Origin of the sequence: Limnobacter olei (genome assembly GCF_029087225.1) — a bacterium.
Classification (GTDB): domain Bacteria; phylum Pseudomonadota; class Gammaproteobacteria; order Burkholderiales; family Burkholderiaceae_B; genus Limnobacter; species Limnobacter olei.
The window spans coordinates 1-57345 of record NZ_JARFJD010000016.1 but is presented as its reverse complement, the minus strand read 5'-3'; the positions used below and the strand labels follow the sequence as shown (position 1 = coordinate 57345).

Here is a 57345-nt window from a genome sequence, read left to right as displayed (position 1 = left end):
CGTCCGGGTGTTGATCTACCCATTCTTTGAGCCCAAGTTGCTGCAGAATTTTCCAGCAGTTCTCAGTACTGATGTGCGGGCGCATGAAGCGAATGTTGTCGAGCAAACTGCCCTTGATCAGCACTGGGGGTTGGCTTGCATAACCCACTTTGGATTGAAATTCACTGCTGTGAAAATGTGCAATCGAAAGCTTGTTGACCGCCAGTTGGCCGTGATCGCATTTCAGTTGTTGGGCGAGCAGTTTGAGCAGGGAGGTTTTTCCAGAGCCTGTTGTACCGATGATTCCAAGCCGGTTTCCCGCGTGCAGTTGCAGGTTCACGGTGCGCAGTATGAAGTCAAAAGGTTGAGCAGTTTCACGGTTGCGGCCCGGTTTCAAAACGTTTGCAAATTCAAGCGCCATGGTGTCGATGCGTTCAAGTGCGGCGCGTTGCTCAGTGGTTTGGGTTTGTTGCCCCAAAAACCGGTCCAGTTCTTCGAAGCTGGCCTGGGCCGAATGGGTTTGTACCAGGTGGGCCTGTAATTTCTGGATGGGTGCAAAGCAGCGCATGGTGAGCATGGAGACTGCGATCAAGCCACCCACGGTGAGTTGTTTTTCAACAATGAAGTAAACACCCAGCGCGATGGTCAGTACCCAACTGCCTTGTTGCAACAGGTGTATTCGTTGATTGATTAAAAACATTTGATCGCGAACTGCATTGCCGCTTAGCCGCGATTTAAGCTGAAGTTTGTTCAACAATTTGCTGTGTGCTTGTTGAACGCCGTGTGCCTGAATGTTGTCCAGACAGGCCAGCGAGTCTAGCCATTGGCTTTGGGTTTCGCGGCTTTGCCGCATTTGTGTTTGCCCGAGCCGGGAAATTGTTCGGTGAGATGTGGCGATGAACAGCAAGGTGAGTCCAATTACTCCGCCCGAGATCAACAGGAAAAGGGGATGAATCAGGGCAATTACCGCCAGAAAAAGCAGCAGAAACGGCAGGTCAATCAGCGCAAGCAGAAACACGCCTGTCACCAATTCACGCAGTTGCTCGAACGAACGAAGGTGCTGCAAAAGCAGGGTTGGTTCGGTTTTGTGGATGGGCACATTCAAGAGTGATTTTGACAGGTGCATGGTGCAGCGGGTGTCGATGGAGGTTGCCGCAATTTCCATCAAGCGATGGCGCGCATGCTTTAAAGCATGCTCAAAACCCAGGCAAAGAAATACACCTAGCAGCAATGCAATCATTGATGCATAAGCTTGGTTAGGAATGATGCGGTCATACACCTGTAGCGAGAACAGCGGGCCTGCCAGGGCCAGCAAGTTGATCAGCAGGGAAGCATAGATCACCGGCTTGAAGCTTCCATTCTCAAAATTGAGTGCTTCTCGCAACCATTGGCTATCGCGGAGCTGTTGCCAAAACTCAAACAGGCTTGCTGGCGCTGGTTCGCTTCGGGTGCCTTCAGTGGTTTTTGGGGCTTCAATTTGCAGGGCCCATTTCAAGGACGCTGGTGGGGAACTCGATGCAATCAGTTCTTCAAGCAAGCCACACTGGCCGTTGTGCAACATGGCCAGCGTGTGTGGACCAAGGTGTTTTATTTCACTGGTGGACACATTTTGAAACAGCTGCCGAGAAATATTGCAGGCTGATAGATAAGCCAACAATTGATTCAGTTCGGGGTCGTTTCCTGTCTCAGCCAAATTGGCTTGCAATGCCCATTGGCTGGGTAAAAACTCCAGCCCCATGTTCTCCAGCACGCTGCACAAGGCGTGTTGCAATGGTTTGATTGGGCGGGGGTCTTGGAGCATGTCAGGGGCCGAAATTCAAGTGCGCCCATGGTAGCGTTTGAATTTCGCCCTGAAAATCACTCACTTGGTTCACTCCCCTGGGTGGGGTGTGTGTTTCTCGTCAGATCAAGCCTTCAAAGGGCAGTGCCAGCACAGTATCACCAGCTTTCAGGTCGCCTTGTTCGTGTTCAAGTACCAGCAAACCATCTGACTCTGACATACTGCGCAAAATTCCTGATCCTTGTGAACACGTCAGGTGGGCAACCAGAACTCCATCTTCCATGACCAGACGAGCGCGTTGATACTCAGTCCGTCCTGGGCGCTTGCGAACGTTTTGGACCAGCTTCGCGTTCAGCATGGGAACTGGCAAGGGGTTGGCATTGGCAAGTTTGAACAATGCGTCGCGCACGAATGCATAAAAGGTCACCATGACTGCGACCGGGTTGCCCGGCAAGCCGAACAAATAGGCGGAGTCGCCATTGGCTTTGTTGTGAACCTCGCCAAAAGCCATTGGGCGACCTGGGCGCATGGCAATTTTCCAGAAATTCACGCTGCCCAGTTTTTCCATGACATGTTTGGTGTAGTCCGCTTCACCCACAGAAACACCGCCCGAAGTCACGATTACATCGGCTTGTTCCATGGCCTGCAACATGGCTTGTTCAAGGGCTTCCGGGGAGTCGTGTACCACACCCATATCCAGCAATTCAATGAATCGCAGTCGGGTCAGCATGCCATACAGTGTGTAGCGGTTGCTGTCATACACGCAGCCTTCATCCAGTGGCTGGCCAAGGGATCGCAATTCGTCGCCAGTGGAGAAAAAAGCAACCCGCAATTTTCTACGCACCGAAATTTCGGCAATGCCGAGCGAGGCCAGCAAACCCAGGTCGGCAGGCCGAAGCACTTTGCCTGCGGGCAGGGCAGGTTTGCCAATCGTTAGGTCTTCACCAGCAAGCCTGCGGTTGTCGCCCGCTTTGACTGCACCTGGTGGAAAGCTGATGTGGTCACCACTGACAGTGGCATTTTCCTGTACCAGCACGGTGTCGCAGTTTTGGGGCATCACTGCACCAGTCATAATGCGCACGCATTCACCATGGGCACAACTGCCGTTGAATGCCTTGCCCGCGTAGGCGGTACCAATCATTTTCAGTTGGGTGATGTCGGCGTTTTGTATGCAGTTGCTGTTGAAGGCGTAGCCATCCATCGCAGAATTGTCATGCGCGGGCACATTAATGGGGGACAACAAATCGGCAGCCAACACCTGGTCCAGTGCGTCGCGAATGGCCACGGTTCGGGTGCCTGTAATCGGCTTGAGAAGCGACAGTATTTTGATTCGCGCTTCTTCAACAGTTTGAAAATCAGTTTCCATACTTTGCCTTGCTACTCAGGATTTTTGTTCGAGTTCTTTGAGTTCTTCGAGGGTATTGACGTTGTGAAAGGCTGCTTCGTCGTCAAACTCAACCGCTTCATGTGGAATGTTGGCGTACCAGGCATCAATTTTTCGACCACCTTTGCGCAAAAATTCCTCCATGTTGGGCAACAGTTCAGTGCGCATCATGCAAAACACGGGGTGATGGCGGCCTTTTGTTGAAGCCACTGTTAGCATCAATCCCACGTTTTTCTCAAATGGTGCACTCAGTTTTTCAACCAGATTCAAGGGGAACATGGGTACATCGCAAGGCACAGTCACCAGGTAAGGCAGGTTGGTGTGGGCAAGCGCCGCTTGCATGCCAGCCAAAGGGCCTGCGTAGTCGGGTTGAATGTCGCACACCACTTCAACACCAAATCCTTCGTACACGCCGATATTTCGGTTGGCATTGATGCATATGTCGCCCACTTGCCCATTGAGTCGCATCATTGCGTGCAACGCCAATGGTGCATTCTTGAAATTGCGCAGACCTTTGTCAACGCCGCCCATGCGGCGACCCATACCACCAGCGAGAATTACGCCAGTGATGTCATCCAGTGAAATGCTCATGCGATTTGTGTGTCAATTAAAGTGTTGAATCGGTGTGTGCCGGTGTAGAGCAAATAGTGCTTGCCCTGGCAGCGACCCAGCATGGTGATGTTCAGTTTCTGGGCAATTTCGTAGCCCATTTGTGTGAGGCCCGAGCGAGAAACCAGCACCGGTATACCCATTTGGGCACACTTGATCACCATCTCGGAAGTCAGCCGGCCAGTGGTGTAAAAAATTTTGTCTTCACCCGTCAAGCCGTGTAACCACATTTGACCCGCGATGGCGTCCACAGCATTGTGTCGCCCCACGTCTTCTACAAACAGCAAAATTTCACCACGGTTTTCACCACTGTTGGAACACAGCGCGCAACCATGCACCGCGCCGGCCTGTTTGTAAATTGACTCGTGTTTACGAACATGGTCCATCACGCCGTACAACACATCTTGCGAAAGATTGTAAGCATTGCTCAGTTGCACTTTGTCCAGGTCTTCCATCAGGTCGCCAAATACGGTTCCTTGTCCGCAACCCGATGTGGTTGTTTTCTTCTCCAACTTCTGCGCTTTTTCGGTGGTTTCCCAAATGGTTTGGCCTGTGTTTTTTAGCACTGTTGAAGTGACTGCAACACTCTCTGTTTCCCAGTCCACATGAATTGCTGCAATTTCTGAAGGGTCGGACACCAGCCTTTGATTGCGCAGCCAGCCTAGCGCCAAGGCCTCAGGTTGAGCACCCAGGGTCATGATGGTCAACAGTTCTTTCTTGTCGAAATACAGGGTGAGCGGATGTTCGCCCGAAATTTGAACCGGTACCTGTTCACCGCGCTCATTGGTGGCAGTTATTTCAACGGTGCTGGGTATGCTCGCGTGGGTGGTTTGTATGTGTGCTGCCATAACTTGTTTCAATGAATTCCTCAGCCGCCGATGTAAGACATTTCGATTCTGTCTTTGGGCTGTGTGGTGTTTTCAGTTCGAATTTCACTGTATCGATCAGCTCGAACAGACCACAGGTTTCTGATCGCATGATTCAGTTGTTCGCCAATCGCTTCAGGCAAGGCGTTCGAGCGAATCAAGGGCTTTAAATCGTGCCCCTTGCTGGCAAACAGGCAGGTGTAAAGCTTGCCCTCAGTGGACAAACGTATGCGTGTACAGTCTTTGCAAAAGGCTTGGGTTACCGACGAAATTACGCCGATTTCACCGGTGCCATCGCTGTATTTCCAGCGTTCAGCCACTTCACCGGTGTAATTGGCATTCAGCATTTGCAATTGCGACACCTGTTGGGAAATCATGTTGATGATGCGCGCCGATGGCACTACCTCGTCCATTTTCCAGCCATTGCTGCTGCCCACATCCATGTACTCAATGAAGCGCAAAATATGAGGTGTACCTTTGAAGTGTTTGGCCATAGGTAACACTTGGTCGTCATTCATGCCACCTTTCACAACCATGTTGACTTTGATCGGCCCCAAGCCAGCCTCATGGGCTGCTTCAATTCCATCGAGTACTTCGTTGACTGAAAAGTCTACGTCGTTCATGGCCTTGAAAACCGCATCGTCGATTGCATCCAGGCTCACCGTGACACGGTTCAACCCGGCTTCTTTCAAAATTTTAGATTTTTTGCGCAACAGGGTGCCGTTAGTCGTCAGCGTGATCTCCACAGGTTTTCCGCCAGGCGTGCGCAAGCGTGCAAGTTGTTCTATCAGGATTTCGATGTTTTTTCGCAGCAGTGGCTCGCCACCGGTAAGGCGTATTTTCTCGACTCCCAGTGCCACGAATTCTCGGGCAACCTGCTCGATTTCTTCAAAGCTGAGCAAGTCTTTGTGTGGCAAGAACTGGTAGTCTTTGTCGAAAATCGACTTGGGCATGCAGTACACGCAACGAAAGTTGCAGCGATCCGTGACAGAAATACGCAAGTCGTGAAGCCTGCGATTGAAATGATCTTTTGCGGGTACTTCACTGTTTTGCGGTGCGCTGAAATTCAAGGGAATTACGCGCGAATTGTCTTGGACCAGTTGAATAACTCGGTCTGTCATCGTTCAATCCCTCGCCCCATGGGGCAAACTCCTATTGTGATACTTGTGGTGTATCTTCTAATCTAATAACCATGAATTGTGCCCGTACTGGCGGGCACCGGCAACTCACAGAGGTGTTTTTTGAGCGCAAAATTTTTGGTGTTGGGTGAACTGGCTTTGAACGTCAAAATCGGGAAGGTGGTACAAAACTCCCCTTGGCAGCCCTTTCGCTGGCAAGTGCTCGAGATGGGGCCAGTGGATGTTTTCATGCCACAGGGTGCGGATGAAAGGGTTCAAACAGTCAATGTCGAGGTGTATCAAGATCAGCTACAAGGCTATTTCCTGAATTTGGACACGGAGACGCCTTTCATTTTCTTTGGGGTACGCTACCCGGAGGACAACAAAACCCAAATGCCCTCCGTATTCGAGGCCACTTTCAGTTACGACGAAGCTGCCCGCTGGATGGATTCCAACGAAGAAGTGCAAACCTTGCCCCTGCCGGCACCAGTGGCCAGCTGGCTTGCCGAGCTGGTTCAGGCCAAATATCAACCCGAGCCCAAGCAGCGTAGGCGTCCTCAGTCCTTCATAAAACCTGAGGAGCGTGGTTAAAGCGATGAGCGAGAATTTTTTAAGCCGATGGTCCAAGCGCAAACTTGAAGTTCGAGCGCGAGAAAAGCTAGCTGAAGACGCCCCGGACTTGCAGGTCAGTGTCCCTCTCCAAGGTAGCGATGCCAATCAGGCTAACGCGGTCAGTGAACTCGCTGATTCACAGCCAAAGGCGCAAACTCCTTCTCAGCCTGAACTTCCATTGCCCACTGAAGCTGATCTTCTGGCCGTGAAGCAGGGTGGGGACATCAAGGCCTTCATGGTGGATAAAGTTTCAACTGAACTGAAGAACAAAGCATTCAAGGCGTTGTTCTCCCGCCCGGAATTCAACGTGATGGACGGTCTGGATATTTATATCGATGATTACAACAAGTTCACGCCGCTGAGTCAGGAAGACATCGGGAAAATGACCCTGTCCAAGCAATTGCTCAGCCGGCCAGACCTTGAAATACTGAAAAAAGCCGACATGGAGGAGGGACTTGAGCGGGTGGCGTCTGTGCTGTCCAGTTCTGATGATTCTGTTCCTGCCGTGTCAGACAAAACAGGTGATATTGAACAAACAGCAGCTGAAAATCCGGATGATCGGGATACTGTTAGGGTTATCCCTGATGGATTGCAAGACTCTGATTTTAATAAAGAACTAGAAAAACGATCGTTCGAAACACCTGGCGAAAAATAACTAATATTTGGTACATTTTGTCTGCGGCTTGTCCAGCTCGATACAGACAAAATGCACCACCCTTCCTATCGGTGTGCAAGCGTCCATTTCTAGACTGCTGATTCTAAATAAAAAAATGTTTTGCCTCACTCTGGCACAAGTTTTGCAAATAAATGCCAAATAACCAAAATAGAAGTATCAATACAATGACCAACTCGGATGTGTTTGTGTGTGGTTGCCAGGGAAGCGGCGAGACAATCGACAAAGCGTTGCAAAACGTGAATGTGGAAGGTATTCGCTTTGTGTCCGCCCAACGTGCTTGCCGAGACGGTATTGCCACCGTGCTTGATGCAAAAAACAAAACCAGCGGCGCACGTTGTTTCGTCGGCTGCACCCAAGAGCAAGCCGTATTCGAATCTTTGGTCGATAGTACAAGTTCTCAAGCTGTTGAGTTTTTCAACCTGCGTGGTTTGCTCCGGGGTCAGCCTTCGGCTCAAAACTCCACCGAAGCCGCCGCGACTGTGGCCGCTCTGGCTGCTTACGAGACCGACTTTCAGGTTGAGCCCGTTCCTGCCGTGTTGTTCAAATCACAAGGCCGGGTTGCCATCGTGGCGAACAGCGACAAGCAATTGCACCACGCGCAAACTCTTGCCAACAATCTGACCGTCGATTTGCTGGTGTCCGATCCTTCAGGTGTTGTTTTGCCTGCCAAGCGCGATTTGAACGTGCAGGCATTGCATGTAGACGCTGCAGAGGGTTATTTGGGTGCGTTCACATTGAGCACTCGCAAGACCAACCCGGTTGACATGGAAATGTGCACACGATGTGGTGCCTGCGTGGATGCATGTCCGACGCAGTCCATTTCGAAGGAATCCCTGACGATCGACTTGAACAGCTGCGATCAATCTGGTGCCTGTATCAAGGCTTGCGGTGATTTCAAAGCCATTTCTTTCGCGGACATGAATGCAGTCACTACACGCCAGTACGACATGGTAATTGACTGCACCATGCCCGGTCTGTTTGCGGATCGCCAGGCACCACTGGGCTATTGGCATGTCGGCGACAGCGACCAGTTGTTGTTGGAAGCGATGCTTGATGCGGTGCAAACCGTGGGCGAGTTCGAGAAGCCAAAGTTCTTTGATTACAAGTCAAATATTTGTGCGCACAGTCGTTCAAACAAAGAGGGTTGCAGCAACTGTATCGATGCCTGTAGCACCAAAGCAATCAAATCTGCAGGCGAGAAAATTGAAGTTAATCCGCACTTGTGTTTGGGTTGTGGTGCTTGCACCACCGTGTGCCCGACCGGTGCCATTCAGTTCGCGCTGAGCCCGGCCACTGTTCAGGGCCGCTCCATCAAAACAGCATTGAAGGCATTCCGGGGCAATGGCGGCAAGAAAGCCGAGGTGCTGCTGCACGGCCCAGATCTTGAGCACAATTGGTTAGAGTCGGCCAAGAAAGCTGCGAAGCCTGCCTCTGGCAAATCGGCAGTTTCAGATTTCAGCTTGTTGCCCATTGAATTGAACCATAGCGCCAGTGTGGGCCCAGATCTTTGGCTGTCTGCCTTGGCTTTCGGTGCCGACCGGGTTACGGTCATGCAGTCTGCGGTCGAGGCCAGCCATTACGGTGAACCTTTGGCCGCGCAGGTGGGTTGGGTGAATGCTTTGCTTGAGGCCATTGGCCTGCAACACCGGGTTCGCGTGTTGCACATCGGTCAAACTGACCTGTTGTTTGCTCCCAGCGAGTTGCAAGCCAGTGGCGTAACTCCAGCCAGTTTTGAATTGTCTTCGAACAAGCGAACTCGAATGGAGTTTGCGATTGATCACTTGGTTGAACATGCCCAGGCCAAGTCGAAGTCCGGTTTTTCAGAACCCATTGCTTTGCCATCTGCCGCGCCGTTCGGTGCCGTGTTGGTGAACAAAGACAAGTGCACCCTGTGCATGAGTTGTACCAGTGCTTGCCCCGCTTCAGCGCTTATCGACAATCCTGAAATGCCCCAGCTGCGTTTTATTGAGCGCAACTGCGTGCAGTGTGGCTTGTGCGTGGAAACCTGCCCCGAAAACGCCATGCAGCTTGTTCCACAATTGCTGCTTGGACCCGCCGCGCGTGAAAAGCGTGTGTTGAATGAGTCGCAACCTTTCCACTGCATTAGTTGCGGTAAAGCTTTTGGCACCAAGCACATGATCGACAACATGTTTGCCAAGCTGAGCCAGCACAGCATGTTCGAGCGCAATGCAAACCGCCTGAAAATGTGTGCAGATTGCCGTGTAACCGACATGTACAGCGCCAAGGATGAAATGACAATTTTTGAGGTGAAGAAATGATCGCCCCGGCTCAACAAGACGACAACCTGATTGCTGGTGAAGACTGGGCCCGTGCAGATTTCTACGGCCTTCTGTCCCATCTGTACTCCGGCAATGTAAGCGATGAGTTTTTGGCGAAATTTCGGGAAATTGACCGGGCTAGCCTGGACATCACCACACCTTTGGGGTTTGAGTTTTCCGAATTGTTGCGTGTGGTTGCGCAGTTTGACAGCAAACAGATCAATCAGGAGTTTGTAGACAACTTCATCGGCATTGGTCGTCCGGAAGTGATGCTCTACGGCTCGTACTACATGGCTGGTTTCCTGAACGAAAAGCCTCTGGTCTTGCTTCGCGACGACTTGGCCAAGTTTGGCCTTACTCGCGATGAGGCCTTGGTGGAAACCGAAGACCACATTGCATTTTTATGCGAAGTGATGCGCTACCTGATTCTGGCAGACGATCCGCCTGTGGCCTTCCCCGAGCAGCGCGCTTTTTTTCATGCACATCTGGCCAGTTGGTATAACCAAATGGCAGATGACATTGAGGCAGCAGCCAATACCGATTTTTACAAAACTGTGGGTCGTTTGACCCGCGTGTTCTTTGATGTTGAAACACAGTCTTTCGATTTTGAAAGTGCCGTTTGATTGGAGGTGATGAGATGACCAAGAAAATGATAAATCAAGACAAACCCAAACTAGCAAGACGCCAATTCCTGGTGGGTGCCGGTGCGGGTGTCGCTGCTGCCGGTGCTGCATTGGTGGTAAGCAAACAACCTGAAGTGGCTGAACAAGCTGCTGCCGCAGGCACTGAGAAGAAATCGAAGGGTTATCAGCTCTCTGAGCACGTGAAAACCTATTACAGAACCTTGCTGGTGTAATCCGAGGAGACCAGGATGTTAAAGCGAAGAGACGAAAAGACAGTGGCCAAAGTGATTCCCAATCACAACCACAGCTTGCTCAATAAAATCGGGTCCCGTTTGGGTGCCACCATGGACCGCCGTGCTTTCTTGAAGCGCTCCGGTATTGGTGTAGGTGCGGGTGCAGTTGCTGGCAGCTTGCCATTTGGCATGGTGCGCAAAGCCGAAGCCGCTGCTGAAGGCGGGGCCGCAAGCGGTGCAATCGAGATTAAGCGTACGATTTGTTCACATTGCTCAGTGGGTTGCGCCACCGATGCCGTGGTTCAGAATGGCGTGTGGGTTCGCCAGAACCCTGTGTTCGACAGCCCCATTAACTTGGGCGCACATTGCGCCAAGGGTGCCGCACTGCGTGAACACGGTCACGGCGAACACCGTTTGAAATACCCCATGAAATTGGTAAACGGCAAGTATGAAAAAATTTCCTGGGATGAAGCCCTGGAAGCCGTCAGCAAAAAAATGATGGAACTGCGCGAGGCCAATGGTCCCGACTCTTTGTTCTTCATTGGCTCATCCAAGCACAGCAATGAGCAGGCTTACCTGCTGCGCAAGTGGGTTTCACTCTGGGGCACGAATAACTGTGACCACCAGGCGCGTATTTGCCACTCCACAACTGTGGCTGGTGTTGCAAATACATGGGGCTATGGCGCGATGACCAACTCCTACAACGACATGCAGAATACCAAGTGTGCGTTGTACATCGGTTCTAACGCGGCCGAAGCACACCCTGTGTCCATGATGCACATGCTGCATGCCAAGGAAACTGGCGCAAAAATGATCGTGGTTGATCCACGTTTCACCCGCACTGCAGCGCGTGCTGACGAATACGTCCGCATCCGCTCAGGTTCAGATATTCCGTTCCTGTTTGGCATGCTTTATCACATTTTCAAGAACGGTTGGGAAGACAAAAAGTACATCAATGACCGTGTGTACGGCATGGACCAGATCAAGGCCGATGTGATGGTCAACTGGACACCCGACAAGGTCGAAGAAGCTTGCGGCGTTGGTGAAGCCCAGATGTACAAAGTGGCTGAAATGATGGCCAAAAATCGCCCCAGCACCTTGGTTTGGTGTATGGGTCAAACTCAGCACACCATTGGCAATGCCATGGTTCGTGCTTCCTGTATCGTACAGCTCGCACTGGGCAATATTGGTGTATCAGGTGGTGGCGCAAACATTTTCCGTGGCCACTGTAACGTTCAGGGTGCCACCGACGTGGGGCCAAACCCAGATTCATTGCCTGGTTACTACGGCGTTGCCGAGGGTTCTTGGAAGCACTGGTGCCGCGTATGGGGTCTTGATTACGAATACATCAAGAGCCGTTATGCCGAAGGCATGAGCACCAAATCCGGTATGACTGTCTCTCGTTGGGTAGACGGTGTGCTTGAAAACCCAGAGCTGATTGATCAGAAAGCTGGCAACTTGCGTGGTCTGTTCTTCTGGGGCCATGCACCAAACTCACAAACCCGTGGTTTGGACATGAAAAAAGCCATGGATAAACTCGACCTGTTGGTCATTGTTGACCCGTACCCAACAGCCGCTGCTGCAATGGCCGCCATGCCAGGCGACCCTGCCGGTTTGAATCCAAACCGCGAAGTGTACTTGTTGCCCGCAACAACCCAGTTCGAATCTTCGGGTTCAATTACAGCGTCTAACCGCTCAGTTCAGTGGCGTGAGAAAGTTATTGAGCCATTGTTCGATAGCCGTAACGACCACATGATCATGTATCAGCTGGCTGAGAAGCTGGGCTTTGCAGCCGAGTTGACCAAGAACCTGACCATGATCAAGGGCAAGGGCGGCATGATGGAACCGGAAATTGAGTCCATCCTGCGCGAGATCAACAAAGGCACTTGGACTATTGGCTACACAGGCCAAAGCCCAGAGCGCTTGAAGCTGCACATGAAAAACATGCACACCTTCAATGTGCGCACGCTGAAAGCTGAAGGCGGTCCTTGTGACGGTGAATACTTCGGTTTGCCATGGCCATGCTACGGCACACCAGAAGCCAAGCACCCAGGGTCACCGAACCTGTACCAGACCGACAAGCACGTGATGGACGGTGGCGGTAATTTCCGCGCCAACTTCGGTGTTGAGAAAGATGGCGTTAACCTTTTGGCTGAAGACGGATCTCATTCATTGGGTTCTGAAATCACGACCGGTTACCCAGAATTCACAGCCGACATGGTCAAGCAGTTGGGTTGGTGGGACGACCTTACCGAAGCTGAGAAGGCCGAGGCCGAGGGCAAGAACTGGAAGACTGACCTTTCTGGTGGTATCCAGCGCGTGGTCATGAAGCACGGTTGCCATCCGTTCGGCAATGCGAAAGCCCGTGCTGTGGTGTGGAACTTCCCGGATCCAGTGCCCAAGCATCGTGAACCGCTGTACTCGACCAAGCCCGATTTGGTGGCCAAGTACCCAACGCACGATGACAAGGCCGGTTTCTGGCGCTTGCCAACGTTGTACAAGTCAATTCAAGAGAAGAACGCCGACATCGGCAAATCTTTCCCATTGATCATGACTTCAGGCCGATTGGTGGAATACGAAGGTGGTGGTGAAGAGACCCGTTCCAACCCATGGTTGGCCGAACTTCAGCAAAACATGTTCGTTGAAATTAACCCTGCAGCAGCGAATGACCGCGGTATCAAGCACGGCGATATGGTGCGTGTGATGACACCAACAGGCGCGAAAATCGAGGTTCAGGCCCAGGTTACCCGTCGTGTTGGTCCGGACACGGTCTTCTTGCCGTTCCACTTCTCTGGACATTGGGAAGGTAAGGATATGCTGAGCAGCTATCCGGAGGGTGCAGCACCAATCGTTCGTGGTGAAGCAGTGAACACTGCAACTACCTACGGCTATGACAGCGTGACGATGATGCAGGAAACGAAGACCACCGTTTGCCAGATTGAAAAGCTGGTTTAAGCACTAATGCAAAGGAGATAAGAAAATGGCACGTATGAAGTTTCTGTGTGATGCCGAGCGTTGCATTGAGTGCAATGGCTGCGTCACCGCATGTAAAAACGAGCACGAGGTAGAGTGGGGCATTAACCGCCGCCGCGTGGTAACCATCAACGACGGCGAACCCGGAGAGCGTTCAATCTCTGTAGCCTGTATGCACTGTTCAGATGCGCCTTGCCAGGCTGTCTGTCCCGTAAATTGCTTCTACAAGACCGACGAAGGTGTTGTGTTGCACGACAAGGACCTGTGTATCGGTTGCGGATACTGCTTCTACGCATGTCCGTTCGGCGCACCACAATTCCCTCAGGAGGGTGCATTCGGTCAGCGCGGCAAGATGGACAAGTGCACATTCTGTGCAGGTGGCCCAGAAGAAGACGCTTCCGAAGCCGAGTTCGAGAAATATGGTCGCAACCGTTTGGCTGAAGGCAAGTTGCCACTGTGTGCTGAAATGTGTTCAACCAAAGCATTGTTGGCGGGTGACGGCGACGTAGTCTCCGACATCTTCCGCAATCGCGTGGTAGTTCGCGGCAAAGGCGCTGAAGTTTGGGGCTGGAGTTCTGCTTACGGTCAACCTGCCAAGGAGGGCGCATAACATGGCGCTTCGCGGTAAGTTGATTCTTTCCGGGGCCCTCGCGGGCCTTGTTCTGGCCACTGGCTGCTCACCCCTGGAAGACGCCAACAATGGCAAGGGTTATGCAGGCAAAGCCGATACACCAGCATTTGAAACGGGCGGCGGTCAGTACACTGCCGGCGGTTTCAAGGCAGGTGACAAGGAAAGCTGGCAAGAAACCCTGAATGTTCGAGCCAAAGCCCAGAACGAGTATGTTCGTACTGGCGATTCGGCAAAGGCCCAATAAGGAGAGTCAATCATGACACATTCAACCATTCGGGCTGTGGCGCAGCCAGGCATGGGCAAGGCGTTGTTCGCCTTGTTCGCTGCCCTGGTTTTCGCTGTCTGCTCACTTTGGTCAATGGGGGCCATTGCGCAAGATGCATCTGAACGCGCGCAAGCGCAAGTTCAGAAGCAACAAACGCAGCCCTTGAATAACTCACCGGTTTGGTCTGGGGTTGCGTCGGGTGAATCATTCACCACCGTAACCAAAGGCCGTGAAACAGGTGTGTTGATCAACAAAAGCGGTGAAACCTGGCGCCAAATGCGCAACGACTGGATCTCCTACTATGGCGGCTGGGCTGTTGCATTGGTTTTTCTGGCAATTATGGGGGCTCACTTGGTGAAAGGCCCTGTAAAGTTGCCCGAACCGCGCACCGGCAAGTTGATCGAGCGTTTTACCTCGGCAGAACGTGTGGCCCACTGGACCATGGCATTTAGTTTTGTGGCACTGGCGCTTACCGGTTTGTTGTTGATGTTTGGTAAACATGTGCTGGCACCGTGGATGGGCTTAACGCTCAACTCATGGCTTGCATCGATCAGCATTGTGATTCACAACTTCGTAGGTCCGTTGTTTGCTGTCAGCATCATTGTGTTTTTCATCATGTATGTGAAAGACAATCTGCCAGAGAAAAACGACATTGAGTGGCTCAAAAAAGGTGGTGGTTTGTTCGGGCACGCCCCGGCGGGTCGCTTCAACATGGGCGAGAAAATCTGGTTCTGGGGCGGCGTCACAGTGCTTGGCATTGTAGTGTCTGCAACTGGACTTATTCTCGACTTCCCGAACTTCGACCAAGACCGTTTGCTCATGCAGCAGTCACATGTGATCCATGCCAGCGCGGCGCTGTTGTTCATCATCATGTCCATGGGGCACATCTACATCGGCTCAATCGGTATGGAAGGTGCGCTTGAGGCCATGCGTGACGGTTATGTGGATGAAACATGGGCGAAAGCTCACCACGATGCCTGGTACGACGACATCAAGGCTGGCAAGGTTTCGCCAGTGCGCTCCAAGGAAGGCGCAACAGCCATGGGTTCTCAGGTGATGGCGCAGTAATTTTAAACGCCGTTTATTCACCTAGGCGCCAATGGCAAATAGGGAAAAGCCCGCTCAGAAATGAGTGGGCTTTTTTTATGTGTTTGGTGCATTGACCAGCAATGAATGGTGCAAAGCACAAACAACGTACGCACTAAATATAATCACGCTGTTAAATAGTGCGTTAATTTATCTGAAATTAATAAGTAAAAATGCATTGGAAAATGGTGTATGTTTACTGCCATCAAAATTCAAAATTTGCCTAGAAGGCATTGTCAGATCGTGATTGCAAAATAATGTGAATTAAATTGCATTCGCCTGGTATGCAACTTGCGCTTCCAGACCTGAGGAGCCGGGCTTGACCCACCTCAAAGAAGTTTGGCTTTCTGCCCTTTTTTGTCCTATCCCGGATTTTTTAGCGCGGCCGAAAGAATCTGAATAGGATTTGCGATGAAACCATTCAAGCTGTTTGTAATTTCCTCTTTTTTAGTATTGTCTGCGTGTGGGTCAGACAATCCCATCAATTCAGAGTCCTCCCGAATCTCTTCCAGTGGCTTTGTGCCAGCTGATAGCCCTTCGCCACCTCTATTAATTTCCGAGCAAGAACTTGATGCAGCCATGCAGTGCAGTGAGGGCTTTGGCAGCGATTCCGGACGTGCTGTTTTGCTGGTTCCGGGCGCGACCCAAACAGTTGAAAGCAACTTCAGCTGGAATTACATTCCTGCTTTTGATGAAGCAGGCATTCCTTGGTGTGCCGTTGATTTGCCCAACAGCAATACAGGTGAGCTTCAAGCATCATCGGAATACATTACGCACGCAATTCGCAAGATGTTTCGTACCACCAACACCAAAATCGCAATTGTTGGTTTCAGTCAGGGCGGCGTGATGCCCCGTTGGTCTTTGAAATTTTTCCCGGACACCCGTGACATGGTTGAAGACATGATTGGCATTGCTGCTGCAAACCACGGTTTGATTGAGACCAGCTTGTTGTGTGCGACGCCAGTGATCGGCTGTATTACCTCATTCACCCAAATTGCTGTTGCAGCCAAGTGGCTTGATGCTTTAAATGCTGGAGGCGAAACTTTGCCAGGTATCGATTACACGCAGGTCTACACCCGAACCGACGACGTCGCCATTCCGAATTTCGATGAGGAAAATGGCGTGTCAAGCCTGCGCACAGGTGAGGGAAACAAAGTCAACATTGCAACCCAAGACGTGTGTCCGACCAACACGGCAGATCATTTTCTGGTGGGTTCTTCCGATGCGGTCGGGTACGCAATTGTGAGTGACGCACTTTCGCATCCTGGTGTAGCCAGTCTTGAGCGTCTGAAAGCGCAGGTTCCAGCGTTGTGTTTGACACCCTTCATGCCTGGCGTTGACCCCTTGTCATTCCCTATTAACTTTGCGACCAAGATGATGAGCACATTTGCGCAGTCGGTGGCTTTGCAGCCCAAAAGCACAGAAGAGCCCCCATTGCGTTGCTATGCGGGTGGAATGTGTTGAACTCAATTTGAATAAGAAAAGCCCGGTGACTGGCTTGTCACCGGGCTTTTTTGTTTCAGCACAGAGATCTGACTGAGACGATATTGCTTTAGTTCGAACCTGACCTGAATTCTGGCTTGGTTTCAACCAGTACCAGGTTCTCGCTTGCAATTTGAACAACCGGCTTGCGCTCGCGCGGAACACGTGCGGGTTTTGGTGTGGACGCTAGGTTGGCTTGAACCACAGACCATTTTTCATGGTCAGTTTCAACCCACAGCATGCCAGCACTGCTCAGCATTTGCTCAAGGCCTTCCTTGTTCAGCTTGGGTACCGGAGCTGCGAAAGTCGCGGCAACCGGCGCTTCCTGAACCTTGGATTCAACAACTGTTTCAACCGCTACCGGCGCAAACGGTGTTGGTTCTGCAGGAGTTTGGTCTACAAACGCGTCAACTGCGCTCGCTACTGCAGCTTGCTCGGTTGTCGACTCAGTTGACGGCACAGCTGTGTCTGCAACTTCACTTGTCGCTTCAGTCGTAACTTCAGTCTCTTTGGGTTGGGCCACCGCAGCAATCACCGATTGCACAGCCTGAATTTCAGGCGCGCGCACATTGGATTCATCTGGGTTGTTTTCAGTCGAGCCCATTTGTGTTGGCTCGGCTGGCAGTCCCATGTCAGAAACATTCAGACCGGTTGCCGCAATGGTGTGCTCCGGGGTTTCCTCTGAAGACTCTGAAGCGTTCAATTCCGATCCGGCGTTTTCACGCGCACCTTCACGATTGCCACCCCGACCACGGCGACGACGACGGCGACGTGGCTCATCGCCACCCGTTTCTTCATCAGACCCATAGGACATCGTTTCGGCGATCTTGTTGGCAAGCTCTTCGTCTTCCGCAGCATCTGCGGTCTGGAATGCGTCTTCCGACTGCATTGCAGACTGCTCAAGCGCCGCACCGGCTTCACCTTCTCCAGCGCCACGACCACCTCGGCCGCGACGACGGCGACGGCGTCCGCCACGTTCATTCTGCTCTGCGGTGTCTGCTGCATCGCCAGCGGCAGCTTCGACAGCTGCCAATGGTTTCACTTCAAGCACCTCAGCGCCGGCTGCCCGTTCTTCACGAGGTTTGCCTCGGCCACCACGGTTCTGTTGAGCAGCACGTGGCTGTAGAGCGTCTGCAGCTTTTACCTCGTCGCCAGCGGCTGTCCCTGTAGACTCGTCTTCCCGGCCACGCCCGCCACGACGGCGATTGCGTCCGCCACGGCCATTGCGCTGATCGTTTCGATCACCCTGCGGGCGACCTTGGCCACGTCCGCCACGGTCGCTGGATTTCTGGTCAATTACCACCGCAGGCACTTCAACTGTGGTGTCGCGCTTGAACCAGGAAATGATTCGTTGGATCAGTGAAGGACCAGCGGGTGCGGCTGCTGCCACAACCACATCGGTTTTAGGTTTGCGTTCCTGGTGGGGCGGTGCGGGCTGGGTTGGAATTACACCCTTGATCACCGCTTCCTGACGTTTTACAGCTTCGCCTTCGGTTTTCTTGTCGTAGTAGCTTTGCTCATCTTTGGATGTAGCCAACTCAAAACTTTGACGCGGGTCTTCCAGACGTTCGTCGTCATGGCGCAGGCGAGTAATTTCATAGTGGGGTGTTTCCAAATGTTTATTTGGAATCAACAGCACATTCACCTTCAAGCGCGCTTCCAGTTTGTAAATTTCTGAGCGTTTTTCGTTCAGCAGAAATGTAGCCACATCGACCGGAACCTGCACATGCACGCTGGCTGTACCTTCCTTCATGGCTTCTTCTTGCAGAATACGAAGCACATGCAAGGCGGTGCTTTCGGTATCGCGAATCACGCCCGTGCCGTTGCAGCGAGGGCAAGTGGTGTGCGAACCTTCATTCAGGGCAGGGCGGATGCGTTGACGGCTTAGTTCCATCAGGCCGAAACGGCTGATCTTGCCCATCTGTACGCGCGCACGGTCAAAATGCAGGCTGTCTTTAACCCGGTTTTCGACCTCTTTCTGGTTGCTGGCTTTTTCCATGTCGATGAAATCGATCACGATCAGGCCGCCCAGGTCGCGCAAGCGCAACTGGCGGGCCACTTCTTCTGCAGCTTCTAGGTTGGTACGCAAAGCCGTGTCTTCAATGTCGGTTCCGCGTGTGGAGCGGGCCGAGTTCACGTCGATCGACACCAAAGCTTCAGTGTGGTCAATCACAATGGCGCCGCCTGAGGGCAGGGGAACCATGCGGCTGTACGCGGTTTCAATCTGGTGTTCAATCTGGAAACGGCTGAACAAGGGAATGTCGTCGCGGTAGCGCTTCACCAAATTCATCATGTCAGGCATCACATGCTGCATGAATTGCTTGGCTTGGTCGTAAATTTCATCGGTATCAATCAGTACTTCACCGATATCCGGGCTGAAGTAATCGCGAATGGCGCGAATGACAAGGCTGCTTTCCTGGTAAATCAGGAACGCACCATTGGCAGATTTGCCAGCGCCATCAATTGCCGTCCACAGTTGCAACAGATAGTTCAGGTCCCATTGCAGTTCCTCAACCGAACGCCCAATGCCCGCTGTACGGGCAATAATGCTCATTCCCTTGGGGTACTCAAGCTTGTCGAGTGCTTCGCGCAATTCCTGGCGTTCTTCGCCTTCAATGCGGCGTGAAACGCCACCACCACGCGGGTTATTAGGCATCAGCACCAAATAACGGCCAGCCAGCGAAATGAATGTGGTCAGGGCAGCGCCCTTGTTACCACGTTCTTCTTTTTCGACCTGAACAAACAGTTCTTGGCCTTCTTTGACGACGTCTTGAATGCGGGCCTTACCCGCTTCAACGCCTTCTTTGAAATATTGTCGGGAAATTTCCTTGAATGGCAAAAAACCGTGTCGGTCTTCGCCGTAGTTGACGAAACAAGCTTCAAGACTGGGTTCTACGCGGGTAATAACACCCTTGTAAATATTGCTTTTCCGTTGTTCACGGCCCGCTGTTTCAATGTCAATGTCGATAAGTTTCTGGCCGTCGACAATTGCGACCCGCAACTCTTCTGAATGAGTTGCGTTAAATAACATGCGCTTCATGCACACTCCAATGGCACCGCAGTGCGAAAAGAGATGCTGAAAAAGCGGAAGGAACAAAGAGATGCAAAAACGAATACAACAAAGCGCCGCTCGGCTTTAACCAAGAGCGGCGATTATACTAAGGCATTGATATTTAATAATAAATATTGGTTCAAATTTCACCTGCGTAAGGTGGGCCTGCGTCGTTTTTGTTAGTACCCAGCGCTTCTTGTGCGCGCTGGTGCGTAAAATTCTTTGTTTCCAGCTTAAGGCGGGCATTCAGCCGCGCGCCTCTTTTTCAGCCATCATTGCCACCATCCAGGGTAGGCGGCACACCCACTAAATAAAATCACGGTGGGGCGTATCCAGAAGTGTTTTCGGACGCTTCCCAAGCGATAATTCGATTATATGCTGAACCTGCCCAATTGGTAAAACAAAGAATTGAAAACACAGGAAAAACCCAATCCCGACAGGGCTGTTTTGCTCGAAATTGACGAAAAACATCAAGACCAGCGATTGGACAACTTTTTGTGCAGCGTGTGTAAAGGTGTGCCCAAAAGCCATGTGTTTCGAATTATCCGGTCGGGGGAGGTTCGAATCAATAAAAAGCGTGCCGAAGCAAAAACCAAGCTATGCCTTGGTGATGTCGTACGTATTCCCCCTATTCAAGTTGTTGAAAAACAAACACTTGAATCTATGTCATCAAGTAATGTGGTGAATAAAACTCAACTTTTAAAAGCCGCCGCTGAAATACCCGTGTTGTTTGAAGACGAGCATTTGCTGGTGGTCAACAAGCCGTCTGGCATGGCAGTTCATGGTGGGTCGGGCTCAAGCTTTGGGTTAATTGAATGTATTCGAGCACTTAGGGCTGAAACCTATCAAGATTTGGAGCTTGTTCACCGCATCGACCGTGAAACCTCCGGAATTTTGATTATTTCCAAAAAGCGTAGTGCTCTCAGAAAGTTACAAGAGCAACTTAGGGCCAGGTCCTGGAAAAAGTACTATAAAACTTTGGTGTTGGGTTCTTGGCCAGAAACACTTAGGCAAGTTGATCTTCCGTTGTTGAAAACACAGGCTGGCGAGAAAGAAGCAAGGGTTTTTGTTGATGAAGCCGGCGATAAAGCTTGTACAAAATTTCAAATAATTCAGCGTTATAAGTCATCTTATTCAACCTTTACTTTAATTCAAGCTCAAATTCTGACAGGTCGAACTCACCAAATTAGAGTGCACACCAGTGCCAACAAATTTCCAATTGCTGGCGATGATCGCTATGGCAATTTTGAAATGAACAAGCAGCTTGCCAGGCAGGGCTTGAAACGCATGTTTTTGCACGCAGCACGCCTGCAACTGGTTCATCCAGCTACAAATGAAACTATAGTGTTGGAGGCGCCTTTGGCCCCCGAATTGGACAGTTTTTTAAAATCGTTACAGGCAGTACAAAGCAGATGACCTACAAAATGGTGGTGTTTGACTGGGATGGCACCATACTCGACTCAACCGGCGCAATTACACGTGCCATTCAGCATGCATGCCTTGATGCCGGGCTGCCCGACCCGGGTGAAGAAATTGCCTCCTATGTTATTGGGTTGGGCTTGAGCGATGCCTTGCGCCACGCAGCCCCCGGAGCCAGCGAGGCTCAAATTGCCTTGTTGGTTGAAAGTTACCGCAAGCATTACCTCAGTAAAGATCACGAATTGGAGCTGTTCAGTGGCGCAATACCCCTTTTGAAGCAATTGAATGCGATGGGTATTATTTGCACAGTGGCCACTGGCAAAAGCCGGCAAGGCCTGAACCGTGCCATGGCGAATTCCGACACCGCCCGTTATTTTATGGGTTCGCGTTGTGCCGATGAATGCCACAGCAAGCCGCATCCCCAAATGATTCTGGAGTTGATGGAAGAGTTTGACATTGATGCTGCGCATGTCGTGATGATTGGTGACACCACACATGACTTGAACATGGCCAATGCGGCTGGTGTGCATGCACTTTCTGTTCAAACCGGTGCGCATCCGCCCAAACTCTTGAACCAAGTGCCCCATTTGCAGTCTTTTCGTTCAATCAATGAATTGGCCCCGTGGCTAATTCAAACTATTTCAGCCCATTCATGACTATGCAGCAAATTCAGGTATGCCAATCCGGTGATCTTAAAGAGGGTGGCACGGGCTACCGCTTCAGGGTGCTGTACAACAGTGAGGAGACCACCGCATTTGTTGTGCGGGTTGATAACGAAGTCAGGTGCTTTTTGAATCGTTGTTCCCATGTGCCCGTTGAGCTTGACTGGAACTACGGCGAATTTCTCGACGATTCCGGGCGTATCGTAATTTGTGCCACGCACGGTGCCAGTTACGACGCCACAGATGGCAGCTGTTTGGGCGGTCCGTGCGACGGTAACCCGTTGGTGCGATTGAATATCGAAGAAAAAGACGGTGCAGTGTACTGGACCCCTACCGAACTAATTACAGTGCCTTCCGATGGTATTGAGGACTAAAGATGAGTGACGAAAACAATCAATGGGAACGCAAGCTTCTTGAAAAACTGGCGTCTGAAGCACTGGTTGAGCAGCGCCGAAAGCGTCGTTGGGGTATTTTTTTCAAGTTGATTGGTTTGGTGTATGTGGGCATTTTGATTGCCTCTGTGTTGGGACTCACCACCACCCCTAGCCTTGAAGTCAGTCGGCACACCGCTTTAGTCGATCTTGATGGGGTCATTGCCAGCGATAGCCTCGCGAGTGCGGACAGAATTAACTCCAGCCTTCGAACAGCATTTGAGAGCGAAGGCTCCGTCGGTGTCATTCTACGCATCAATAGCCCTGGCGGTAGTCCTGTTCAGGCAGGTTTGATCAATGATGAGATCAAGCGCCTTCGCGCAAAGTATCCTCAAAAGCCTTTCTATGCAGTGGTAGAAGAGGTGTGCGCATCTGGTGGGTATTATGTCGCGGCGGCTGCAGATAAAATTTATGTCGACAAGGCCAGTTTGGTAGGTTCTATCGGCGTGGTCATGAATGGTTTCGGCTTCACAGGCACTATGGAGAAACTGGGCGTCGAACGCCGCTTGATCACCGCGGGTGAAAACAAGGGCTTTCTCGATCCCTTCAGTGAAGCAGACCCCTACCAAACTGAATTTGCCAAGCAAATGGCGGCGGAAATTCATCAGCAGTTTATTCAGGTCGTGAAACAAGGGCGAGGTGAAAAACTGGTCCAAAACCCCGAATTGTTCAGTGGTTTGGTCTGGACCGGCGCCAAGAGTGTCGAGTTGGGCTTGGCCGACGAGCTGGGTTCAATTGACACTGTTGCACGTGACGTGTTGAAGGCTGAAGATATTTTGGACTACACCGAGCAGGATTCATTTGCGGAGCGTTTCGCCGAGCGTGTCGGTGTGGTGTTCGGGCAGGGTGTTCGCAGTGTGTTTCCGGAGTTCGGTGCTCGCCAAACCCTCGGTTTTCAATAATACGATTGCTCGGTAGATCAGGCCGATAGCCACAAAAACAGGCAAGGTAACTTGCCTGGAGTTGGCACACTTTTTTTCCATTGCGCCACAGTTTTGGTGTGAATTTGCTGCTCGTCGCCTGTCAGGTCCCAGCCAATGCACAGCAATGTAGAGTCTGAAAGCTGTTTTAAAAGTGCTTCAATCAGTTTTTCGTTCCTGAAAGGCGTTTCGATCACGATTTGGGTGCATTGCTGAACCTTAGACTCCCGCTCAGTTTGCTTGATCCACGTATCGCGCTGCGCAGGATCTAAGGGGGGGTAACCGTAAAAGCGGAAATTCTGACCATTCAAGCCACTGCCCATCAAGGCCAATAAAATAGAGCTTGGTCCAACCAAAGGGTGAACAGGGCATTGCAGCCGATGTGCCAATGCCACAATTTCTGCACCGGGGTCGGCCACGCCGGGGCAGCCAGCGTCACTCATCACTGCGATGGGTTCTCCCGCCTTGCAGCGCTGAACAATATTCTGGCGTTGCTGTGGGGTCAGTTGCGCAATTTCAAGTATTTGAAGATCCCGAATGGCCACTGGCATGTTGAATTGCCCCAGTGCAGCCCTGGCAGGTTTTGCGTTCTCCACCAGCCAGGTGTTGCATTGCCGTACCAGGGGCAGGTCGGCCTCCAGCACAGGCTGTTTTGGGGTTTTCTGGCTGAGTGGGCTTGGAATCAAATAAAGCATGTCAGGGCAAGATGAGTTCGAATTGTCGAAGTGCGTTTGCCACTTCGATCAGAGGTAGTCCTATCAGAGCAGTTGGGTCGCTCGATTCAATCCTCTTGAGCAGCGAAATGCCCAGCCCCTCACTTTTCGCCGAGCCTGCGCAGTCGTAAGGCTCTTCTGCAATTAAATAGCGTTCAATTTCCGCGGCGTTCAACTCTCGAAACTCAACTGAAGTGGGCACAGTAAATTCCACCGTTTGCGAAGTTTCATGGCAACAAATGCAAACCGCCGTGTGAAACACAATTGTTTTTCCGCTCATGCTGCGCAATTGTGCACGAGCCCTGTCATGGTTGCCCGGCTTGCTAATGGCCACGCCCTCCACGTCGGCCACTTGATCCGAACCAATTACAATCGCGGCTGGGTGTTCTGTTGCCACAGCCATGGCTTTTTCCCGGGCCAGGCGCTTGCAGGTATCCAGCGGGGCTTCATCTGGTTCAGGTGATTCGTCAATTTGGGGAGATTCGCACCTGAAGTTGATTTGCAAGCGAGTCAACAACTCACGGCGATACTTGGAACTGGAGGCTAGATACAGTGAACGGGTCATTTGAATAGCGCGCTGGCTTTGACAGATTACGTTAAGCAGAGTATTATCGCGCGTTTCCTGCTTTTCTTATCGGCATGCGCCAAAAAAGCCCATTAAAACAGTTTGATGAATTCGACGCATGGTCGTTTTCTCGATTGGGTGAAAGCATCCGCAGTGAAAATGTGAAGTTTGACTTCCCGAGGCTGGCGAGCGACGAGAATATTTTGTCCAGTCAAATCGAGAATTGGGAAGTGTCCGGGCGAATCAACGCCAAGTCTGAAAGTGTTATCCGGTTCAAAGGCCGGTTTACCGCAGAGCTTTCTTGTGTAGTGTGTGGTTCAGGTGTGCAGCACGCCATCGACTTTGATCGTCATTTGATTTTGATGACTTCTGAAGCGCAGGCCGACAGCTATGATGAAGACACTCTCGACGAAGACACAGACGTTGTTGCGTGCCCGGGTGCGATAAACTTGCGAGATTGGCTGGAAGATGAAATTTTGTTGGCATGCCCCATGTTCCCCAAGCATGATGCCTGCGCTGAAGAAGCCGGGCGAAGCTGGCGAGAAGAGGGCGCCGATATTGAAGATACTGACGACCATCAGGATGACACTGCTGATGGCCCAACACAGGAAGTACAGCGTCCTTTTGCCAACCTGAGCGATTTGCTCAAGAGAAGCAAGAAGTAACACTTTTATACATGGAGCTTTAAAATGGCCGTTCAACAGAACAAAAAATCACCTTCGAAGCGTGGCATGCACCGCTCACACCAGAACCTGACAGCGCCAACTTTGTCCGCTGATTCCTCTTCTGGTGAAACCCACCTGCGCCACCACATCAGCCCCAATGGCATGTACCGTGGCAAGAAAGTAGTAAAAACCAAAGCTGACGAGTAATTATTTACAAATCAACAAGGCAACTGCAGTCATGTTGCCATGAAAACCAAAAGGTCTAAGAACGGATGGTTCGCATAGCGATTGATTGCATGGGTGGAGACCACGGTTTGTCGGTCACCATCCCGGCCTGTTTGCGCTTTCTCAAGCAGCACCCCGATGTTCAGCTAGTGCTCGTCGGAAAGCAGGCTGAAATAGAGGCGGCCTTGGCCAAGAAAAAGGCTTTGGAGCATCCCCAAATCACCATTCGTCACGCCAGTGAGGTGGTTGAAATGGATGAACCGCCAGCACAAGCCTTGCGCAACAAGAAAGACTCATCCATCCGAGTGTGTGCCAACCTGGTAAAAGACGGGTTGGCGTCCGCATTCGTCAGTGCAGGTAACACTGGCGCGCTGATGGCCATTTCCCGTTTTGTGCTCAAGACCTTGGATAGCATTGATCGGCCAGCAATTGCCTCGGCCTTGCCCAATATGAAAGGCAAAGGCACGCTGATGCTCGACCTTGGAGCCAACGTGGATTGCGAACCGGCCCATTTGTTTCAGTTCGCTGTCATGGGATCGGCCTTCGTGAAAGGTACTGAGGGAATTGAAAAGCCCACAGTGGGTTTGCTGAATATTGGTGAGGAAGTGATCAAGGGCAATGATGTGGTCAAAAAGGCCTCGGAATTGTTGCGCGCCAGCGAATTGAACTTCTACGGCAACGTAGAAGGCAACGATATTTACAAAGGCACCACCGACGTAGTGGTGTGTGACGGTTTTGTGGGCAATGTGGCCCTGAAAACGTCTGAGGGTCTGGCACAAATGCTGGGCGATATAATAAAGACAGAGTTCAAGAGAGGCCTGTGGCCCAAAGTTGCTGCTGTTTTTGCAGCGCCAGTGTTGCTTCGATTCAAAAAAAGGGTGGACCACCGCCGCTACAACGGAGCTGCATTGCTTGGGCTGAAAGGGATTGTGATCAAAAGCCACGGCTCGGCAGATGCCTATGCCTTCTTCTATGCGATCAAGCGAGCTTACGATGCAGCCAACGGCAATTTGCTGGACAGCATCAGACTCACCATGTCGCACTATGTGCCATTGGCCGCTCCGGCGTCGAATAGCACTCAAGAGGTAGCAGCTGCACCAGTCGAGGCAAAACCAGACCAAGTGATTTAATGTCTCAATACAGTGCAATCCTTGGCACCGGCGCAAGCCTGCCAAGGCGTGCGGTTTCAAACCAGGAGCTGACTGAGTTTCTTGCTAAAAAAGGCGTGGAAACCAGTGCAGAATGGATTGAAACGCGCACCGGAATCAAGCAAAGATACCTTTGCGAAGCCGATGAAACCAATTGTCAAATGGCCAGCAGGGCCGCGTTGCAGGCTCTGAAGGCCGCAGGCGTTCTGCCCGATCAAGTGGACTTGATTGTGTTGGCTACCTCAACCCCTGATCAGGTTTTTCCATCCACTGCCTGCGCAGTTCAAGCTGAAATTGGCGCCAAAAAAGCCATGGCTTTCGATATTCAGGCCGTGTGCAGTGGCTTCGTGTATGCGTTGACTGTTGCTGATTCCATGATCCGTTCCGGTCAGGTCGCTAACGCGCTGGTCATTGGTTCTGAGGTGTTTAGCCGCCTGATGGACTGGAATGACCGCACGACCTGCGTGTTGTTTGGCGATGGTGCTGGTGCGGTATTCATTCAAGCCAGTTCCGAGCCGGGAATATTAGGCTGTAAGTTGCACTCCGACGGCACCCTTGGCTGTATTTTGAACGCGACTGGCCGCATTGAAGGCGGGAAAATTATTGGTGATCCCTTTTTACGCATGGATGGCCAAGCCGTGTTTCGTCAGGCTGTATCCGTGTTGGGCAGCAATGCGCTTGAACTGTTTGAAAGCCTTGATTTCAAGCTCGAAGACCTCGATTTTCTGGTGCCACACCAAGCCAATGTTCGAATTTTGCATTCAGTTGCGAAAAAACTGAAGCTTCCTGAAGAAAGGGTTGTCATCACTGTCGGTATGCATGGAAACACGTCTGCCGCCTCGGTTCCCTTGGCTTTGAACCATGCAATTGAGCAAAAACAGATTAAAAAAGGCGATAACGTGCTGTTACAGGGTGTCGGGGGCGGTTTTACATGGGGCAGCGTGCTTGTTCGCATGTAAAATAGCGCAAATTGCAAATTAGATGAATTCCTCGAAAATGACAAAGAAAATCGCCTTCCTGTTTCCAGGGCAGGGTTCGCAATCGGTAGGCATGCTGAACGCCTTCAAAACCAACAATGCCACAGCGAGCCTTTACACCACGGCAGCGCTCGAGGCAGAGCAGGCTTTGGGGCAAAATCTTGCTGCGTTAATCGAGCAAGGGCCTGCCGAGTCGCTCAACTTGACCACCAATACACAGCCAGCCATGTTGATGGCCGACGTGCTTGTGTTGCGCGCTTGGCTAGCCGCGGGTGGTAGTGCGCCCGACTTGGTGGCAGGTCACTCTTTGGGTGAATATGCTGCTTTGGTGGCTGCTGGCGTGTTCAGTTTTTCCGAGGGCCTGGGGCTCGTTCGAATTCGCGCGCAGGCCATGCAAGAGGCAGTTCCTGTCGGGCAAGGCGGCATGGCCGCCATTTTGGGTTTGACCGATGAGCAAGTCACACAAGCCTGTCAGCAGGCCTGTGTGAATGGAGAAGTGGCTGAGGCGGTGAATTTCAATGCGCCCAGCCAAGTGGTCATCGCAGGCAGTGCACAAGGCGTAAAAGCGGCTTGCGAAGCCGCCAAGGCACTGGGTGCCAAGCGCGCCCTTGAGTTGCCTGTGTCCGCGCCTTTCCATTCCAGCTTAATGAAGCCCGCCTCGGTTAAATTGGCGACTGCTTTGGCCAGCACAAATTTCAATTCTCCGGCAGTGCCTGTGTACAACAACATTGATGTCGCTGTAGAATCCGATCCCGCAAGAATTCGCGACGCGCTGGTGCGCCAGGCCTATGGCCCTGTTCGTTGGGTTGAAACCATTCAAGCCATGACTGCTGCGGGCACAACGTTGTTCGTGGAGTGTGGCCCTGGGAAGGTTTTGGCAGGATTGGTGAAACGAATCAGCGATGTGCCCGTGGTCAATATTTTTGATCCGGACAGCATTCAAGCGGCGCTTGTCGCCGAATAAAAGGATTAGCCGAATGACCATGTTTGATTTGACCGGAAAAGTGGCCTTGGTGACAGGCGCAAGTCGCGGTATAGGCCGGGAAATTGCTGTCACTTTGGGCAGAGCAGGCGCCGCTGTAGTTGGCACGGCCACATCGGAAGCTGGCGCAGCCGATATCTCGGAAGGTTTGAAAGCGGCTGGCATCAAAGGCTTCGGAGCGGTGCTTAATGTGACCGACACGGAAGGTCTTGAGCCTTTGTTTTCAAGAATTGCTGAAGAATTAGGGCCAATGACAATTTTGGTCAATAACGCCGGTATTACCCGTGACCAGTTGTCCATGCGTATGAAAGACGAAGATTGGGATGCCGTGATCGCCACCAACCTGACAGCGGTGTTCAAGTTATCCAAGCTGGCCATGAAACCCATGATGAAGGCGCGTACTGGTCGCATGATCAACATCACATCCGTGGTAGGTACCAGTGGCAATGCTGGGCAGGCCAATTATGCTGCGGCCAAAGCTGGCGTGGCCGGAATGACAAAAGCGCTTGCGCGTGAACTGGGAAGCCGCAATATCACGGTAAACTGTGTGGCGCCCGGATTTATCCAAACTGACATGACTGATGCACTGAATGAAACACAGGTGGATCAGTTGAAGCAACAAATCCCGTTGGGCCGTATGGGGCAGGTAGGCGATATTGCTGCGGCAGTGTTGTACCTGGCCAGCGACCAGGCGGGGTATGTAACTGGAACCACATTACACGTGAATGGTGGAATGTGGATGGGCTAATAACAAGGCATTTAGAATATGATCTGTCATATCGCTTTGTTATTCTCACTCGATTTTATTAAAAACCCACGGAGGCTCCGTAATGGAAAACATCGAACAGCGCGTTAAAAAGATTGTGGCCGAGCAACTCGGCGTAAAAGAAGAGGAAATCAAGAACGAATCTTCTTTCGTAGATGATCTGGGCGCTGATTCCTTGGACACAGTGGAACTGGTCATGGCTTTGGAAGAAGAATTTGAAACAGAAATTCCTGACGAAGAAGCTGAAAAGATCACCACAGTTCAACAAGCGATTGATTACGTTAAGACAAACTCTAAGTCTTAATGGCTGAATTTGAAGGGGTGCAGAGGAAGCCTAGCTTTCCTCGGCCCCTGCCTGTTCAAGCAAACATTGGATAAAGGGAGGGCTTGTGAGCCGTAGACGAGTTGTTATTACCGGTTTGGGCATCATTAGCCCTGTGGGTAATTCTGTTAGCGAGGCTTGGACAAGCCTGACCCAAGGCAAATCTGGCATTTCGACCATTACCCGGTTCGAAACCGAGGCTCTGACCGCAAAAATTGCTGGTGAAGTGAAGGGCTTCGACGTGGCTGAATACATTCCTGGCAAAGAAGCCGCCCGGATGGATACGTTTATCCATTATGGGTTGGCTGCAGGTATTCAAGCATTCAAAGATTCAGGTCTTGAAGTGACCGAACAAAATTCTGAACGAATTGGTGTGAGCATTGGCTCAGGCATTGGTGGTTTACCGATGATTGAAGACACACACACCGATTTGATCAACAAAGGGTATCGCCGTATTTCCCCGTTCTTCGTGCCTGGCAGCATTATCAACATGATTTCTGGTCACATGTCCATTATGTATGGCCTGAAAGGCCCGAATATTGCCATGGTGACCGCTTGCACAACAGGTACGCATTCAATCGGCGAGGCTGCGCGCATTATCGAATACGGTGACGCGGATGTCATGATTGCCGGCGGTGCTGAATCAACTGTGTCACCACTGGGCATTGGTGGCTTTGCTGCAATGCGCGCTTTGTCTACCCGCAATGATGACCCCACAGCCGCAAGTCGCCCTTGGGACAAGGACCGTGATGGGTTTGTTTTAGGCGAAGGCGCCGGTGTGCTCGTGCTTGAGGAATTTGAGCATGCCAAAAAGCGTGGTGCAAAAATTTATGGCGAGGTGGTGGGTTATGGCATGAGTGCCGACGCTAGCCATATGACTGCTCCTTGCGCAGATGGAGACGGTGCAGCGCGTTGCATGAAAGCCGCTTTGCGCAATGCTGGCATGAATCCCGATGATGTGAATTACGTGAATGCGCACGGCACGTCGACGCCCTTGGGTGATGTGGCAGAAACCATGGCAGTCAAGCGAGCACTGGGCGATCACGCCTACAAAACTGTGATCAATTCAACCAAAAGCATGACAGGTCATCTGTTGGGTGCTGCGGGCGGTATTGAAGCAGTATTTACGGCGTTGGCGGTTCACCACCAGGTTTCTCCACCCACCATCAATTTGATTGAAGCGGGTGAGGGTTGTGACCTCGATTACTGCGCGAACACGGCCCGTGAGATGAACATCAAACTGGCCTTGTCTAACTCCTTTGGCTTTGGCGGTACCAACGGTACTTTGGCCATTGCACGGGTGTAACGGGGCGCTCCTTGTCAAACACACGGTCGGGCAGCATGTTGAATGAATTTACATTCGCTGCCCGAGTTGTATCTGCCTCGCGCAAATCTGAAAAGCTTGTGTTCAATTTCACCTCCGAATGCGATTCAAGCATGCACATAAAATTTGATCCCCGGTTTTTTCTACTTCGCGCAACATCAAATGGCTTGGAGTATGGCCTGGTTTCCTTTTATCGGGCTTGGGTTTTGCCGTTCGGTATTTTCCTGTTTCCACAACAATCGGTGCTGCTGAAATCCAGGGTTTTGTTCGTGCCTGCTTCCTCCTCGGCTTTTCGGCAGTTGCGTATTTTGGTGTGTCGGCTGCAGTCACATGAAAATGGGGATAAGCCCTCACTTTCCAGCTATTTTTGGAGGATGAATGTCCTCCGATAAAGACGATGATCTGTTGATCGTTCAGCGTGTTCAGGCTGGTGACAAACTCGCGTTCAACTTGTTGGTCAACAAATACCACAGGCGAGTTGCCCGCTTGCTCACGCGCATGGTTCGCAATCAGGAAGACATTGAGGACGTGGTGCAGGAAACCTTCATCAAGGCCTACAGGGCAATCGGTAATTTTCGGGGTGACAGTGCGTTTTACACTTGGATATACCGTATTGCCATCAATACAGCCAAGAATTTGTTGGTGACCCAAGGGCGTCGTCCTTCTACCCTGAAAGAATCAAATGACGGGGACAGTGAAACTTTTGAAGACAATGCTGCTCTTAGTAACATTGATACGCCGGAATCGCTCTACCAAACCAAGCAGATCGGTGAAGCGGTCAATGAGGCCATGGCGGCGTTGCCTGAAGAGTTGCGGTCGGCAATTGTCATGCGCGAGATTGATGGCCTGAGTTACGAAGAGATTGCTGCAGCAATGGATTGCCCAATTGGCACGGTTCGATCGCGAATCTTCCGCGCCAGAGAATCTATTGCAGCAAAAATCAAACCTTTGTTGGAACCCAAAGGCAGCAAGCGTTGGTAAACCGGTGAGTGTAGAAATGAACAGAAACGAACAAATTTCCGCGATGTTGGATGGCGAGCTTGATGAGGTTGAGCTTAAATTCCTTCTTGAGGCCATGGGGGCTGAAGAAGCCCAGACCTGGCAAGGCTATTGCGCGGTGGGCGACTTGATTCGTTCCAGCGAGATGATTGCATTTCACTCTCCGGATTTGGTAGGGCGCATTGCGGCAAGTCTTGAAAGTGAACCAACAGTGGTCGCGCCGGTGCTAGCGACCCAAATTGGTCGTCAAACTGCGTTGCAACGCGTGTTTGCGGCAGGGCGCTCGCGCCGTTTGTTGGCCTCGGTGGCTGCGGTGGGGTTTTTCAGCTTTGCATTGAACCAAGCAGTTCCGCCCTTGGACAGCCAGGTTCAAATGGTTCGAACGCAAGCAGTCGAAAACACATTTACGGATCAAGAGCTGGCACTTTGGCAAGAGTATTTCATGGCCCATCAGCAAAACAGCATTCGAGGCGGGTTGTCTGGTGTGTCCCCGATCGCCCGGGTGGAAGCTGATCGCCCGATGCTGGACAATACGGAAACCATCATCGTGAACAATTCTGGCGCTGGCGAATGGATGAATGTGTGGGAACCTTCCCCATACAGCACGGATCCCAGTGTTGAGTTCAACTACGTTTCATCCAGCCGCTAAATGACATTGAAACCATGAAGATGTACCGCCCGTTTCACTTTGCCAAACATTTTGCAACCGGCGTTTTGTTGGCTTCGGTGGCTTTGACCGCTCAGGCAGACCAAAGCCTTTGGAGTTTGGTGTGGGCCAGCCATGATCAAGCCAAGTTCTTGAGTTATTCCGGGTTGTTGATCACCGAGTCTGGCAAACATTCCCAAACCAGTAAGTTGCTGCATCAAGCAACAGCGGGCAGTGAGTTCGAGGTTCTTGAGCGTTTGGATGGGCAGCCTGCAAAATGGATTCGACACAACGATCAAATTCAATGTGTTATCCCCGATCGGAAAATGATTCTGACCGAGCGACGCCACACTTCGATCGCCTTTCCACGAGTGCTTGCGGGTGCTGACGGCTCCAATTCGCTTGAAAAACTGTACACAATCAGCGAAATGCCAGGGCGCCGAGTGGCTGGCCGTGCAGTCCGGGTGCTGAAGTTGACCCCCAAAGACGATCTGCGTTACGAATACCGTTTGTATGTGGATCGCGAAAAAAAGCTTTTAATGCGTTCAGAATTGTATTCTCCGCAGGGTGAAGTTCTAGAAAACGTGGGTTTCAAGGAAATATCATTTGAACCGGCAATGATTGAAAATCCCTCTTTAGTCAAAGCGGGGCCGGGTTGGCGAACCAATAGTACCGAAGTGCGTACACTGACATCCGATGAATTAAGTTACGATTTGCCAGACCTTGCGTTTGGGTTCAAGAAGGCTGACACGGTTTGCAGGGTAAAGTCCAAAGACGATCAAATTCACCAAACAGTGTATTCGGATGGTTTGTCGACTTTGTCTGTGTTTATTCAGAAAGTTCAGGCCAATCACTCCATGCCGCAAGTGCCCATGAGCCACGGCGCAGTGATGTCGAAGTCTGAAACTCAGGGGCAACACCTGGTGACAGTACTGGGCGAAGTTCCCGAGAAAACCTTGGGACTGTTTCTTAAGTCCGTTCGTTGGAAGTCTCAATAACAAGGAAATTTTTAAATGAGATCTGAAGTGTTGAATTCCCGAAATTTTGTATGGATGGCCTTTTTTTTGCTGGCTACCCTGTTTTTTGCTGGCGCGATGCCAGCCCATGCACAGACCAATTCGCGCGGCTTGCCTGACTTTTCCGATTTGGTGGACCGTGTTGGCCCAGCAGTAGTCAACATTCGCACCACTCAAAAAGTAAGCCAGAATCCGCAGGGCTTCCCCGGTTTTCCGGGTATGGATCCCAACGATCCGTTCTTCGAGTTTTTCCGCAGATTCATGCCGCCCGGCACACCCATGCCAGGACAGCCGGGTCAGCCCGGACAGGCGCCTCGTGGTGGTCAGCAGGCCCCAGAACGTGAAGTGCCGAGTGGTGTTGGATCGGGCTTCGTCATTGATTCCGATGGCTATCTTTTGACCAATCATCATGTCGTGGATGGTGCTGAATCAATCATTGTGACTTTCCCTGACAAGCGTGAATTCAAGGGCAAGGTCATTGGTTCGGACCAGCGCACCGACGTTGCTTTGGTCAAAATTGAAGGCAAAAGCCTGCCATTTCTGAAAATCGGCAATGTGAACAACACCAAGGTAGGTCAATGGGTTGTTGCGATTGGCTCACCTTTCGGTCTTGAAAACTCGGTAACCGCTGGGATTGTGAGTGCCAAAGGGCGCGATACAGGCGAGTATTTGCCCTTCATTCAAACGGATGTGGCCGTTAACCCTGGTAACTCCGGTGGTCCCTTGTTGAATCTGGATGGAGAAGTCATTGGGATCAACTCCCAGATTTACAGCCGCACCGGCGGCTTCATGGGCATTTCCTTCGCCATTCCGATTGACGAAGCCATGCGTGTGGCCAAGCAATTGCGCGAGAACGGGAAAGTAAGCCGGGGGCGCATTGGCGTGGGCATCGGCGAAGTGGATAAAGATGTGGCCAAGGCTTTGGGACTCGATTCCGCTGTGGGTGCGCTGGTAGGTTCGGTCGGCAAAGACAGTCCGGCTGACAAAGCCGGTGTGATTGCGGGCGATATTATTTTGCGATTTGATGGAAAGAAAGTGGAGAAGGCCTCCGACTTGCCGCGCATCGTGGGTGAAACCAAGCCAGGAAGCAAAGTGAACATGGTGTTGTGGCGCAAGGGTGCCGAGAAAACCGTGTCGATTACCGTGGCAGAGTTTGAAAATGAAGCGGCAAAACCAGCAGCGGCACCCGCTGAAAAACCAAAGCCTGTTGAGGCCGATAAACTTGGTTTGACTGTGACTGATCCAACTGCGCAAGAGAAATCTGCCTTGAACCTCACTGGTGGTGTGGTGGTGCGCAATGCGGTGGGTATGGCTGCATCGGCTGGTATTACCGCGGGTGATGTCATTTTGCGAGTGGGTCGAACCGACATCACCTCGGCCAAGCAGTTTGCCGACTTGGTGAAGGCGATTCCAAAGGGGCAGGCAGCCCCAATGTTGGTACGCCGTGGAGAGAACTCTTTCTTCGTGGTGCTGACACCCTGAGCCTTTAGTTCTGAACAACTCGGCAGGCCTCGCGAAATATGCTGTAAAGCAAGGCCTGATCGGGTAAAATGACACGTTACCGAAATTTTCAGGGGGCCGAGCAGCCCCCTTTTTAATGATGCAAATGCAGCACATACGCAATTTTTCGATCATCGCCCACATTGATCACGGGAAATCCACGCTTGCCGACCGCTTGATTCAGAAATGCGGTGGCTTGAGCGACCGGGAAATGGATTCTCAAGTGCTTGATTCGATGGACATTGAGCGAGAGCGTGGCATCACGATCAAAGCGCAGACCGCAGCGCTCACGTACAAAGCCAAAGACGGCAACACCTATTTGCTCAATTTGATTGACACACCGGGGCACGTTGACTTTTCTTACGAAGTAAGCCGGTCATTGTCAGCCTGCGAGGGCGCTTTGCTGGTTGTTGATGCCTCGCAGGGCGTCGAGGCCCAAACTGTGGCCAATTGCTACACAGCCTTGGACCTGGGTGTTGAAGTATTGCCCGTGTTGAACAAAATTGATTTGCCACAAGCCGACCCTGAAAATGCCAAATCTGAAATTGAAGATGTGATTGGCATTGATGCTTCGGAGGCCATTGCCATTTCCGCAAAAACCGGTCTGGGCGTGGACGATGTGCTGGAGCTGATCGTCAACAAGGTGCCACCTGCTCGCGGCAGTCGAGATGCACCTTTGCAAGCCTTGATCATCGACAGTTGGTTTGACAACTATGTGGGTGTGGTGATGTTGGTCCGCGTGATCAACGGTGTGCTCAACCGCAAAGACAAAATCAAGCTGATGGCCACAGGCGACACCTACATTGCAGACGACGTGGGTGTGTTTACGCCCAAGTCGGTTGCGCGTGAATCGCTGTCTGCTGGCGAGGTGGGGTACATCAACGCAGGTATCAAATTGCTTGAGAGTGCGAAGGTTGGCGACACAGTCACCTTGGCTGGCAAGCCAGCTGACAAACCCCTGCCTGGTTTCAAGGAAGTGCAGTCGCAGGTGTTTGCTGGTTTGTTCCCTGTGGAATCAAATCAATACGAGGCCTTGCGTGAGGCTTTGGACAAACTGCGTTTGAACGATGCTGCCCTGAATTACGAGCCCGAAGTGTCTCAGGCTTTGGGCTTTGGTTTCCGTTGCGGATTCCTGGGCATGTTGCACATGGACATTGTGCAGGAGCGCCTGGAACGTGAATTTGACATGGACTTGATTACGACTGCCCCCACGGTGGTGTATGAAATCAAGCAGCGCGATGGCACCATACTTCGAGTGGACAATCCGTCGAAAATGCCTGATCTGAGCCGGGTTGATGAAATTCGTGAACCGATTGTGATTGTGAATTTGTTGATGCCACAGGAGTATGTGGGGTCGGTAATGACGCTGTGCACGGGGCGGCGTGGTACGCAAACCAATATGGTTTACCACGGGCGGCAGGTGCGTATTACGTTTGAGATGCCCATGGCCGAGATCGTTCTCGACTTTTTCGACAAACTGAAATCGACTTCGCGAGGCTATGCGTCCATGGACTATTCCTTCAAGGAATACAGGCCAGCAGACATTGTGAAAGTGGACATGTTGATTAACGGTGAGAAAGTGGATGCCTTGTCGATCATGGTTCACCGAAGCAATGCGGTTTACCGTGGCCGTGCAGTGGCAGGCAAAATGCGGGAAATCATTTCTCGTCAAATGTTTGACGTGGCAATTCAAGCGGCGATCGGCGCCAATATTATTGCCCGTGAAACTGTGAAAGCCTTGCGTAAAAACGTGTTGGCCAAGTGTTACGGCGGCGATATTTCACGCAAGAAAAAGCTGTTGGAAAAGCAGAAGGCAGGCAAGAAACGCATGAAGCAGGTCGGTAACGTGGAAATTCCGCAAGAGGCGTTTTTGGCCATTCTCCAAGTGGAAGACAAATAACAATGAATTTTTCCCTGATCCTGTTTTTGCTGGTGTTGTTCACCGGCTTTTTCTATGTGCTTGATGTGTTTGTGTTCAAGCCAAAACGAAAAATGGCAGCAGAGCAAGCCTTGGCTGGTGCAGGGGGCAATGCCAACCTGAATGGTGATGCCGAAAGGCGAATTCGCCAGCAGTACATGAAGCAGCCCTTGTGGCTGGAATACAGTGCGAGCTTCTTTCCGGTCATTTTGTTTGTGTTTGTGTTGCGCTCGTTTGTGGTGGAGCCGTTCAAAATTCCATCTGGATCGATGATTCCAACTTTGCTGATTGGCGACCTTATTCTGGTGAACAAATTCACCTACGGTATTCGCTTGCCAATCGTCGACAAAAAAATCATTCCAATCAATGATCCTCAGCGTGGTGATGTCATGGTGTTTCGTTACCCGCTTGACCCCTCCCTGGATTACATCAAGCGCGTGGTGGGCGTGGGTGGTGACGTGGTGGAATATCGAAACAAGAAGCTGTCGATTAATGGTCAGGTACTACCAGTGAAGGAACTGGACAAGTACTACGACCCCAATAATTTTTCGTATTCACTGCAATTTCAGGAAACCCTGGGCGGTAAAAAACACCTGGTATTGAATGATGAAGACGCGCCGCCTTACGTGATTGGTGCGCAGTCGTTCAAGAATCGGGACAACTGCAAATACGATGTCACAGGCTTTCGCTGTGTGGTACCGCAGGGGCATTATTTCATGATGGGCGACAACCGGGACAACTCAAGCGACAGCCGCATTTGGGGCTTCGTTTCGGATGAGCAAGTGGTTGGCAAGGCATTTTTGGTGTGGATGAACTTCAATGACTTTTCCCGAATTGGCTTGTTTCATTAAAGCCAGCCTGGAGGTATTGAGTGGATAGTTCAAAGTATTCAAGTCTTGAAGCGGCATTGGGGTACTCGTTCAAAGACCAGGCCTTGCTTCACCTTGCCTTGACACATCGCAGCTACAGCAGCCATCACAATGAGCGTCTGGAATTTCTGGGTGACAGTGTACTGAACTGTGCGGCTTCCATTTTGTTGTTTGAAACGCATCCCGACATGGATGAAGGCAAAATGTCGCGTGTGCGCTCGCATCTTGTCAAACAAGACTGCTTGGCCATGGTGGGTCGCAATCTGTTGCTGGATCAATATTTGTTTTTGGGTGCGGGCGAGCTTCGCAGTGCGAAAACCATCAAGGACAGCATTGTTGCCGATGCACTTGAGGCCCTTTTTGGTGCCATCCTTTTGGATTCGGGCTTTGAGGCAGCCCGCGATTGCGTGGTGCGTTTGCTCAAGCCTGTGATGCTTGAAACTCCAATCGAGTCCATGGGCAAAGACCCCAAAACCCGCCTGCAGGAATTGCTGCAGGGCAAGCGCATGAAACTGCCCATGTACCGTGTGTTGGTAGAGGGTGGAACCTCTGCCAGTCCCGAATTCAGTGTGGAATGCGCGGTTGAAGACCTTGAAATTACCAAGGTTGGGCAGGGGCATTCTCGCCGGGTGGCTGAGCAACACGCCGCGCAAGCGGTGCTTATCGAATTGCTTGAACGGGAGTATTCTGATCCCAATCAAGCCAGCAGGAGGCAATAACATGGCCGAATCAAAATGCGGCGTGATTGCCGTGGTGGGGCGCCCCAATGTGGGCAAGTCTACCCTTATGAATGGAATGATCGGCGAGCATTTGTCGATCACCTCCAGCAAGCCACAAACCACGCGTCACCGGGTGCTCGGTGTAATGACCGAGACCATCAAAGACGTGCCCACCCAGTTTATTTTTGTGGACACACCCGGCTTTCAAACCAAGCATTCAAATGCCCTGAATAAAACCATGAACCGCGCCGTGCTTACTGCGTTGGCTGACGTGAATGTAATTTTGTGGGTGATAGAGCAAGGCAAGTTGACCCCGGCCGACATGAAGGTGCTGGAGTTGTGCCCGAAGGGTGTGCCGCTGGTGGCGGTGGTGAACAAGGTGGATTTGCTGGAAAAGAAAGCCGAGATGTTGCCTTTTCTTCAAAAGGTAAGTGGGCAACGTAATTTTGATGCAATTGTGCCGTTGAGTGCGCAGGCCATTAAAAATCTGGATGCGCTAAAAGAAGCAGTGTCAGCCCTGTTGCCCGAGCAACCTTTCTTTTACGACGAAGACACCCTGACGGACCGTCCTGAAAAATTTCTTGCCGCAGAGCGTATTCGGGAGAAGCTGTTTCGCTTGGTGGGCGATGAGTTGCCTTATACCTGCACAGTGGTGATCGATAAATTCGAGATTGAAGAAGGTCGCAGGGTTATTTATGCCTCGATCCTGGTGGATCGCTCTTCCCACAAGGCCATGATTATTGGCAAGGGTGGCGAGAAACTGAAACGAATCGGTTCGGAAGCACGCCAGGACATGGAGCGTTTGTTTGGTGGCAGCGTGCATCTTGAAACTTGGGTGAAGGTGCGCAGCGGATGGGCTGACAACGCGACCCTGCTTCAAAGCCTGGGGTATGAATAACACTCGGTCTAACACTGATTTTGCCTATGTACTGCACAGTGTGCCGTACAAGGAAACCAGTTTGATTGTTGAGCTGTTTTGCAAGGAACACGGGCGCCTGCCAGTGGTAGCGAAGGGTGCAAAAAGACCGCATTCAGGTTTGCGGGCAGTGTTGGTCAGCTTTCAGCCGCTTTCAGTGCGCTTTACTGGCAAGTCGGAAGTAAAAACCCTGATGCAAGCCGAGTGGCTGGGCGGTTTGATGTCGCCAGATGGCAAAGCATTGTTTGCAGCGTACTATCTGAATGAGCTGCTGATGCGCGGTTTAAGCCGTGAGGACACGCACCCTGATCTGTTTGAGTTGTATCAGAATACCTTGCTGGGTTTGGCTGGGGGCGATGACATGAATGTGTGTATTCGTCAGTTTGAGGTGGGTTTGCTTCAGTCCCTGGGCTACGGCTTTGATTGGCAACAAGACAGGGCCGGTGTTGCAATTGATCCCGATCGTCACTACGTGTGGCAAGAGCAGGAAGGCTGGGCTCCCTCAGACGGGGGAACTGTAAACAATTCGACGAACAGCAGCGTTGAACAGCTAGTCCAGGGTTTGTGGATTGCTGAAATTCACAATGGCATTTGGTCAAAGTCTGCTGCAAGTGCCTTGAAACCAATTACCCGCAAACTGTTGATGACGCACATTGCGCCGAATGGTTTGATGTCTAGAGTCTGGATGGAGCATTTGTTAAGAGCATGATTGAACTCGGTGTAAACATTGATCACGTGGCCACGATCCGCCAGGCCCGCAGAGGGCACGAGCCCGATCCATTGAGGGCCGCTTTGCTGGCGGAAGAGTATGGGGCAGACGCCATCACCGTGCATGTTCGCGAGGACAGGCGCCACATGCAGGATGACGATGTGCGCCGAATTCGACCTTTGATCAGTACACGCATGAACTTTGAATGTGCGGTGGTTGAGGAAATGATTCGCCTGGTGGAGGACGTAAAGCCTCAGGATGTGTGTTTTGTGCCGGAACGCCGGGAAGAGGTAACCACGGAAGGCGGCCTGGATGTGATTGGTGGTTTTCACCTGATCGCACCTGCTGTGGCACGCTTAAAAGACCAGGGAATGCGAATTTCGCTGTTCATTGATCCAGACTTGGATCAAATCGAGGCTGCTTTGAAATGCGGCGCAGACGCGATTGAGTTGCACACCGGGCGTTATGCCCACGCGCTGGGATCTGCGGTTGAGCTCGAGCTGTCCAGAATTCGGAAGTCGGCCAATTTCGGTGTGGCCGAAGGGTTGAGGGTAAACGCCGGGCACGGCTTGAACTACGACAATGTGCAGCCTGTGGCCGCGATTGAAACCATTTCAGAGTTGAATATTGGGCACAGCATTGTAGCCAATGCGGTGTTCATGGGTTGGGAAGGCGCTATCAAGAAAATGAAAGAGTTGATGATTTCAGCGAAGTTGGAATCAATTCGGCCACGATAGGCTAAATATAGGTTTAATTGCCCAATGATAGACGACATCTTAGGTTTGGGTTGTGACATTCTCGAGGTGAGTCGTCTCGAGGGTTTGCTGCGCAAGGGCAGGGATGTTTTTATCAAGCGCGTGCTGACACCCGCCGAGATTGATGAATACGAGCGCCGGTCTGACAAATCGGCCATTCGGGGCACACTGTTTGTTGCAACACGCTATTGCGCCAAGGAAGCCTTTTCAAAGGCCATGGGCACAGGAGTGGGTGCCCAATTTTCGTTTCAGGATTTGTCGGTGTTGAACAGCGATTCCGGGGCACCCGTTTTGGTCTATTCCGAACGCCTCGAGAATTGGTTACAGTCCCGCAGGGCTCAGGCAAAAATTTCCATCAGTGATGAACAGAATTACGTGATGTCAACGGTTATTTTGTATTCAAAACAATAAATTACATTAAGGAATTCATTCAATATGTTAGGTCCATTCATCATTGGTTTGACGGGTTTGACTTTGTCCAAGGAGGACATTGCACGTATTCAAAACCCGGCCGTTGGCGGACTTATTCTTTTCACACGAAACTTTGAAAGTAAGGCGCAACTGATTGATTTGGTGGAGTCTATCCGTTTAAATGGGGGTTTGAACAAGCCTGTTTTTGTGGATCATGAAGGTGGTCGCGTGCAGCGTTTTCGGGATGGTTTTACCGCAATTCCCTCGATGCGCCAAATTGGACAACGCGCCGAAACTGATTTTGACGACGCAGTGCTTTTGGCCCGTGAGGCCGGCTTTGTCATGGCTGCCGAATTGCGCGCCTGTGGCATAGACATGAGTTTTGCGCCAGTACTGGACCTGGATTGGGGCAATAGTGAAATTATCGGTGATCGCTCGTTTGGCAAGGACGCCCGAATGGTCTCCCGCCTGTCCTCGGCCTTGATGAATGGCATGGCCCTTGCAGGCATGCAAGCCTGCGGAAAACACTTTCCAGGGCATGGTTGGGTGAGCTTAGACAGCCACTTGGCTCTGCCTCACGACAATCGCTCATTGAATGAAATTTTGAAGGTGGATGCGCTGCCGTACCAATTGAATTCGACCTTGAATATGGCCAGCATCATGCCAGCACATGTGGTGTATTCCGAGGTGGATCCAATGCCGGCTTGTTTCTCCAGCTTCTGGATTCAAGAGGTATTGAGGGTGAAATTCAGTTTTGACGGTGCAGTGATCAGCGACGACCTGGACATGGTGGGTGCACACGGTGTAGGGGATATTCGTGCCCGAGCCAGCGCCGCTTTGCAGGCGGGTTGCGATGCAGTACTTGCTTGCAACAACTTTGACGACATTGACACTTTGGTCAACAACCCGGTGCCTGAAGTTCATGAACACATGGAAGTGCGAAATCGTCGATTGAGTCGCTTGCTGTCAGGGCAATCGCTGAATTGGGAAAGCCTGCGTCAAAGTTATATGTATCAGGCGGCCATCGACAGGATTACCAATGCATGAATAACTTCAGATTGAACTGCTGATGCACGAATGAATTCGGTAAAAATAAAAAAGCCGCCAGCAAATTAACTGGCGGCTTTTTTTTGGATTTATTGCTTATTTTACTTTTGCCCCGGACAACAGCTTGCCTTGATATTCTTCCCACTTGTCATTGATCATTTTCTGTTCAAGTTGTGGGCGAATTTCTTCAAGCTTGGGTGGTGTGGCCTGGCGGGTGTCCGCCAACAGAATAACGTGGTAACCAAACTGGCTTTTCACGGGAGTCTTGGTGTATTCGCCTTTCTTCAGGCTTACCATGGCTTGAGAAAATTCGGGTACAAAGCTGTTGGGGTTGGCCCAGTCCAGGTCACCACCATTAGGCGCTGAGCCAGGATCTTTAGACTTGGCTTTTGCGATGTCTGCAAACTTTCCGCCTTTGCCCAACTGATCGATAATGGCTTTGGCCTCAGCCTCCTGCTCAACCAGAATGTGGCTGGCTCGGAATTCGCTGCCACCCATCATTTTGGCGATTTCTGCGTAAGCTGTCTCAACTTCCTTGTCGGTCAGCTTGGTGTTTTTGTAAAAGTCTTCACGCAGGGCATTGGCCAAAATGGCCTGATTCATCATTTGCACCTGGTACTTCACTTCAGGGCTGCTTCCCAAACCTTTTTTAACGGCTTCCTGCTTCATCACTTCCTGATTAATCAGTTCTTGACGAATGGTAGCGCGCATTTCCGGTGAGGCTGCCTGGCCGCGCTTTTCCTGCTCGGCCATGATGAAATCAACCAAAGCGCTGGGGATGGACTGACCATTGACCACGGCGGCATTTTGGGCGTAAACGGGGTTGCCCAGAACCAATACGGCGGCCAGGCAAGTTGCTTTTAGGGTGGTTTTCAACATAACAAAATAACCTTGTGTCTCAGAGAGTTAAAACAATGGGCTTGGCTCGAATCCCGGTGCGCGTCTTCTGTTCAGTTCCCTGTGGAGCCTTCGGTGGAGTCCTCAGTGGAATCTATAGCCAAAGCATGGATTTCTTTTTTCATCCATTCTGCCAAAGCATCATACACGAGACGATGGCGCGCTAATGTTCTTAGCCCATTGAAGCGTGCAGACTTCAGTTTGACCCGGTAGTGCCGCCCGCCAGACTTTGCACCTTCATGGCCTGCATGCAAATGTGATTCATCAACCACTTCGACTTTGGCATTGAGTGCGGTTTCAAGACGCTGTTTGATGTCTTCACTGGTGACCATGTTTTACTTGGCCTCGCTGCTTTGTTCATTTGTTTGCTTCATGTGTTTGGACATGTAAAAACCTTGTCCAAACACGAAGATCAGAGTGGCCCCCAAGGAGCCGAACAATTTGAAGTCTACCCACACATCGGTTGAGAACGAGTAGGCAACCACGATATTCAAAACGGCCATCACCACAAAAAAGCCTACCCAAGCCCACAATAAATTGACCCAAACCGGGGCGGGAAGGTCAACCTGGCCTTTCATCATCAATTCAATAGGATTGCGCTTGAAGGCGTAGGCGATCAGGAAGCCTGCTGCCATTGCGAGGTAGAGCACAGTTGGCTTCCATTTGATGAAGGTTTCGTTCTGCAAAACCAGTGTGGCGCCACCAAACACAGCAATCAGGATCAGGCCGATCCATTGCATGTTTTCCACTTTTTTACCGGTTGCTTTTTGGTAAACAATTTGCAGCACTGTGGCCAAAATGGCGACTACCGTGGCCAGCAAAATTGGCAATTGCGCAGTTTGCACTTCCGCATTGGAAATGCTGCCCAATATGGGTTCAAGCATGGATTGCGCCTGTTCAGGGTTGCTGCCAGCCCATTTGAAGCTGACAAAGAACAGAACAATCGGAAGAAAATCGAGTAACAGTTTCATGTAGTAATTGTAGTTTGGTTATGCCGGTGCTTTACGCCGATGAGTCAGAGGCAAAGGGCTCGAACGCCAAACTGACCGAGTTGATACAGTAGCGCAGGCCCGTTGGGGCTGGTCCATCCTCGAACACATGCCCCAAATGCGAATCGCATATCTTACAGGTCACTTCGGTTCGAATCATGCCGTAGCTGCGGTCTACGTGTTCTTCAACATTGTCAGGGTTCAATGGTGCAAAGTAGCTGGGCCAGCCGCAGCCGGAATCGAACTTGGTGTCGGATGCGAACAAAGCGGTTCCGCAGCAAATGCAACGGTAAATGCCGGGCTCGTGGTGATCCCAATACTGCCCGGTAAAAGCACGCTCGGTGCCTTTCTTGCGGGTGACTTCAAAGCTGGTGGGCGTGAGTTCTTCGCGCCACTGGGCCTCTGTTTTAACAACTTTTTCAACCATGATCTAGTCTCCGTAATTCATGACGAACAGCTCAGCACCAATGATTTTGCCCAGTCGGGTGGCTGTGCCGTGTACTCATTTGGAAGTTGCGCCGCATTGTAGGGGTCAGACAATGCGGTGAACAATCGGTTCACCTCAGCAAACTGGCCTTGTTTGGCCAACTCAATGGCGTTCTGAAGCAGGTGGTTGCGCAACACGAAGGCAGGGTTGGTCTGATCGAGTTTTTTTTGCCAGGCCAGGATGTCCAGGTTTTGAGGGTTTAACGCCTCTCGCCATTGTTTGAGCCAAAGTTTTGCGTTGTTCACCTGTGCCTCATCGCCCAAAGCCAACGGGAAAAAGGCGCTTTGCTGCCAACTGGCGAAGTTTTCCTCGTCGGTAGCACTTGGGTTCAGTGCAGAAATTGACCTGAAAAACCGCGTGAAATCGAGTGAATGTTCGTGCATGAATTTCAGTGTGTTCTCAATCAGGCTGTCCACCGCATCGCCTTGCTCGTTGGGCAGGCCCATTTTGCGCGCAAATAAAGCGCTGTGTTCGGCATGAAATACATCGGCAAAGCTGTCCAACAGGTTTTGAAGCGTTTCTTTGCTGTCGGGGATCAGTGGGCTTAATGCTTGAGCCAGTGCATATAAGTTCCAATGGGCGATTCTGGGCTGGTTGCGATACCTGTAGCGGCCCTGGTGGTCGGAATGGTTGCAGATGTGGTCAATGTCGAAACCATCGATGAAACCATAGGGGCCATAATCAATGGTCAAACCCAGAAGGCTCATGTTGTCGGTGTTCATCACGCCATGGCAAAAACCCACGGCTTGCCACTGGGCCACCATGCGCGCTGTGCGTGCCACTACTACACTTAACCACTGAAGCAAACCGGCATGAAAACCGGCTTCGGTATCACCAAGGTCGATTTCAGCATGATGTTGCTCGATGTGCCAGGTCAGCAAGTTTCGCAGAGCCTGGAGCTGGTTGGTATAGCAAAAAAATTCCACATGGCCAAAGCGCATGAAGCTTTCGCTGACACGACACACAATGGCGGCTGTCTCCGTGGTTTCGCGAAACACAGGGTCCGCACTCGCCGTCAGGCTGAGTGCGCGGGTGGTGGGTATGCCAAGCGCGTGCATGGCCTCTGAGGCAAGATATTCCCGAATAGACGAACGCAACACCGCGCGGCCATCGGCATGGCGGGAGTAGGGGGTGGGGCCAGCGCCTTTGAGTTGTAGCTGACGGTATTGTTTGCCTTTGCGAATCTCGGCGATCAGCAAGGCGCGGCCGTCGCCAAGCTGTGGCACAAATTGCCCGAACTGGTGCCCGCAATATACGCTGGCTTTACTTTGGTAACCTGGAAATGGCGTGTTGCCAGAAAGAACATCAATACCCTGTGTGCTGCTCAATTCTTCAGCATTCAAGCCAACTTCGGTGGCCAAAGCGGTGTTGAGGTGAACCAGGCCAGCTTCTGTACGGAGGGGTGTGGTGGGCACCTCAGCAAGATAAGGCGTACCCAAACTTGCGTATTCTTGAACCAAAATAGAATCGTGATTATGAAACAAAGGGCGGTCCTGAAGTATAGTTTCGTTAAACAACCCCACCATTGTAGTCGGGTAAGGCCCAAGAACAAACGTAATAGCTGGAGGAGAGAGCGCAAATGCAAGGTTTGATGATGAACATGCCCCTGTTGATTTCATCGGTGATGGAACACGCAGAGCGGCACCACCCACATGTTGAAGTTGTGTCACGCCGCACAGAAGGCGATATTCATCGAACTACCTATGGGGAAGTGGCCAAACGCACCAAGAAACTGGCCAATACCCTGACGAACCTTGGCGTTCAACAAGGCGAAAATATTGCTACATTGGCTTGGAACGGCTATCGCCATGTTGAAATTTACTATGCGGTGTCAGGCATGGGTGCGGTGGTGCACACCTTGAACCCCCGACTGTTCCCTGAGCAATTGGTTTACATCATCAACCATGCGAAAGACACCATGGTGTTTTTTGACAGCACATTTGCGCCGTTGATCAAAGCGATTGCCCCTGCATGCCCCACGGTAAAGCGCTGGGTACAAATGTGTGACGAAGCGGTGATGCCTTCTGAGCCGGCAGTGGCTGGCTGCTTGAACTACGAAGCCTTGATCAAAGACGCCTCCGAGAAATATGTGTGGCCCCAATTGGATGAAAACGCGGCCTCGGGCCTGTGTTACACCTCCGGTACTACCGGCAACCCAAAGGGTGCCTTGTACTCACACCGTTCCACTGTATTGCATGCGATGGCAGCCTGCACACCCGATGCCTTGGGCTTAAGCAGCCGCGATACGATTTTGCCAGTGGTACCTATGTTCCATGTTAACGCTTGGGGCATTCCCTACATTGCGCTGATGACTGGTGCAAAAATGGTGATGCCTGGTGGGGCATTGGATGGTGCTTCCATTTATGAATTGCTGGAAAGCGAGAAGGTGAATTTCTCGGCTGGCGTACCCACAGTCTGGCTGGGCTTGTTGAACCATGTGCAGCAAAATGGTTTGAAATTTACTTACTTCAATCGCACGGTTATTGGTGGATCTGCAGCGCCTGCTGCGATGATTAAAACACTGAACAGCCTGGGTGTTGAGGTCATTCATGCGTGGGGCATGACTGAACTTTCGCCCCTAGGCACCGTATGCCGTTTGAAAGCACAGCACCTGGATTTGTCGCTGGAAGAAAAGCAGAACATTATGCAAAAGCAGGGCACTGCAATTTTCGGAGTGGACATGAAAATTGTCAGCGACGATGGCGAAGAATTGCCTTGGGATGGCGAGGCTTTCGGCGACTTGCTGGTGCGCGGCCACTGGGTGATCGACAGTTACTTTGGCGGTGAAGGTGCAAAGGCATTTACCACAGACAAGGATGGCAAGAAATGGTTTGCCACTGGCGACGTGTCCAAGATCAACCGAGAAGGCTTCATGCAGATTACGGATCGCAGCAAAGATGTGATCAAGTCTGGCGGTGAATGGATTAGCTCGATTGATTTGGAAAACGTGGCCATGGCGCACCCTGCGGTGCATGAAGCGGCTGTCATTTCCGTTTACCACCCGAAATGGGATGAACGGCCATTGCTGGTGGTTGTGCGTAAGCCGGGCGTGGAGGTAAGCAAGCAAGAGTTGCTGGATTTCTATGAAGGCAAAGTTGCCAAATACTGCTTGCCCAACGATGTAGCGTTTGTAGATGAACTGCCGCACACGGCGACTGGTAAAATCCAGAAGTTGAAGCTGCGTGAGCAATTCAAAGACTATAAGTTACCCAACTAAGATTACCCACCTAAACCTAGAGAAGTTCAATGATCAAGCACATCGTATTTTGGCAATTGAAAGACGAAGCCCTTGGCAACTCCAAGGCCCGAAACATGGAGCTGGTGAAGGAAAGGCTGATGGCTTGCGCCAACATCGTACCCGGCATTCTGGACTTTGAAGTGGGTTTGGGCGGTACCAGCCTGGAGTGCACGTACGACGTGGTGTTGTACTCAACCTTCGAGAACAAGGCAGCGTTGGATGCCTACGCGGTGCACCCCACGCATGAAGCCATTAAAAGTTTTATTGGTGAAGTGCGCACGGCACGCCAGTGCATGGATTACGAAGTATAAAAACAACTTCGACTAAAGCTTGGGCGGCAGGGGTATTTCAAACTTCTGTCGCTCAATTTCATTTCCGGCAGGGTCAAGCGTAATTTCGGTGAAGTGAATAGTGTGGCTGCGATCGAGCAAAATAACTGCGCTTGAGCGAGTGCCGTACAAAGGCGATACAATTTTCACCGCCGACAACATTTTTTCCCATTCATAAGGCACACCCGTGCTTGGCAACTCAGCATCCTCGGCAAGCTCTGTGTTGGCGAGCAAACCCAACAAGGTTTGTTCAAAGGCAGCCAGTGAAGTGCGCTTTGTGCAATTCGCCTCGATTGCTTTTTCCAGTCCTGTTTTCAACAGGCGCGATTTTGGCCAAGGTGCATTCAAATAACCGTTGGACAGGCTGTGCAAGCCCGATTGCAATGCGGTGGTGAAATCGAGCCCATTGTTGAGTTTGACGCCCTGGTTGCTGGTGCAGTGAAGGTTCAGGGTTTGCAGGCTGCCGTGAATCAAATTAAAACCTGCAAACTGACGTGAGTTTGCTTCATCGGGTGCAGTCCCGGTTTGAATGGCATCGAGTACCAACTGACCGCGCGAAGGGGCCGTGCCGGGCATATTCAATGTGCTGTTTCTGACATTGGTTAGCAGGGCAAACTCAGCGTGGCTGCCAATTCCAAGCCAGGTTCCTCCAGATTGCAGGTCTTTCCCGGCCCAGAGCGAACCATACGAGGTTGGCCAAACCTGCAATGGCGCAGTGGGGCGATTGTGAAATTCATCCCGGTTGGCCAGACAAATAAAGGGATAGTCAGGGTGTGCGTGAATTGCGAGCACGGCCAGGCACATTACTCTTTCACTCCACTATCAACCTCACTGAACAATTCGATATGGCGGCTGGGCAAACTTGGCAAACCAGCAAAACAAGATTTGGCAAGCTGCTCCAGTGTCTCGATGAATGCTGCGTGACAAGAGGAGTGTTTATACGCAGGGTGAATCACTTCCATCAAGGTGAAGTAGGGTTTGCCCGCTTCTTCACGCTGAAACAGCTGGCTGTGGCCCAAGCCCTGTTCTTTTAAACAAGCTGCCATGTGCCTGGCGCATTGCAAACCCAAGGCAATGTCGGCTTTGGGTATTCGGTAGTAAATGAATAGCTGGCGATTCATTCAAATACGTTGCCTTTTTGATGCACATCATAGGGGGGTGGCTGAATATTCAGTGCAATCGAACCTGCCTCGTTTTTGATGCAGAAAGCGGCACCGCTTTGCTCTGCGTCGTCCACTGGCAGTTCAACCAGCAAATGCTGTTGACCATTTAAGTTCACCGCAGTGGCTACGGCACCTGCTGGTTCGTTTTCCTTTCCGGCAAGCCAAACATCCTGCCCTGCGGTAACGGTTAAAGAGCCTGTTGCCGTGGCTTGAAACACGCGTCGCTTGACCTTGCCCAGGTAGTGGCTTCTGGCCACAATTTCCTGGCCGGGGTAGCAACCCTTGCTAAAACTGACACCACCGACCAAGTCGAAATTAATGGCTTGTGGAATAAACATTTCAACAGTGGGTTGTGACACATAAGCAATGCCTAGTTGCTGCAGGACAAACTCGAATTGATCATCGGCGCTGGATTGTTCGGTTTGTCCGTTGCCGGCGACAAGCTGAAAACCAGGTGTTGTGCCGCTCAACACGCGCAGGCTGGCTGTGGCGTTTCCTTGTTCATCCCACTGAACCCGCATGGGCGAGGTGAGCCCCGAACCAGGCAAGAAAGCGAGTTGATAATCATCTGTGCAGTCGCGTACTTTGCATTTGCTGCGCAATACAAACATGCTCAAGCGCTTAACCAAGGCTGCAATGGTTTCTTTGCGGCATACCAAAAACACCTGCTTGCCCTGACGCAATACAAAAAAGCTACCCAGCAAGCGGCCTTTTGCAGTGCACAGGCCCGCCATGCGCAGCTGGCTTTCAGCCATGCCTGCAACGTCGTTGCTGAGTTGTGATTGAAGAAAGGTCACTGCGTCGTCTCCGTCCACGCCAATGACACCCCAACGCGATAAAAACTGTGCAGACATGCTCAAATCCTTGGTAACAAAAAAACAAACGGTGCCGATAAGTCACGGAAAAACTTTCCCGCTATCATGAACGGCAATCTCCACATTGTAGTGGCTTCTGGTAAGGTCTCGCCTTCCAACAACCCAAGGTGAAGCAAAGTCGTGCGCAAAGGTAAAAAAACAAAGAAAAACTCGAAAAAGACGGTGTTTGGCTGGCATTGGTTCAAACGAATTGTGATCGCCAGTGTTGTCACACTGTCCGCAATTATTGTGGGCGTTTACTTTGTTTTGAGCATGCCAATAGACCGCAGTCAGCCCCGTGTGGATGCGCATGTAAGTTCAGGTTTGGGTGCACGCGCCATTGCCAATGAACTGAACCAGCAGGGCCTGGATGTAAGCCCCAATCTGTTTGTATTGGCTGCACGGCTAACCGGTAATGCGGGTCAGCTGAAGGCAGGCAGATACGATCTTCCTGAGGGAATCAGTACCTTGGGTTTGGTGGATTACCTGAGCAAAGGGCAGGGGGTGCTAAGCAGCGTGGCCTTGGTGGAAGGGCAAACCGCGCGTGCCTTGTTGGTAAAGTTACGCGCACAGCCCGATTTGATTGATGATTTGCCCGGCATGGACCACCGTGCAATTGCTACAAAATTTGGCCTGGAGGGTGCAAGCCTGGAGGGCTGGATTTATCCAGATACCTACAAGTATTCACCGGGCTCGAAGTTGTCCGAATTGTTGCAAAGGGCAGTGCGTTTGCAGCAAGTAGAGCTTGATAAGGCTTGGGCGCAACGCGATCCCCAAACACCTTTGAAAACGCCTTACGACGCTTTGAAAATGGCCTCGATCGTGGAGAAAGAAACTGGTTTGGCCAGCGACCGAGGCAAGGTGGCAAGTGTTTTTGTTAACCGATTGCGAGTGGGCATGTTGCTGCAAACCGACCCCACAGTAATTTATGGTGTGGGTGAGGAATTTGATGGCAATTTGACCCGCAAACACCTTCAAACTGACACGCCTTACAACAGTTACACCCGGGCAGGCTTGCCTCCAACACCCATTTCAAACCCCGGCAAAGCTGCCTTGTATGCAGCGGTAAACCCTGACAAAACGCCTTACTTTTATTTCGTAGCCAAGGGTGACGGCGGCAGTTATTTCAGCAAGAATCTGAATGAGCACAACAATGCTGTACGGAAATTCCAACTTGGGCGGTGACGGCGAGATGAAAAAGCAGAAGCAAGGTTACCTGATCAGTTTTGAAGGCGTGGACGGCGCGGGAAAGTCGTCGCACATTGCGCGGGTTAAAGCACGCCTGGAAGATTTGGGTTTTGAATGCCTGCAAACCCGTGAGCCTGGTGGAACACCCGTGGGCGAGGCCATTCGCGAACTGGTGTTGCACCATGACATGGATGTGAACACCGAGTTGCTGCTAATGTACGCCGCACGCAGACAACACATGGTTGAAACCATTCAGCCCGCTCTGGATCGCGGTGTGTGGGTTATTACTGACCGGTTTGAAGACAGCAGTTTCGCTTACCAGGCCGGGGCGGGCGGTGCCAGTTGGGAAGACTGTCAACAATTGAGCAAGTGGGCCTTGCAGGGGTTCGAGCCCACATTGACCTTTTTGTTTGATTTACCCATTGCCGTATCGCAAAGCCGAATTCAGGGCAGGGCGGGCGCTAGCGACAAATTTGAAGAAAAACCGACGAGTTATTTTGAAGCAGTGCGCGCGGGTTTTATCAAGCGCTCGCAGTTGAATCCACGCCGAATTCGCCTGATCGATGCCCAGCCTCCTGAAGCGGAAGTGGGTGAAACCGTGTTGGCTGAACTCGACAAGTTCATGCGGACCCATTTAAACCTGGGTTTGGCATGAGTACCGCCAGCTGGTTGTTGCGCGCCCGGGCGCAGTTGGGCAATTTGATGCAAGCCACCACGGCGCCGATTTTGGTGCATGGTCACCAGCCCAAAGGGCTTTACGAGTTGGTGGGTCAGCACTTGGCCGAATTGCTTTGCGAAGCCCCAACTGGCAACAAGCCTTGCCTGCAATGCCCGGGGTGCCACATGCGTGTGGCGGGCAATCACCCGGATTTGCGCTATTTGATGCCACAGGCCGCTGCGCTTGAATTGGGTTTCAATGTGGAAGTAAAAACGGGTGTTAAACCCAGTCAGGATATTCGAATTGATGATGTGCGGGACCTGCAAAACTATTTCAACACCGCATCCAGCCGTGGCGCTTCCCGTTACGTGGTGGTTTATCCATTTGACAACATGAACGCCAACACGGCCAATGCGCTGCTAAAAACGCTGGAAGAGCCAGCCAATGGTCTTCGGTTTGTGCTGGTGGGCAGTCGTATAGACAAACTGCTGCCCACTATTCGTTCGCGTTGCCAGGAATTAACCATGCCCATGCCCGCTATTTCTGAATGCCTGGCCTGGCTGGAAACGCAAGGTGTGCAGCAGCCAGATGTGGCTTTGGGTGTTGCCATGAACGATCCTTTTGAGGCACTCAGTCTGGCACAAACAGCAGCAGACCAACTTGATTTGCGCAAGAAGTTTCTGGAGTGGCTTGCCAACCCTGACCAGCACGCCAACCCGCCAGCCGGGCTTGAGAAAGTGGGTTTGCCCACGGTGCTTGAGCTGGCCATGCGCTTGTGTAGTGACTGTGTTGCACAAGCCCATGGCTTGAAAGCCACCAATTTTCCCTGGTTGTCACCCAAACTCATGTGGGTGAAATCGATTGGCATTGAGCGTTTCAGTCAGCTTTATCAAAATTTACAGAAAGAATTTCACTTGGCAAATCATCCTATTAACCCCCGTTTGGCGCTAGAGTATGTGGGGCAACAGTGGCAAAATTTAACGAAGTAATTCATTGAAGAATTCTCTTTACGGACAGCACACGCCATGACCAGTAACTTGATGAATAACCCGCGCAGTAACAAGGAAGCCAGCCGCCCATGGATGCTTTCTTTGACCCTGGGTGACAAAAATACGGCAGCCAACCTGTACATGCCTTTCATCAAAGGCGGTGGTGTGTTTGTGGAAAGCGACAAGGAATACAATCTGGGTGATCCGGTGTTCGTGTTGCTGACTGTGGGCGAGGAAGCCAAAAAGTTTCCCATCAACGGCAAAGTGGTGTGGATTTGTGGTGCAAATGCGCGTGGTGACAAAACGCAGGGCATTGGCGTGCAGTTCCCGAAAGACGACAGTGGGGAAGGCGTGCGGGTGGCAATCGAGCAAATGATTGGTAAAATGCAAAATTCCATGAAAAAAACAGCAACCTTGTAGTGTTTACTGATTCACATTGTCATCTTGATTTTCCCGGTCTGGTCGAGCAGCTCCCAGACATTCTGAGTCGAATGCAGGCAGCGCAGGTAAGCCGAGCCCTGTGCATTTCCGTTCAACTTGAAGATTTCCCCAATGTGCTGGCGCTGGCCGAAAACCACGAGCAATTGTGGGCCACTGCAGGTGTGCATCCCGATTACGAAGACATTACCGAACCCACCGTTGAAAAACTGCTGGAGCTGGCAGATCACCCCAAAGTGATTGGCATTGGTGAAACAGGTCTGGATTACTTTCGCCTGAAGGGCGATTTGCACTGGCAACGTGAACGTTTCAGGGTGCACTTGCGTGCAGCCAATGTGTGTAAAAAGCCCGTGATTGTGCATACTCGCGCCGCAGGTGATGACACCTTGAAAATTCTTGCCGAAGAAAACGTGCAAGGCTGTGGTGGCATTATTCACTGCTTCACCGAGTCACTCGATTTTGCGCGTAAAGCGCTTGATTTGGGCATGTATTTGTCATTCTCGGGCATTGTCAGTTTCAAGAATGCAGCCGACCTTCGTGAGGTGGCCAAATTTGCACCCATGGATAGAATCCTGATCGAAACTGACTCGCCTTACCTTGCACCCGTTCCTCATCGGGGCAAAACCAATGAGCCTAGCTTTGTGCCCCATGTGGCCAAAGTGATTGCGCAAGAGAGGGGCGTTGCAGTAGAAGAAATTGGCATTCAAACATCTGCCAACTTTGATCGTTTGTTTGGATTTGCACAAACCGGAGTGGCCGCGGTTTGAAGCGGCGTGTGTTTGTAAGCAGCCTGCTTTTGTTCGCCATGCCAGCTGTTTCCTTGGCAGGTGCTTTCGAAGACTTTTTCGTGGCAATCAAGTTTGACGATGAATACCGTTTGAAATCGTTGTTGCTTAGGGGCATGGACCCCAACACAGTGAACGAACAAGGCTTTCCCGCCATCGTCTTCGGCATGATGCAAGACTCGCCCAATGCAGTGCGCGTGTTGTTGTCTTCCAGCAAATTGAATCCAGACCAAGCCGATCGCCGCGGTGAAACCCCACTGATGGTGGCTTGTACGCTGAACAAGCCCGAGTGGGTTGCTGCTTTGCTGGAAAAAGGCGCGAAGCAGGGCGGTGATGGTCAGTGGACGGCGTTGCACAATGCGGCAGCGTCGGGCTCGCTTGAGTCGATTGAATTGTTGGTAAAGTCGGGGGCGAAAATTGATGTACTGTCGCCCAACGACACCACGCCTTTGATGATGGCTGCACGTGAGGGCAGGGAGGCTGCCGCTCGAATACTGCTCGAGTTGGGTGCCAACCCAGCCTTGAAAAACCAGGCTGGTTATAACGCGGCAGGTTACGCCATGAAAGCGAATCGAAAAGAATTGGCTTTCGAAATCATGAAAAAAGAAAGGGCGCTGAGAACAGCGCCCTTGAAGCCTAACAAGACGAACTAATGCATTCGCCTGATTGACGGGTGAAAGTCGACGGTTGGAAAGTGCCTAAAGGCTTGCCTCAAAATGTTTAACCAAGGTGCGCAAGTCGCCCGAAGTGGAGGCCAGCTGTTTCGCCGCGCTGTCCAAATCATTAATCGCAGCCACGTTGCTCTCGGTCAGGGCACTCATGCGCTCCATGCTGTTGGCCACTTCAAGCGAGGCCTGTGACTGCTGTTCCAGCATGGCTGAAATGTCCTTGGCTGATTGGGCAACACCACGGCTAGCCACTTTGATGGCTTGCAGGCTTTCGCCCGCCTCCAGAATCAAGGTAGTGCCAATATTGACCTCCGCTACAGCCCGGCCCATGGTTTCAAGGCCCTTGTTCGTGCCGCTTTGAACTTCTTGTACCGTGGCTGAAATTTCCGTGGTCGATTGTCGAGTCATTTCAGCAAGTTTGCGCACTTCGTCGGCCACCACAGCGAATCCGCGGCCCGATTCACCGGCTCTGGCCGCCTCAATGGCAGCATTCAGTGCCAGCAGGTTGGTTTTCTCGGCAATCTCGGTAATGGTGCGGGTCACGTTGCTGATCTTCACCACAGCGCGGTTCAATTCTTCAATGTTCTGTTTTGCATCCTGCACTACCTGTGCCACTTTCTGAGTAGCTTGGGTGGACTTGTCCATGCTTTGTGCGCCTGTGTCCACTACATCCATGGCGTTTTTGGCATGCGCCGAACTCTTGCCCGTGGCTTCAGAAATTTCCGAAACAGACACCGAGAGTTCCTCCAGCGCCGAGGCGACACCGTTGATGCCGTCAGACTGCTGTCTCGAGCGGCTCATTAAATTAATGGCCAATTGGCTGAGGTGCTCCGCATTGTTTTTTACTTCCGATGAACTGGAAATGACGTCTGCAATAATGGCGCGCAGGTTCACTTGCATGCTCTTGAAAGCGGTGTGCACCTTGTTGAATTCGCGTGTGCTGGACTCTGGAATTTCATGCTTGAAATTGCCTTCTGCCAAGGCACGCATGGCTTGCAGCATCGAGTTGTTGGTGTGTTCAACACGGCCTTTCAGCCACATCAAACCCAAGGCCGCAGCTACAAATGACGCAGCAGCGCTGCCAAAGCTGAGGGCAGGGATGTTGAACATGGAAAGCAGGGCGATGATTACTGGCAAAAAACCGACGATTGCCAAATCAACAATGAATGGGCGCCCTTTTGCAGGCTTTGTGAATGGAAAGCTGGCGCTGCCGGCGTTGATTGCTTTGTACAAGGCCTCGACCTCCGCTTTTTGGGTGTCGCTGGGCTTGGAGCGCACCGACATGTAACCAATTTTTTCCCCGTTTTGCGTCAGCGGCGTGACGTAAGCATCAACCCAATAGTAGCCACCATCCTTGCAGCGGTTCTTCACCAGACCTTTCCATGGTTCATCCCGGCGCGCGGTGTCCCAAAGGTCTTTGAATGCATCGCGAGGCATGTCGGGGTGGCGAACCACGTTGTGGGGCTGACCCAGCAGCTCTTCAAGAGTAAAACCGGAAATTTCGACAAAGGCAGGGTTGGCGTAGGTAATGCGACCTTTCAAATCTGTTTTGGTCACAATTGGAATTCGAGGGTCCAGCAGGCGCTCTACAGCGGTTGTAGGGGCGGCCATTCTGGCATTGCGGCCTTTGAGCTCGTTTTGGGCAGTTGTAGACATGAAGGTTCCATACCGTAAGGGTCGAATTACCTTTACATCATACGAACACTTAGGCTTGATGAAGGCCTGCAACAAAGGCCCAAATCAACCTCAATTTGGGGGTTTACATGTTTTGGCCAACCACAATTACTTTGGATTGAAAGCCCTGGATAATGTCCTGACCAGCAGCAACAGCTTCGATGGGCCAGTCGGGATACACGGCGCAAACCACAAAAGCGAGGAACATGAATTTGTACATAAGAATAGCCTCAGATAAAAGCGAACCAACCTATGTACTTTTTCGGCGATTACTGACCGGAGAGCATCGCCAGTATTGGTGGGGGTCACTCTGGGTAACCCTTCTTAGTTCAATCTAATTGTCGCATAATTTGTATTATGTCAACTTATATATTTTCAAGTTCTCCTACAGAAGCAAAGCCGACTGTTCTACTAAAACTGTAACGATCTTTTGTATAAAACTGTAAAGAGCTGATTTATTTCGATTAAATCTGTAAAGAAGAAATATTTTTTGTAACCCTCTAGCCTACCTCAGGATAGGACACCGAGCAAATATTAGTCTGTCGTTTGCTTTGTAGTGCGGGGTTTTCGGATCTGTTGTTTTGGTGATTTTTCGCTGATCTTAGATTGTAGGTGCCTTAACTGGGTTTGTAGCTGGCCGTTAAGCCTCAACTGTTCATCATGGTTACGCCTAGAAGCTTGGAGGTCTTCATTTGAAATGCGTATTCTGGTTGAAA

The 57345-nt window shown here is 51.5% G+C and carries 59 protein-coding genes and 1 pseudogene (1 of these 60 only partly in view); 42 read left to right on the top strand and 18 right to left on the bottom strand.

Features of this window, described 5'->3' with window-relative positions; all coding sequences use genetic code 11:
* The 5 genes from PY990_RS10660 to moaA all read right to left on the bottom strand — a co-directional run.
* Window positions 1-1780, bottom strand: the 5' portion of a protein-coding gene (locus PY990_RS10660) for an ATP-binding cassette domain-containing protein (RefSeq protein ID WP_275271577.1). 344 nt of this gene lie to the left of the window's left edge; 1780 of the gene's 2124 nt are visible here — the first part of the coding sequence; its start codon is at window positions 1778-1780; the stop codon falls past the left edge of the window.
* Between the two features lie 100 nt (window positions 1781-1880).
* On the bottom strand, window positions 1881-3125 hold the full coding sequence (gene moeA, locus PY990_RS10655; protein ID WP_275271576.1) for a molybdopterin molybdotransferase MoeA: 1245 nt from the start codon (window positions 3123-3125) through the stop codon (window positions 1881-1883).
* Between the two features lie 15 nt (window positions 3126-3140).
* The gene (gene mobA / locus PY990_RS10650; RefSeq protein WP_275271575.1) at window positions 3141-3734 is read right to left on the bottom strand and encodes a molybdenum cofactor guanylyltransferase MobA; all 594 of its coding nucleotides are present in this window, start codon (window positions 3732-3734) and stop codon (window positions 3141-3143) included.
* Window positions 3731-4600, bottom strand: a complete 870-nt coding sequence (locus PY990_RS10645; RefSeq protein ID WP_275271574.1) for a formate dehydrogenase accessory sulfurtransferase FdhD — start codon at window positions 4598-4600, stop codon at window positions 3731-3733. Before PY990_RS10645 ends, mobA begins: the two co-directional genes overlap by 4 nt.
* A gap of 20 nt (window positions 4601-4620) precedes the next feature.
* Window positions 4621-5739 (bottom strand): GTP 3',8-cyclase MoaA, encoded by a 1119-nt coding sequence (gene moaA, locus PY990_RS10640; RefSeq protein WP_275271573.1) that lies wholly within the window; start codon window positions 5737-5739, stop codon window positions 4621-4623.
* A gap of 120 nt (window positions 5740-5859) precedes the next feature.
* Between moaA and PY990_RS10635 the strand changes: the two genes are divergently transcribed.
* The 10 genes from PY990_RS10635 to PY990_RS10590 all read left to right on the top strand — a co-directional run bounded on the left by PY990_RS10635 (window position 5860) and on the right by PY990_RS10590 (window position 16578).
* A complete protein-coding gene (locus PY990_RS10635) occupies window positions 5860-6327 on the top strand; it encodes a DUF3305 domain-containing protein (RefSeq protein ID WP_275271572.1) in 468 nt (155 codons plus the stop codon).
* A gap of 4 nt (window positions 6328-6331) precedes the next feature.
* A complete protein-coding gene (locus PY990_RS10630) occupies window positions 6332-7003 on the top strand; it encodes a DUF3306 domain-containing protein (RefSeq protein ID WP_275271571.1) in 672 nt (223 codons plus the stop codon).
* Between the two features lie 185 nt (window positions 7004-7188).
* Window positions 7189-9303 carry a 4Fe-4S binding protein gene (locus PY990_RS10625; protein WP_275271570.1) on the top strand — a complete coding sequence of 705 codons (2115 nt, stop codon included), beginning with the start codon at window positions 7189-7191 and terminating at the stop codon, window positions 9301-9303.
* Complete coding sequence (locus tag PY990_RS10620; protein WP_275271569.1) at window positions 9300-9926, top strand: TorD/DmsD family molecular chaperone; 627 nt, start codon at window positions 9300-9302, stop codon at window positions 9924-9926. Before PY990_RS10625 ends, PY990_RS10620 begins: the two co-directional genes overlap by 4 nt.
* A 14-nt stretch (window positions 9927-9940) precedes the next feature.
* Window positions 9941-10159 carry a twin-arginine translocation signal domain-containing protein gene (locus PY990_RS10615; protein ID WP_008249079.1) on the top strand — a complete coding sequence of 73 codons (219 nt, stop codon included), beginning with the start codon at window positions 9941-9943 and terminating at the stop codon, window positions 10157-10159.
* A 15-nt stretch (window positions 10160-10174) separates the two neighbouring features.
* Complete coding sequence (locus PY990_RS10610) at window positions 10175-13114, top strand: molybdopterin-dependent oxidoreductase (protein WP_275271568.1); 2940 nt, start codon at window positions 10175-10177, stop codon at window positions 13112-13114.
* Between the two features lie 25 nt (window positions 13115-13139).
* Entirely contained in the window at window positions 13140-13742 is a 603-nt protein-coding gene (gene fdh3B, locus PY990_RS10605) for a formate dehydrogenase FDH3 subunit beta (protein ID WP_008249081.1), read from the top strand.
* A 1-nt stretch (window position 13743) separates the two neighbouring features.
* Complete coding sequence (locus tag PY990_RS10600) at window positions 13744-14007, top strand: hypothetical protein (RefSeq protein ID WP_275271567.1); 264 nt, start codon at window positions 13744-13746, stop codon at window positions 14005-14007.
* Window positions 14008-14019: 12 nt separating this feature from the next.
* Window positions 14020-15096 carry a formate dehydrogenase subunit gamma gene (locus PY990_RS10595; protein WP_275271566.1) on the top strand — a complete coding sequence of 359 codons (1077 nt, stop codon included), beginning with the start codon at window positions 14020-14022 and terminating at the stop codon, window positions 15094-15096.
* Window positions 15097-15633: 537 nt separating this feature from the next.
* On the top strand, window positions 15634-16578 hold the full coding sequence (locus PY990_RS10590; protein WP_275271565.1) for an esterase/lipase family protein: 945 nt from the start codon (window positions 15634-15636) through the stop codon (window positions 16576-16578).
* Between the two features lie 88 nt (window positions 16579-16666).
* Here PY990_RS10590 and PY990_RS10585 read toward each other — a convergent pair whose 3' ends face one another.
* Window positions 16667-19636: an Rne/Rng family ribonuclease gene (locus tag PY990_RS10585; RefSeq protein WP_275271564.1), complete on the bottom strand. Its 2970-nt coding sequence runs from the start codon at window positions 19634-19636 to the stop codon at window positions 16667-16669.
* A 420-nt stretch (window positions 19637-20056) separates the two neighbouring features.
* Between PY990_RS10585 and PY990_RS10580 the strand changes: the two genes are divergently transcribed.
* The 4 genes from PY990_RS10580 to PY990_RS10565 are packed head-to-tail and all read left to right on the top strand — an operon-like array spanning window position 20057 to window position 23062.
* Window positions 20057-21064: an RluA family pseudouridine synthase gene (locus PY990_RS10580; RefSeq protein WP_275271563.1), complete on the top strand. Its 1008-nt coding sequence runs from the start codon at window positions 20057-20059 to the stop codon at window positions 21062-21064.
* Window positions 21061-21723, top strand: a complete 663-nt coding sequence (locus PY990_RS10575) for an HAD-IIIA family hydrolase (RefSeq protein WP_275271562.1) — start codon at window positions 21061-21063, stop codon at window positions 21721-21723. The genes PY990_RS10580 and PY990_RS10575 overlap by 4 nt, the downstream gene beginning before the upstream one ends.
* On the top strand, window positions 21720-22103 hold the full coding sequence (locus tag PY990_RS10570) for a Rieske (2Fe-2S) protein (protein WP_275271561.1): 384 nt from the start codon (window positions 21720-21722) through the stop codon (window positions 22101-22103). Before PY990_RS10575 ends, PY990_RS10570 begins: the two co-directional genes overlap by 4 nt.
* A gap of 2 nt (window positions 22104-22105) precedes the next feature.
* Window positions 22106-23062 (top strand): S49 family peptidase, encoded by a 957-nt coding sequence (locus PY990_RS10565; protein ID WP_275271560.1) that lies wholly within the window; start codon window positions 22106-22108, stop codon window positions 23060-23062.
* Between the two features lie 17 nt (window positions 23063-23079).
* Here the strand turns inward: PY990_RS10565 and PY990_RS10560 are convergent, their stop codons facing one another.
* A complete protein-coding gene (locus tag PY990_RS10560) occupies window positions 23080-23775 on the bottom strand; it encodes an SAM-dependent methyltransferase (protein ID WP_275271559.1) in 696 nt (231 codons plus the stop codon).
* 1 nt (window position 23776) lies between these two features.
* Window positions 23777-24358 (bottom strand): Maf family protein, encoded by a 582-nt coding sequence (locus PY990_RS10555; RefSeq protein ID WP_275271558.1) that lies wholly within the window; start codon window positions 24356-24358, stop codon window positions 23777-23779.
* A 74-nt stretch (window positions 24359-24432) separates the two neighbouring features.
* On the opposite strand from PY990_RS10555, the gene PY990_RS10550 reads away from it, so the two are divergent.
* From PY990_RS10550 to nagZ, 20 genes and pseudogenes are all read left to right on the top strand, one after another.
* A complete protein-coding gene (locus PY990_RS10550; protein ID WP_275271557.1) occupies window positions 24433-25023 on the top strand; it encodes a YceD family protein in 591 nt (196 codons plus the stop codon).
* Window positions 25024-25047: 24 nt separating this feature from the next.
* Complete coding sequence (gene rpmF, locus PY990_RS10545; RefSeq protein WP_008249122.1) at window positions 25048-25230, top strand: 50S ribosomal protein L32; 183 nt, start codon at window positions 25048-25050, stop codon at window positions 25228-25230.
* A gap of 65 nt (window positions 25231-25295) precedes the next feature.
* Window positions 25296-26288: pseudogene (gene plsX, locus PY990_RS10540) on the top strand (phosphate acyltransferase PlsX); the annotation flags it as partial.
* An 89-nt stretch (window positions 26289-26377) separates the two neighbouring features.
* Complete coding sequence (locus tag PY990_RS10535; protein WP_275271555.1) at window positions 26378-27355, top strand: beta-ketoacyl-ACP synthase III; 978 nt, start codon at window positions 26378-26380, stop codon at window positions 27353-27355.
* 37 nt (window positions 27356-27392) lie between these two features.
* Window positions 27393-28337, top strand: a complete 945-nt coding sequence (gene fabD / locus PY990_RS10530) for an ACP S-malonyltransferase (RefSeq protein WP_275271554.1) — start codon at window positions 27393-27395, stop codon at window positions 28335-28337.
* 13 nt (window positions 28338-28350) lie between these two features.
* Window positions 28351-29103 (top strand): 3-oxoacyl-ACP reductase FabG, encoded by a 753-nt coding sequence (fabG, locus tag PY990_RS10525; protein WP_275271553.1) that lies wholly within the window; start codon window positions 28351-28353, stop codon window positions 29101-29103.
* Between the two features lie 82 nt (window positions 29104-29185).
* Window positions 29186-29425, top strand: coding sequence for an acyl carrier protein (gene acpP / locus PY990_RS10520; RefSeq protein ID WP_008249131.1), 240 nt, complete (start codon window positions 29186-29188; stop codon window positions 29423-29425).
* An 85-nt stretch (window positions 29426-29510) separates the two neighbouring features.
* On the top strand, window positions 29511-30749 hold the full coding sequence (fabF, locus tag PY990_RS10515) for a beta-ketoacyl-ACP synthase II (RefSeq protein WP_105029035.1): 1239 nt from the start codon (window positions 29511-29513) through the stop codon (window positions 30747-30749).
* A 396-nt stretch (window positions 30750-31145) separates the two neighbouring features.
* Window positions 31146-31748 carry an RNA polymerase sigma factor RpoE gene (gene rpoE, locus PY990_RS10510; protein ID WP_008249133.1) on the top strand — a complete coding sequence of 201 codons (603 nt, stop codon included), beginning with the start codon at window positions 31146-31148 and terminating at the stop codon, window positions 31746-31748.
* 16 nt (window positions 31749-31764) lie between these two features.
* Complete coding sequence (locus PY990_RS10505) at window positions 31765-32415, top strand: sigma-E factor negative regulatory protein (RefSeq protein ID WP_146106686.1); 651 nt, start codon at window positions 31765-31767, stop codon at window positions 32413-32415.
* Window positions 32416-32429: 14 nt separating this feature from the next.
* Entirely contained in the window at window positions 32430-33410 is a 981-nt protein-coding gene (locus PY990_RS10500) for a MucB/RseB C-terminal domain-containing protein (RefSeq protein WP_275271552.1), read from the top strand.
* Between the two features lie 15 nt (window positions 33411-33425).
* A complete protein-coding gene (locus PY990_RS10495) occupies window positions 33426-34910 on the top strand; it encodes a DegQ family serine endoprotease (protein WP_275271551.1) in 1485 nt (494 codons plus the stop codon).
* A 124-nt stretch (window positions 34911-35034) separates the two neighbouring features.
* Window positions 35035-36828, top strand: coding sequence for a translation elongation factor 4 (gene lepA / locus PY990_RS10490; protein WP_275271687.1), 1794 nt, complete (start codon window positions 35035-35037; stop codon window positions 36826-36828).
* Window positions 36829-36830: 2 nt separating this feature from the next.
* A complete protein-coding gene (lepB, locus tag PY990_RS10485; protein ID WP_105029040.1) occupies window positions 36831-37697 on the top strand; it encodes a signal peptidase I in 867 nt (288 codons plus the stop codon).
* 20 nt (window positions 37698-37717) lie between these two features.
* The gene (gene rnc, locus PY990_RS10480; RefSeq protein WP_105029041.1) at window positions 37718-38434 is read left to right on the top strand and encodes a ribonuclease III; all 717 of its coding nucleotides are present in this window, start codon (window positions 37718-37720) and stop codon (window positions 38432-38434) included.
* Between the two features lies 1 nt (window position 38435).
* Window positions 38436-39332, top strand: coding sequence for a GTPase Era (gene era, locus PY990_RS10475; RefSeq protein ID WP_275271550.1), 897 nt, complete (start codon window positions 38436-38438; stop codon window positions 39330-39332).
* Entirely contained in the window at window positions 39325-40059 is a 735-nt protein-coding gene (recO, locus tag PY990_RS10470) for a DNA repair protein RecO (RefSeq protein WP_275271549.1), read from the top strand. Before era ends, recO begins: the two co-directional genes overlap by 8 nt.
* Complete coding sequence (locus PY990_RS10465) at window positions 40056-40796, top strand: pyridoxine 5'-phosphate synthase (protein ID WP_171098974.1); 741 nt, start codon at window positions 40056-40058, stop codon at window positions 40794-40796. Before recO ends, PY990_RS10465 begins: the two co-directional genes overlap by 4 nt.
* Before the next feature lie 24 nt (window positions 40797-40820).
* Window positions 40821-41225 (top strand): holo-ACP synthase, encoded by a 405-nt coding sequence (acpS, locus tag PY990_RS10460; RefSeq protein WP_275271548.1) that lies wholly within the window; start codon window positions 40821-40823, stop codon window positions 41223-41225.
* Window positions 41226-41249: 24 nt separating this feature from the next.
* Window positions 41250-42272 (top strand): beta-N-acetylhexosaminidase, encoded by a 1023-nt coding sequence (gene nagZ / locus PY990_RS10455; protein ID WP_275271547.1) that lies wholly within the window; start codon window positions 41250-41252, stop codon window positions 42270-42272.
* Between the two features lie 96 nt (window positions 42273-42368).
* Here nagZ and PY990_RS10450 read toward each other — a convergent pair whose 3' ends face one another.
* The 5 genes from PY990_RS10450 to PY990_RS10430 form a co-directional block, all read right to left on the bottom strand.
* Window positions 42369-43151, bottom strand: a complete 783-nt coding sequence (locus tag PY990_RS10450; protein ID WP_105029046.1) for a peptidylprolyl isomerase — start codon at window positions 43149-43151, stop codon at window positions 42369-42371.
* Window positions 43152-43222: 71 nt separating this feature from the next.
* On the bottom strand, window positions 43223-43501 hold the full coding sequence (locus tag PY990_RS10445) for a BolA family protein (RefSeq protein WP_105029047.1): 279 nt from the start codon (window positions 43499-43501) through the stop codon (window positions 43223-43225).
* Window positions 43502-43504: 3 nt separating this feature from the next.
* Entirely contained in the window at window positions 43505-44140 is a 636-nt protein-coding gene (locus tag PY990_RS10440) for a septation protein A (RefSeq protein WP_105029048.1), read from the bottom strand.
* Between the two features lie 31 nt (window positions 44141-44171).
* A complete protein-coding gene (gene msrB, locus PY990_RS10435; protein WP_105029869.1) occupies window positions 44172-44585 on the bottom strand; it encodes a peptide-methionine (R)-S-oxide reductase MsrB in 414 nt (137 codons plus the stop codon).
* Window positions 44586-44602: 17 nt separating this feature from the next.
* Window positions 44603-46129, bottom strand: a complete 1527-nt coding sequence (locus PY990_RS10430) for a protein adenylyltransferase SelO (protein ID WP_275271546.1) — start codon at window positions 46127-46129, stop codon at window positions 44603-44605.
* Between the two features lie 95 nt (window positions 46130-46224).
* On the opposite strand from PY990_RS10430, the gene PY990_RS10425 reads away from it, so the two are divergent.
* Window positions 46225-47862 carry a 3-(methylthio)propionyl-CoA ligase gene (locus PY990_RS10425; RefSeq protein ID WP_275271545.1) on the top strand — a complete coding sequence of 546 codons (1638 nt, stop codon included), beginning with the start codon at window positions 46225-46227 and terminating at the stop codon, window positions 47860-47862.
* Window positions 47863-47891: 29 nt separating this feature from the next.
* Window positions 47892-48194 carry a Dabb family protein gene (locus tag PY990_RS10420; RefSeq protein WP_275271544.1) on the top strand — a complete coding sequence of 101 codons (303 nt, stop codon included), beginning with the start codon at window positions 47892-47894 and terminating at the stop codon, window positions 48192-48194.
* A gap of 12 nt (window positions 48195-48206) precedes the next feature.
* On the opposite strand, the gene PY990_RS10415 is transcribed toward PY990_RS10420, so the two are convergent.
* From PY990_RS10415 to ygfZ, 3 genes are read right to left on the bottom strand one after another with little or no spacing between them, the layout of a single operon-like run.
* Window positions 48207-49016 carry an NRDE family protein gene (locus tag PY990_RS10415; RefSeq protein WP_275271543.1) on the bottom strand — a complete coding sequence of 270 codons (810 nt, stop codon included), beginning with the start codon at window positions 49014-49016 and terminating at the stop codon, window positions 48207-48209.
* Window positions 49016-49333 carry a DUF4936 family protein gene (locus tag PY990_RS10410; RefSeq protein ID WP_275271542.1) on the bottom strand — a complete coding sequence of 106 codons (318 nt, stop codon included), beginning with the start codon at window positions 49331-49333 and terminating at the stop codon, window positions 49016-49018. Before PY990_RS10410 ends, PY990_RS10415 begins: the two co-directional genes overlap by 1 nt.
* Window positions 49330-50229: a CAF17-like 4Fe-4S cluster assembly/insertion protein YgfZ gene (gene ygfZ, locus PY990_RS10405; RefSeq protein WP_275271541.1), complete on the bottom strand. Its 900-nt coding sequence runs from the start codon at window positions 50227-50229 to the stop codon at window positions 49330-49332. The genes PY990_RS10410 and ygfZ overlap by 4 nt, the downstream gene beginning before the upstream one ends.
* A gap of 141 nt (window positions 50230-50370) precedes the next feature.
* Between ygfZ and mltG the strand changes: the two genes are divergently transcribed.
* From mltG to PY990_RS10375, 6 genes are read left to right on the top strand one after another with little or no spacing between them, the layout of a single operon-like run.
* A complete protein-coding gene (gene mltG, locus PY990_RS10400) occupies window positions 50371-51414 on the top strand; it encodes an endolytic transglycosylase MltG (protein WP_275271540.1) in 1044 nt (347 codons plus the stop codon).
* Window positions 51371-52072, top strand: coding sequence for a dTMP kinase (tmk, locus tag PY990_RS10395; protein ID WP_275271539.1), 702 nt, complete (start codon window positions 51371-51373; stop codon window positions 52070-52072). Before mltG ends, tmk begins: the two co-directional genes overlap by 44 nt.
* On the top strand, window positions 52069-53064 hold the full coding sequence (locus tag PY990_RS10390; protein ID WP_275271538.1) for a hypothetical protein: 996 nt from the start codon (window positions 52069-52071) through the stop codon (window positions 53062-53064). Before tmk ends, PY990_RS10390 begins: the two co-directional genes overlap by 4 nt.
* A 36-nt stretch (window positions 53065-53100) precedes the next feature.
* A complete protein-coding gene (locus PY990_RS10385) occupies window positions 53101-53484 on the top strand; it encodes a PilZ domain-containing protein (protein ID WP_275271537.1) in 384 nt (127 codons plus the stop codon).
* Window positions 53484-54269, top strand: a complete 786-nt coding sequence (locus PY990_RS10380; protein ID WP_275271536.1) for a TatD family hydrolase — start codon at window positions 53484-53486, stop codon at window positions 54267-54269. Before PY990_RS10385 ends, PY990_RS10380 begins: the two co-directional genes overlap by 1 nt.
* Window positions 54266-54940, top strand: coding sequence for an ankyrin repeat domain-containing protein (locus tag PY990_RS10375; RefSeq protein WP_275271535.1), 675 nt, complete (start codon window positions 54266-54268; stop codon window positions 54938-54940). The genes PY990_RS10380 and PY990_RS10375 overlap by 4 nt, the downstream gene beginning before the upstream one ends.
* 45 nt (window positions 54941-54985) lie before the next feature.
* Here PY990_RS10375 and PY990_RS10370 read toward each other — a convergent pair whose 3' ends face one another.
* Together PY990_RS10370 and PY990_RS10365 are read right to left on the bottom strand one after the other, a co-directional pair.
* The gene (locus PY990_RS10370) at window positions 54986-56611 is read right to left on the bottom strand and encodes a methyl-accepting chemotaxis protein (RefSeq protein WP_275271534.1); all 1626 of its coding nucleotides are present in this window, start codon (window positions 56609-56611) and stop codon (window positions 54986-54988) included.
* Between the two features lie 103 nt (window positions 56612-56714).
* Complete coding sequence (locus tag PY990_RS10365) at window positions 56715-56849, bottom strand: hypothetical protein (RefSeq protein WP_275271533.1); 135 nt, start codon at window positions 56847-56849, stop codon at window positions 56715-56717.
* Window positions 56850-57345 lie beyond the last annotated feature (496 nt).

Coding starts and splice junctions, on each gene's coding strand:
- moeA (WP_275271576.1), bottom strand. CDS start 3,125: ATGGAAACTGATTTTCAAACTGTTGAAGAAGCGCGAATCAAAATACTG.
- mobA (WP_275271575.1), bottom strand. CDS start 3,734: ATGAGCATTTCACTGGATGACATCACTGGCGTAATTCTCGCTGGTGGT.
- PY990_RS10645 (WP_275271574.1), bottom strand. CDS start 4,600: ATGGCAGCACACATACAAACCACCCACGCGAGCATACCCAGCACCGTT.
- moaA (WP_275271573.1), bottom strand. CDS start 5,739: ATGACAGACCGAGTTATTCAACTGGTCCAAGACAATTCGCGCGTAATT.
- PY990_RS10630 (WP_275271571.1), top strand. CDS start 6,332: ATGAGCGAGAATTTTTTAAGCCGATGGTCCAAGCGCAAACTTGAAGTT.
- PY990_RS10625 (WP_275271570.1), top strand. CDS start 7,189: ATGACCAACTCGGATGTGTTTGTGTGTGGTTGCCAGGGAAGCGGCGAG.
- PY990_RS10620 (WP_275271569.1), top strand. CDS start 9,300: ATGATCGCCCCGGCTCAACAAGACGACAACCTGATTGCTGGTGAAGAC.
- PY990_RS10615 (WP_008249079.1), top strand. CDS start 9,941: ATGACCAAGAAAATGATAAATCAAGACAAACCCAAACTAGCAAGACGC.
- PY990_RS10610 (WP_275271568.1), top strand. CDS start 10,175: ATGTTAAAGCGAAGAGACGAAAAGACAGTGGCCAAAGTGATTCCCAAT.
- fdh3B (WP_008249081.1), top strand. CDS start 13,140: ATGGCACGTATGAAGTTTCTGTGTGATGCCGAGCGTTGCATTGAGTGC.
- PY990_RS10600 (WP_275271567.1), top strand. CDS start 13,744: ATGGCGCTTCGCGGTAAGTTGATTCTTTCCGGGGCCCTCGCGGGCCTT.
- PY990_RS10595 (WP_275271566.1), top strand. CDS start 14,020: ATGACACATTCAACCATTCGGGCTGTGGCGCAGCCAGGCATGGGCAAG.
- PY990_RS10585 (WP_275271564.1), bottom strand. CDS start 19,636: ATGAAGCGCATGTTATTTAACGCAACTCATTCAGAAGAGTTGCGGGTC.
- PY990_RS10575 (WP_275271562.1), top strand. CDS start 21,061: ATGACCTACAAAATGGTGGTGTTTGACTGGGATGGCACCATACTCGAC.
- PY990_RS10570 (WP_275271561.1), top strand. CDS start 21,720: ATGACTATGCAGCAAATTCAGGTATGCCAATCCGGTGATCTTAAAGAG.
- PY990_RS10565 (WP_275271560.1), top strand. CDS start 22,106: ATGAGTGACGAAAACAATCAATGGGAACGCAAGCTTCTTGAAAAACTG.
- PY990_RS10560 (WP_275271559.1), bottom strand. CDS start 23,775: ATGCTTTATTTGATTCCAAGCCCACTCAGCCAGAAAACCCCAAAACAG.
- PY990_RS10555 (WP_275271558.1), bottom strand. CDS start 24,358: ATGACCCGTTCACTGTATCTAGCCTCCAGTTCCAAGTATCGCCGTGAG.
- PY990_RS10550 (WP_275271557.1), top strand. CDS start 24,433: ATGCGCCAAAAAAGCCCATTAAAACAGTTTGATGAATTCGACGCATGG.
- rpmF (WP_008249122.1), top strand. CDS start 25,048: ATGGCCGTTCAACAGAACAAAAAATCACCTTCGAAGCGTGGCATGCAC.
- PY990_RS10535 (WP_275271555.1), top strand. CDS start 26,378: ATGTCTCAATACAGTGCAATCCTTGGCACCGGCGCAAGCCTGCCAAGG.
- fabD (WP_275271554.1), top strand. CDS start 27,393: ATGACAAAGAAAATCGCCTTCCTGTTTCCAGGGCAGGGTTCGCAATCG.
- fabG (WP_275271553.1), top strand. CDS start 28,351: ATGACCATGTTTGATTTGACCGGAAAAGTGGCCTTGGTGACAGGCGCA.
- acpP (WP_008249131.1), top strand. CDS start 29,186: ATGGAAAACATCGAACAGCGCGTTAAAAAGATTGTGGCCGAGCAACTC.
- rpoE (WP_008249133.1), top strand. CDS start 31,146: ATGTCCTCCGATAAAGACGATGATCTGTTGATCGTTCAGCGTGTTCAG.
- PY990_RS10505 (WP_146106686.1), top strand. CDS start 31,765: ATGAACAGAAACGAACAAATTTCCGCGATGTTGGATGGCGAGCTTGAT.
- PY990_RS10500 (WP_275271552.1), top strand. CDS start 32,430: ATGAAGATGTACCGCCCGTTTCACTTTGCCAAACATTTTGCAACCGGC.
- PY990_RS10495 (WP_275271551.1), top strand. CDS start 33,426: ATGAGATCTGAAGTGTTGAATTCCCGAAATTTTGTATGGATGGCCTTT.
- lepA (WP_275271687.1), top strand. CDS start 35,035: ATGCAGCACATACGCAATTTTTCGATCATCGCCCACATTGATCACGGG.
- lepB (WP_105029040.1), top strand. CDS start 36,831: ATGAATTTTTCCCTGATCCTGTTTTTGCTGGTGTTGTTCACCGGCTTT.
- era (WP_275271550.1), top strand. CDS start 38,436: ATGGCCGAATCAAAATGCGGCGTGATTGCCGTGGTGGGGCGCCCCAAT.
- recO (WP_275271549.1), top strand. CDS start 39,325: ATGAATAACACTCGGTCTAACACTGATTTTGCCTATGTACTGCACAGT.
- PY990_RS10465 (WP_171098974.1), top strand. CDS start 40,056: ATGATTGAACTCGGTGTAAACATTGATCACGTGGCCACGATCCGCCAG.
- acpS (WP_275271548.1), top strand. CDS start 40,821: ATGATAGACGACATCTTAGGTTTGGGTTGTGACATTCTCGAGGTGAGT.
- nagZ (WP_275271547.1), top strand. CDS start 41,250: ATGTTAGGTCCATTCATCATTGGTTTGACGGGTTTGACTTTGTCCAAG.
- PY990_RS10450 (WP_105029046.1), bottom strand. CDS start 43,151: ATGTTGAAAACCACCCTAAAAGCAACTTGCCTGGCCGCCGTATTGGTT.
- PY990_RS10445 (WP_105029047.1), bottom strand. CDS start 43,501: ATGGTCACCAGTGAAGACATCAAACAGCGTCTTGAAACCGCACTCAAT.
- PY990_RS10440 (WP_105029048.1), bottom strand. CDS start 44,140: ATGAAACTGTTACTCGATTTTCTTCCGATTGTTCTGTTCTTTGTCAGC.
- msrB (WP_105029869.1), bottom strand. CDS start 44,585: ATGGTTGAAAAAGTTGTTAAAACAGAGGCCCAGTGGCGCGAAGAACTC.
- PY990_RS10425 (WP_275271545.1), top strand. CDS start 46,225: ATGCAAGGTTTGATGATGAACATGCCCCTGTTGATTTCATCGGTGATG.
- PY990_RS10420 (WP_275271544.1), top strand. CDS start 47,892: ATGATCAAGCACATCGTATTTTGGCAATTGAAAGACGAAGCCCTTGGC.
- PY990_RS10415 (WP_275271543.1), bottom strand. CDS start 49,016: ATGTGCCTGGCCGTGCTCGCAATTCACGCACACCCTGACTATCCCTTT.
- PY990_RS10410 (WP_275271542.1), bottom strand. CDS start 49,333: ATGAATCGCCAGCTATTCATTTACTACCGAATACCCAAAGCCGACATT.
- ygfZ (WP_275271541.1), bottom strand. CDS start 50,229: ATGTCTGCACAGTTTTTATCGCGTTGGGGTGTCATTGGCGTGGACGGA.
- tmk (WP_275271539.1), top strand. CDS start 51,371: ATGAGCACAACAATGCTGTACGGAAATTCCAACTTGGGCGGTGACGGC.
- PY990_RS10390 (WP_275271538.1), top strand. CDS start 52,069: ATGAGTACCGCCAGCTGGTTGTTGCGCGCCCGGGCGCAGTTGGGCAAT.
- PY990_RS10385 (WP_275271537.1), top strand. CDS start 53,101: ATGACCAGTAACTTGATGAATAACCCGCGCAGTAACAAGGAAGCCAGC.
- PY990_RS10370 (WP_275271534.1), bottom strand. CDS start 56,611: ATGTCTACAACTGCCCAAAACGAGCTCAAAGGCCGCAATGCCAGAATG.
- PY990_RS10365 (WP_275271533.1), bottom strand. CDS start 56,849: ATGTACAAATTCATGTTCCTCGCTTTTGTGGTTTGCGCCGTGTATCCC.